Origin of the sequence: Chryseobacterium sp. HMWF035 (genome assembly GCF_003094695.1) — a bacterium.
Lineage (GTDB): Bacteria > Bacteroidota > Bacteroidia > Flavobacteriales > Weeksellaceae > Chryseobacterium > Chryseobacterium gambrini.
The window spans coordinates 1-55,625 of the sequence record NZ_QEHP01000028.1; the positions used below are offsets into that span (position 1 = coordinate 1).

General features: G+C 35.2%; 60 protein-coding genes and 1 tRNA gene. 35 read left to right on the forward strand and 26 right to left on the reverse strand.

What is annotated here, in order from left to right; genetic code table 11:
• The first annotated feature begins 220 nt into the window (after nt 1-220).
• Nucleotides 221-493, forward strand: coding sequence for a hypothetical protein (locus tag DD829_RS05075; RefSeq protein ID WP_123906810.1), 273 nt, complete (start codon nt 221-223; stop codon nt 491-493).
• A gap of 170 nt (nt 494-663) precedes the next feature.
• Nucleotides 664-1,875, forward strand: a complete 1,212-nt coding sequence (locus DD829_RS05080; protein WP_108410337.1) for a helix-turn-helix domain-containing protein — start codon at nt 664-666, stop codon at nt 1,873-1,875.
• Nucleotides 1,876-2,093: 218 nt separating this feature from the next.
• Here DD829_RS05080 and DD829_RS05085 read toward each other — a convergent pair.
• The 11 genes from DD829_RS05085 to DD829_RS05135 form a co-directional block, all read right to left on the reverse strand.
• Nucleotides 2,094-2,169, reverse strand: a tRNA-His gene (locus tag DD829_RS05085).
• A gap of 35 nt (nt 2,170-2,204) precedes the next feature.
• Nucleotides 2,205-2,924 (reverse strand): bacillithiol biosynthesis deacetylase BshB1, encoded by a 720-nt coding sequence (gene bshB1, locus DD829_RS05090; protein ID WP_108409479.1) that lies wholly within the window; start codon nt 2,922-2,924, stop codon nt 2,205-2,207.
• Between the two features lie 81 nt (nt 2,925-3,005).
• Complete coding sequence (locus DD829_RS05095; RefSeq protein ID WP_108409480.1) at nt 3,006-4,655, reverse strand: tetratricopeptide repeat protein; 1,650 nt, start codon at nt 4,653-4,655, stop codon at nt 3,006-3,008.
• A 96-nt stretch (nt 4,656-4,751) separates the two neighbouring features.
• Nucleotides 4,752-5,624 carry a PstS family phosphate ABC transporter substrate-binding protein gene (locus DD829_RS05100; protein WP_108409481.1) on the reverse strand — a complete coding sequence of 291 codons (873 nt, stop codon included), beginning with the start codon at nt 5,622-5,624 and terminating at the stop codon, nt 4,752-4,754.
• On the reverse strand, nt 5,614-5,811 hold the full coding sequence (locus tag DD829_RS05105; protein ID WP_175608782.1) for a C4-dicarboxylate ABC transporter: 198 nt from the start codon (nt 5,809-5,811) through the stop codon (nt 5,614-5,616). Before DD829_RS05105 ends, DD829_RS05100 begins: the two co-directional genes overlap by 11 nt.
• 74 nt (nt 5,812-5,885) lie before the next feature.
• A complete protein-coding gene (locus DD829_RS05110; protein ID WP_076390615.1) occupies nt 5,886-6,728 on the reverse strand; it encodes an energy transducer TonB in 843 nt (280 codons plus the stop codon).
• Between the two features lie 24 nt (nt 6,729-6,752).
• Entirely contained in the window at nt 6,753-7,325 is a 573-nt protein-coding gene (locus DD829_RS05115) for an ExbD/TolR family protein (protein ID WP_076390614.1), read from the reverse strand.
• A gap of 12 nt (nt 7,326-7,337) precedes the next feature.
• The gene (locus DD829_RS05120; RefSeq protein WP_076390613.1) at nt 7,338-7,946 is read right to left on the reverse strand and encodes an ExbD/TolR family protein; all 609 of its coding nucleotides are present in this window, start codon (nt 7,944-7,946) and stop codon (nt 7,338-7,340) included.
• A gap of 61 nt (nt 7,947-8,007) precedes the next feature.
• Nucleotides 8,008-8,871 (reverse strand): MotA/TolQ/ExbB proton channel family protein, encoded by an 864-nt coding sequence (locus tag DD829_RS05125; protein ID WP_076390612.1) that lies wholly within the window; start codon nt 8,869-8,871, stop codon nt 8,008-8,010.
• Between the two features lie 240 nt (nt 8,872-9,111).
• On the reverse strand, nt 9,112-11,925 hold the full coding sequence (gene leuS / locus DD829_RS05130) for a leucine--tRNA ligase (RefSeq protein ID WP_108409482.1): 2,814 nt from the start codon (nt 11,923-11,925) through the stop codon (nt 9,112-9,114).
• A 176-nt stretch (nt 11,926-12,101) separates the two neighbouring features.
• Nucleotides 12,102-12,575, reverse strand: a complete 474-nt coding sequence (locus DD829_RS05135; RefSeq protein ID WP_108409483.1) for a lipocalin family protein — start codon at nt 12,573-12,575, stop codon at nt 12,102-12,104.
• A 193-nt stretch (nt 12,576-12,768) separates the two neighbouring features.
• Between DD829_RS05135 and DD829_RS05140 the strand changes: the two genes are divergently transcribed.
• Genes DD829_RS05140 through DD829_RS05150 form a run of 3 tightly spaced genes read left to right on the forward strand, consistent with a single transcriptional unit; the run spans nt 12,769 to nt 15,155 of the window.
• Entirely contained in the window at nt 12,769-13,752 is a 984-nt protein-coding gene (locus DD829_RS05140; RefSeq protein ID WP_123906811.1) for an acyltransferase family protein, read from the forward strand.
• A gap of 8 nt (nt 13,753-13,760) precedes the next feature.
• Nucleotides 13,761-14,519, forward strand: coding sequence for a glycosyltransferase family 2 protein (locus DD829_RS05145; protein WP_108409485.1), 759 nt, complete (start codon nt 13,761-13,763; stop codon nt 14,517-14,519).
• A 9-nt stretch (nt 14,520-14,528) separates the two neighbouring features.
• Nucleotides 14,529-15,155, forward strand: coding sequence for a deoxyuridine 5'-triphosphate nucleotidohydrolase (locus tag DD829_RS05150; protein WP_108409486.1), 627 nt, complete (start codon nt 14,529-14,531; stop codon nt 15,153-15,155).
• On the opposite strand, the gene DD829_RS05155 is transcribed toward DD829_RS05150, so the two are convergent.
• The 6 genes from DD829_RS05155 to DD829_RS05180 all read right to left on the reverse strand — a co-directional run bounded on the left by DD829_RS05155 (nt 15,147) and on the right by DD829_RS05180 (nt 19,887).
• The gene (locus DD829_RS05155) at nt 15,147-16,376 is read right to left on the reverse strand and encodes a 3-deoxy-D-manno-octulosonic acid transferase (protein ID WP_108409487.1); all 1,230 of its coding nucleotides are present in this window, start codon (nt 16,374-16,376) and stop codon (nt 15,147-15,149) included. The genes DD829_RS05150 and DD829_RS05155 overlap by 9 nt on opposite strands.
• 11 nt (nt 16,377-16,387) lie before the next feature.
• Nucleotides 16,388-16,726: a cupin domain-containing protein gene (locus DD829_RS05160; protein ID WP_108409488.1), complete on the reverse strand. Its 339-nt coding sequence runs from the start codon at nt 16,724-16,726 to the stop codon at nt 16,388-16,390.
• Nucleotides 16,723-17,190 carry a DUF1648 domain-containing protein gene (locus DD829_RS05165; protein ID WP_108409489.1) on the reverse strand — a complete coding sequence of 156 codons (468 nt, stop codon included), beginning with the start codon at nt 17,188-17,190 and terminating at the stop codon, nt 16,723-16,725. Before DD829_RS05165 ends, DD829_RS05160 begins: the two co-directional genes overlap by 4 nt.
• 17 nt (nt 17,191-17,207) lie before the next feature.
• On the reverse strand, nt 17,208-17,924 hold the full coding sequence (locus DD829_RS05170; RefSeq protein ID WP_108409490.1) for a C40 family peptidase: 717 nt from the start codon (nt 17,922-17,924) through the stop codon (nt 17,208-17,210).
• An 84-nt stretch (nt 17,925-18,008) separates the two neighbouring features.
• The gene (locus DD829_RS05175) at nt 18,009-18,656 is read right to left on the reverse strand and encodes an O-methyltransferase (RefSeq protein ID WP_108409491.1); all 648 of its coding nucleotides are present in this window, start codon (nt 18,654-18,656) and stop codon (nt 18,009-18,011) included.
• Between the two features lie 397 nt (nt 18,657-19,053).
• Complete coding sequence (locus tag DD829_RS05180; RefSeq protein ID WP_076390601.1) at nt 19,054-19,887, reverse strand: OmpA family protein; 834 nt, start codon at nt 19,885-19,887, stop codon at nt 19,054-19,056.
• A gap of 87 nt (nt 19,888-19,974) precedes the next feature.
• On the opposite strand from DD829_RS05180, the gene tilS reads away from it, so the two are divergent.
• The 15 genes from tilS to DD829_RS05255 all read left to right on the forward strand — a co-directional run bounded on the left by tilS (nt 19,975) and on the right by DD829_RS05255 (nt 33,566).
• Nucleotides 19,975-21,297, forward strand: coding sequence for a tRNA lysidine(34) synthetase TilS (gene tilS, locus DD829_RS05185; protein ID WP_108409492.1), 1,323 nt, complete (start codon nt 19,975-19,977; stop codon nt 21,295-21,297).
• Nucleotides 21,294-21,848 carry an RNA polymerase sigma factor gene (locus DD829_RS05190; RefSeq protein ID WP_108409493.1) on the forward strand — a complete coding sequence of 185 codons (555 nt, stop codon included), beginning with the start codon at nt 21,294-21,296 and terminating at the stop codon, nt 21,846-21,848. Before tilS ends, DD829_RS05190 begins: the two co-directional genes overlap by 4 nt.
• 99 nt (nt 21,849-21,947) lie before the next feature.
• Entirely contained in the window at nt 21,948-22,910 is a 963-nt protein-coding gene (locus DD829_RS05195) for a redoxin domain-containing protein (protein WP_108409494.1), read from the forward strand.
• 137 nt (nt 22,911-23,047) lie between these two features.
• Nucleotides 23,048-23,497, forward strand: a complete 450-nt coding sequence (locus DD829_RS05200) for a YHS domain-containing (seleno)protein (protein ID WP_108409495.1) — start codon at nt 23,048-23,050, stop codon at nt 23,495-23,497.
• Nucleotides 23,498-23,525: 28 nt separating this feature from the next.
• The gene (locus DD829_RS05205) at nt 23,526-24,440 is read left to right on the forward strand and encodes a hypothetical protein (RefSeq protein WP_108409496.1); all 915 of its coding nucleotides are present in this window, start codon (nt 23,526-23,528) and stop codon (nt 24,438-24,440) included.
• 45 nt (nt 24,441-24,485) lie between these two features.
• On the forward strand, nt 24,486-24,914 hold the full coding sequence (locus DD829_RS05210) for a DM13 domain-containing protein (protein WP_076390597.1): 429 nt from the start codon (nt 24,486-24,488) through the stop codon (nt 24,912-24,914).
• A 10-nt stretch (nt 24,915-24,924) separates the two neighbouring features.
• Nucleotides 24,925-25,293 carry a DoxX family protein gene (locus DD829_RS05215; RefSeq protein ID WP_108409497.1) on the forward strand — a complete coding sequence of 123 codons (369 nt, stop codon included), beginning with the start codon at nt 24,925-24,927 and terminating at the stop codon, nt 25,291-25,293.
• The gene (locus tag DD829_RS05220; RefSeq protein WP_108409498.1) at nt 25,286-25,795 is read left to right on the forward strand and encodes a hypothetical protein; all 510 of its coding nucleotides are present in this window, start codon (nt 25,286-25,288) and stop codon (nt 25,793-25,795) included. The genes DD829_RS05215 and DD829_RS05220 overlap by 8 nt, the downstream gene beginning before the upstream one ends.
• The gene (locus tag DD829_RS05225) at nt 25,796-26,506 is read left to right on the forward strand and encodes an NRDE family protein (RefSeq protein WP_108409499.1); all 711 of its coding nucleotides are present in this window, start codon (nt 25,796-25,798) and stop codon (nt 26,504-26,506) included.
• Entirely contained in the window at nt 26,481-27,533 is a 1,053-nt protein-coding gene (locus DD829_RS05230; protein ID WP_108409500.1) for a D-alanine--D-alanine ligase, read from the forward strand. Before DD829_RS05225 ends, DD829_RS05230 begins: the two co-directional genes overlap by 26 nt.
• Before the next feature lie 51 nt (nt 27,534-27,584).
• Nucleotides 27,585-29,660: a protein-disulfide reductase DsbD family protein gene (locus tag DD829_RS05235; protein WP_108409501.1), complete on the forward strand. Its 2,076-nt coding sequence runs from the start codon at nt 27,585-27,587 to the stop codon at nt 29,658-29,660.
• Between the two features lie 1,212 nt (nt 29,661-30,872).
• Nucleotides 30,873-31,400, forward strand: a complete 528-nt coding sequence (locus tag DD829_RS05240) for a biopolymer transporter ExbD (protein WP_108410829.1) — start codon at nt 30,873-30,875, stop codon at nt 31,398-31,400.
• Between the two features lie 64 nt (nt 31,401-31,464).
• On the forward strand, nt 31,465-31,977 hold the full coding sequence (locus tag DD829_RS05245; protein ID WP_108410828.1) for a hypothetical protein: 513 nt from the start codon (nt 31,465-31,467) through the stop codon (nt 31,975-31,977).
• A gap of 10 nt (nt 31,978-31,987) precedes the next feature.
• On the forward strand, nt 31,988-32,770 hold the full coding sequence (locus DD829_RS05250) for an alpha/beta fold hydrolase (protein ID WP_087705740.1): 783 nt from the start codon (nt 31,988-31,990) through the stop codon (nt 32,768-32,770).
• A 1-nt stretch (nt 32,771) separates the two neighbouring features.
• On the forward strand, nt 32,772-33,566 hold the full coding sequence (locus DD829_RS05255; RefSeq protein WP_076390589.1) for a patatin-like phospholipase family protein: 795 nt from the start codon (nt 32,772-32,774) through the stop codon (nt 33,564-33,566).
• A gap of 317 nt (nt 33,567-33,883) precedes the next feature.
• Here DD829_RS05255 and DD829_RS05260 read toward each other — a convergent pair whose 3' ends face one another.
• A complete protein-coding gene (locus DD829_RS05260; RefSeq protein ID WP_108410827.1) occupies nt 33,884-34,891 on the reverse strand; it encodes a DHH family phosphoesterase in 1,008 nt (335 codons plus the stop codon).
• A gap of 236 nt (nt 34,892-35,127) precedes the next feature.
• Here DD829_RS05260 and rpmH point away from each other — a divergent pair, with 236 nt between their 5' ends.
• Both rpmH and DD829_RS05270 read left to right on the forward strand, forming a co-directional pair.
• Nucleotides 35,128-35,286, forward strand: coding sequence for a 50S ribosomal protein L34 (rpmH, locus tag DD829_RS05265; protein ID WP_007843334.1), 159 nt, complete (start codon nt 35,128-35,130; stop codon nt 35,284-35,286).
• Nucleotides 35,287-35,439: 153 nt separating this feature from the next.
• Nucleotides 35,440-36,150 carry a cell division ATP-binding protein FtsE gene (locus DD829_RS05270; RefSeq protein ID WP_076390587.1) on the forward strand — a complete coding sequence of 237 codons (711 nt, stop codon included), beginning with the start codon at nt 35,440-35,442 and terminating at the stop codon, nt 36,148-36,150.
• 132 nt (nt 36,151-36,282) lie between these two features.
• Here the strand turns inward: DD829_RS05270 and DD829_RS05275 are convergent, their stop codons facing one another.
• The 3 genes from DD829_RS05275 to DD829_RS05285 are packed head-to-tail and all read right to left on the reverse strand — an operon-like array spanning nt 36,283 to nt 39,020.
• A complete protein-coding gene (locus tag DD829_RS05275; RefSeq protein ID WP_228408132.1) occupies nt 36,283-36,978 on the reverse strand; it encodes a tRNA1(Val) (adenine(37)-N6)-methyltransferase in 696 nt (231 codons plus the stop codon).
• A complete protein-coding gene (locus DD829_RS05280; RefSeq protein ID WP_116547582.1) occupies nt 36,978-38,432 on the reverse strand; it encodes a sensor histidine kinase in 1,455 nt (484 codons plus the stop codon). The genes DD829_RS05275 and DD829_RS05280 overlap by 1 nt, the downstream gene beginning before the upstream one ends.
• Nucleotides 38,433-38,435: 3 nt before the next feature.
• Nucleotides 38,436-39,020, reverse strand: a complete 585-nt coding sequence (locus DD829_RS05285) for a riboflavin synthase (protein ID WP_116547583.1) — start codon at nt 39,018-39,020, stop codon at nt 38,436-38,438.
• A gap of 49 nt (nt 39,021-39,069) precedes the next feature.
• On the opposite strand from DD829_RS05285, the gene pdxA reads away from it, so the two are divergent.
• The 11 genes from pdxA to DD829_RS05340 all read left to right on the forward strand — a co-directional run bounded on the left by pdxA (nt 39,070) and on the right by DD829_RS05340 (nt 49,292).
• Complete coding sequence (gene pdxA, locus DD829_RS05290; RefSeq protein ID WP_116547584.1) at nt 39,070-40,161, forward strand: 4-hydroxythreonine-4-phosphate dehydrogenase PdxA; 1,092 nt, start codon at nt 39,070-39,072, stop codon at nt 40,159-40,161.
• An 84-nt stretch (nt 40,162-40,245) separates the two neighbouring features.
• Nucleotides 40,246-40,776: a YceD family protein gene (locus tag DD829_RS05295; RefSeq protein WP_108411190.1), complete on the forward strand. Its 531-nt coding sequence runs from the start codon at nt 40,246-40,248 to the stop codon at nt 40,774-40,776.
• 59 nt (nt 40,777-40,835) lie between these two features.
• Nucleotides 40,836-41,039: a 50S ribosomal protein L32 gene (gene rpmF / locus DD829_RS05300; RefSeq protein WP_076390581.1), complete on the forward strand. Its 204-nt coding sequence runs from the start codon at nt 40,836-40,838 to the stop codon at nt 41,037-41,039.
• Nucleotides 41,040-41,166: 127 nt separating this feature from the next.
• Entirely contained in the window at nt 41,167-41,652 is a 486-nt protein-coding gene (gene accB, locus DD829_RS05305; RefSeq protein ID WP_116547585.1) for an acetyl-CoA carboxylase biotin carboxyl carrier protein, read from the forward strand.
• Nucleotides 41,653-41,744: 92 nt separating this feature from the next.
• A complete protein-coding gene (gene accC, locus DD829_RS05310; RefSeq protein WP_076390579.1) occupies nt 41,745-43,100 on the forward strand; it encodes an acetyl-CoA carboxylase biotin carboxylase subunit in 1,356 nt (451 codons plus the stop codon).
• 226 nt (nt 43,101-43,326) lie between these two features.
• Nucleotides 43,327-44,568, forward strand: coding sequence for an ornithine--oxo-acid transaminase (rocD, locus tag DD829_RS05315; protein WP_087705755.1), 1,242 nt, complete (start codon nt 43,327-43,329; stop codon nt 44,566-44,568).
• A gap of 7 nt (nt 44,569-44,575) precedes the next feature.
• Nucleotides 44,576-45,373, forward strand: coding sequence for a DUF5672 family protein (locus tag DD829_RS05320; protein WP_108409962.1), 798 nt, complete (start codon nt 44,576-44,578; stop codon nt 45,371-45,373).
• Between the two features lie 4 nt (nt 45,374-45,377).
• Nucleotides 45,378-46,403, forward strand: a complete 1,026-nt coding sequence (locus DD829_RS05325; protein WP_123906812.1) for a hypothetical protein — start codon at nt 45,378-45,380, stop codon at nt 46,401-46,403.
• A 1-nt stretch (nt 46,404) separates the two neighbouring features.
• Nucleotides 46,405-47,421 carry a hypothetical protein gene (locus DD829_RS05330; protein ID WP_116547587.1) on the forward strand — a complete coding sequence of 339 codons (1,017 nt, stop codon included), beginning with the start codon at nt 46,405-46,407 and terminating at the stop codon, nt 47,419-47,421.
• On the forward strand, nt 47,411-48,517 hold the full coding sequence (gene glf, locus DD829_RS05335) for a UDP-galactopyranose mutase (RefSeq protein ID WP_108409986.1): 1,107 nt from the start codon (nt 47,411-47,413) through the stop codon (nt 48,515-48,517). Before DD829_RS05330 ends, glf begins: the two co-directional genes overlap by 11 nt.
• Entirely contained in the window at nt 48,507-49,292 is a 786-nt protein-coding gene (locus tag DD829_RS05340; RefSeq protein ID WP_108409987.1) for a DUF4422 domain-containing protein, read from the forward strand. The genes glf and DD829_RS05340 overlap by 11 nt, the downstream gene beginning before the upstream one ends.
• 72 nt (nt 49,293-49,364) lie before the next feature.
• On the opposite strand, the gene DD829_RS05345 is transcribed toward DD829_RS05340, so the two are convergent.
• Entirely contained in the window at nt 49,365-49,709 is a 345-nt protein-coding gene (locus DD829_RS05345; RefSeq protein WP_076390574.1) for a phosphomannose isomerase type II C-terminal cupin domain, read from the reverse strand.
• A 16-nt stretch (nt 49,710-49,725) separates the two neighbouring features.
• The gene (locus DD829_RS05350; protein WP_108409988.1) at nt 49,726-50,661 is read right to left on the reverse strand and encodes a glycosyl transferase family 90; all 936 of its coding nucleotides are present in this window, start codon (nt 50,659-50,661) and stop codon (nt 49,726-49,728) included.
• A 185-nt stretch (nt 50,662-50,846) separates the two neighbouring features.
• Here DD829_RS05350 and gltX point away from each other — a divergent pair, with 185 nt between their 5' ends.
• On the forward strand, nt 50,847-52,352 hold the full coding sequence (gene gltX / locus DD829_RS05355; RefSeq protein ID WP_108409989.1) for a glutamate--tRNA ligase: 1,506 nt from the start codon (nt 50,847-50,849) through the stop codon (nt 52,350-52,352).
• A gap of 47 nt (nt 52,353-52,399) precedes the next feature.
• Nucleotides 52,400-53,356 (forward strand): acetyl-CoA carboxylase carboxyltransferase subunit alpha, encoded by a 957-nt coding sequence (locus DD829_RS05360; RefSeq protein WP_076390571.1) that lies wholly within the window; start codon nt 52,400-52,402, stop codon nt 53,354-53,356.
• 83 nt (nt 53,357-53,439) lie between these two features.
• On the opposite strand, the gene DD829_RS05365 is transcribed toward DD829_RS05360, so the two are convergent.
• From DD829_RS05365 to DD829_RS23490, 3 genes are all read right to left on the reverse strand, one after another.
• A complete protein-coding gene (locus DD829_RS05365) occupies nt 53,440-54,003 on the reverse strand; it encodes a DUF6705 family protein (RefSeq protein WP_116547588.1) in 564 nt (187 codons plus the stop codon).
• 205 nt (nt 54,004-54,208) lie between these two features.
• The gene (locus DD829_RS05370; protein WP_116547589.1) at nt 54,209-54,778 is read right to left on the reverse strand and encodes a DUF6705 family protein; all 570 of its coding nucleotides are present in this window, start codon (nt 54,776-54,778) and stop codon (nt 54,209-54,211) included.
• Nucleotides 54,779-54,799: 21 nt separating this feature from the next.
• On the reverse strand, nt 54,800-55,625 hold an 826-nt coding region (locus DD829_RS23490; protein WP_165814840.1), incomplete at its 5' end, for a hypothetical protein.

Below are 55,625 nucleotides of genomic sequence, written 5' to 3' on the forward strand. Positions count from 1 at the left end.
ACATACAGTTTTATATAAATCATTAATTGAAAAAATATAGTATGCATTGTTAATCATAAAAGATAATTTTTTAAAAATTAATTCTGTGCCCTATAAAAACAATTTATAAGTTTTTAAAACCATGTTTTACAATTACTTAAATTATACCTGCTCAAATAAACGTATCATCATAGTATTGTTTTTTTTCTGTTTTCACATCCTGTTTTCACAAAAAGGAATAGTGCCAAAACAAAATAAAAATGATTCTCTGAAAAAGTATTCTGTAGATGTTCTTATACAAAAATGTTATTCGGATATTAATCCAAAAATCTACTGCGACGAAATGTTCAGCAGGAAATTATCTGATGCGGAAAAAACTAAATGCTATAATATTTTCGCATTAAAGTACTGTTTTGAAGTAATCAATGATCATGAAAAGACAATACAATATCTCAATCTCTCCAATGTATATGCAAAAAAACTGGCAATGTTACCTTTGAAAGAGCCAATCTGAATATCATCGCAATTATATACGCATTAGAAAACAAACATGAAGATGCGCTAAAATTTCTGGAAAAAAGAAATAAATTAAAGTCCCTTGAGAAAACAGATGAGTTACAGGAACTACTTTCTGGTGGGGATGACGAAATTATTTATGCCCTGTTAGGATATTTTGGCAGATCTGTGAAAGGGTACCTCGATGCCACTAAGAAAATAGACGATTATCTAGCTACCCACGATGAAATTTCTGCAGAAAAAAAGTATCAGTTAATTTTTTATAAATGCCTTAAATACAAAAACATTTTCCTGAATTATAGTTACGAAAAAAAACTAGATTCAGCAGGAATTTATTTGAATAAAATAAAAACATCATCACTCTTACCAAAGGACAAAGTCGATATAATCTCTAGTAATGAAGCAAATTATTTAATTTTATCGGGAAGATTAGATGAAGCAATACAGAAAGCGAAAAAAGACAAAAATGACTATAAAAATGATAAAGCCAGAGTATTTTATAATCTGTATTATCTCGCAAGAGCTTATCAGTTAAAGGGGAATTATAAAGAATCTTCAAAATATTGCGAACAAGGGTTAAATAATATCTTTGTAAACATTGACTTTATAAATATTGAGTTGGAATTATACCGAATAGCAATGGAAAATGCTGATAAATCAGGTGATAACAGCAACTATTTAAAATATTCAAAGCTCTATCAGGAAAAAAGCAAAAAAATCAATTACAATTCAAAGGCAGATTTCATTGCCAAACTCTATAATTTAGACCAAATACAACCCCTTAAATATGAATTGAATAACTCTAAACATTTCATGACTTATCTATGGCTGATTATACTATTCCTATTACTATTCACAGCATATCTCATCAACCGTTTCTTTACATTAAGAAAGTATAAAAAAAGATTTATAGAAATTAATGCCCGGTTAGAAAAGAAAGAAAAAGAAGTAGCTTTATCTCCCAAAAAGGCTGAAGAAGTAATTAAAACAGATAAGAACATCTTATCCCTGAAAAAAGAAAATGAAATTTTAGATAAGCTAAATAAGTTTGAAAAAAAGCAACAATTTTTATCATCCACCCTATCACTGAGCTCTTTGGCTTCCAGCATGAATGTTAATTATAATTATCTTACCCTTACAATTAAAAAATATAAAAAAAATAATTTTAATGGCTATATCAACCAATTAAGAATCGACTACATCATTTTGAAGCTGAAACAAAACCCCGAATATCTTAATTACAAAATAAGTTATCTTGCCGAAGAATGCGGTTTTTCTTCTCATACTGTTTTTACCAGAATATTCATAGAAAAAACAGGTATTCCTCCTTCTAAATTTATTGAATATGTAAAAAAAGAAAATACGAAAGTAAATATTTAGAACGCCACTCTGGATTACTCCTGACTTCCGCACTTTTTTTCAGTTTTTGAAAAAAAGTGCGGAAGTCAGGAAAAAATACCCGTGAAATTCCCAACTTTGAGGTCTGACTCCTGTTTTTTATACTGATCCACAAACTTTTACAGCAAAAAATAAAGAAAATCTGAACTTAGATTTGGTATAAAATAAAAAAGTACACTTTTGAAAAGTGTACTTTTATTGGGTGAATGATGGGTCTCGAACCCACGACCTTCGGAACCACAATCCGACGCTCTAACCAACTGAGCTACAATCACCGTTTTGTGAGTGCAAATATAGGAAAGATTTTTTAATTACCAAACAATTCCGTCAAAATTTTTCAAAGCAATTAATTTTTCAGACGTAAATCCCTCTGCATAAGCTACTCCCGATAGTCTTCCCAAATCCATTGCGCGATAAGTTAAGCTGTCTAAAAAGTTTTTTGAAGTAATCGGGGTTTCAGGTTCCTTAGAATCCGGATCATAAAACTGAGTTTTAAATGCTTTGCATGCCGCAATTTTTGCATCCAAAAATTCAGAAATATCAATAACGAATTCAGGCTCTACATTTTTCCATTGCATATAGTTAAAAATATGCTTTGGTCTCCACGCTTCCTGAATCTCCCCTTCCAAAACCGTTTCAATTTTTCTTAATCCAGACAAAAAGCACGCATCCGATACTAATTTCGCTCCTTTTGCATGATCTGGATGTCTATCATCAATTGTATTCGCAAAGACGATTTCCGGCCTGTATTTGCGGACCATTTTTACGATCCTCATCTGATAGTCCTCGGAATTTTCTAAAAACCCGTCTCTCATATCGAGATTTTCTCTTATAGAAACACCTAAAATTCTTGCAGCATCATTTGCTTCCGCCTTTCTGGTTTCTTCTGTTCCTCTCGTTCCGAGTTCCCCTCTCGTAAGATCAACGATAACGCAGGTCTTCCCTTCTGAAACCAATTTGGCTATCGTTCCTCCGCATCCCAGTTCTACATCATCAGGATGCGCTCCAAAAGCTAATATATCTGTTTTCATACAATCAAAGATAGGATTAAAATAAAAACTTCCCAAACATTACGAATGGGAAGTTTCATTATTTATAATTTAAAGTTTAAATTATTTGTTGATTTCTGCATTCAACTTTACTGCATCCTGATAGGTTGGATCCAACTGTACAGATTTTGCAATATAGTCTTTTGCTTTCGCTACATCAGAATCCTTAGACATATATGCCACAGCAAAGTAAGCATAAGCTAAAGTCTGCTTATTAGCTTCCTGCTCTGCAGGTTTTACCGTACTGATGAATTTCTCATACGCCATTTTAGCCGCATCATTATTTCCAGCCTGCTGATAAGAATATCCTAAGCTGTAGTAACCCGGAGCCCAATCTGGTAAAAGCGCATTCATTTTCTGCCATGTAGCTATAGCACCATTCCAGTTCTTTGCATCCTGATAAGCAGTCGCAAGTTTGAATAAAGAATCTGAGTCCTGAGCATTTGCAGCCACTTTCTGCTTTAATCCTTCAATCGTAGGATTTGTAGGTCCTGCATCAATATCAGCCTGAGAAGCTCCTCCTCCTGCGATTTTCACCAATTCCATATCCCACTTCAAGGTTTCATCTTTAGCCGCTTTTGCGATGGCAATTTTCTGCTGTGCTTCAGTAGTTAAAGCTGTTTTTTTAGCAGCATCTGTTTCAGTTTTAGCCAAACCTGCTGCAATTAGCCCCTGTAAACCTTGGTCTGCAGGCTGCACTCTTGATTTATCAGCCTGAGAAACAAAGCTATCCATATTTTGTTTTGCTTCAGTATATTTTCCGTCAGCATACAATTGGTAAGCTCTCAGCTTAAATTTAATAGGATCATTAATCTTATCAAAAATCTTATCTAAAACCTGCTTGGAATTTGCATAATCTTCATTGGTAAAATAAAGCTTAGCAATTTCTAATTGAGTATATGGATCTTCATCGGCATATTTTGTATAATTGATCAAATCCTGAGTCGCTTTCGCATTTTGCTGATATCTGATATCATAAGCTGCAAGAGCTTTATACGCCGGAGCATAAGATGGATCTGTGGCAATTGCCTTATCTATACTTGTTTTAGCCTGTTGCCACTGTTGTGCAGCCATCCATAAAGTCCCGATTCTTGTATAAACCGATGCTTTATTTTTAGCTAAAGGAAGCGCTTTGTCATAAGCAGACATTGCATCTCCGGGCATTCTTTTTAATCTGTAAGCATCCCCTAAAGTATAATAGTAATGAGCCGGAACACCTTTTTTCTCTGCTCTTTCAATTGCTTTATTCAAATACTGAATAGCCAAATCCGGAGAGTTATTTTTCTCAAATAAAGTTAAAGCTTCTGCCGCTCTGAAAAGAACTTCTGCATCTTTTTCTTTTGAATCGGTAACGATTTTCTGAATTTCCGCAATAGCACCCTTATCTCCTTTACCCAGTTTTACAGTTGCCAAACCTAATTTATTTAAATAGCTTTTGCCATCTGCTGCAAGACCTTTGTTAAAACTATCAGTTGCTGCCGCATAATCAGGCTCACCCTGCTTCAGATACGTATTTCCTAAATAGAAATAATTTTCTGCAGTAGGCGCCGAAGCGATCATGTTCGTAAAATTAGTTTTTGCCTGAGCATATTTATCACTGTCTATACTGTTGATACCATCCTGTACAGTTTGTGCAACGGCAAAGTTGGTAAAAAACACTACAGCCGCTCCAAAGGCAAGCTTCTTTACATTCATATTCATTATATCTTTCATTTTATATTTTCTAATCTAAATTTCGATTTAAGTAATACACAATTTTCAGACCAAAATAATACATTTATTTTGGTTAAAGGATTAATTTAATACTTTTTAACGCATTTGAACTTCTCTTCTGTAAAGATTGTATGGTTGCAATCCCTCTTTCTGAACGATCATCTGCCCAAGCTGGGTGCACGAATACCTTATAAAACCATTGGCAATATTGAAGTTTCCTTCGTTTGTTAAAAAATACAAAACTCTTGTAAAGGGATAATTCATATTGCGGAGGTTTTCAAAATCTGTATTGTAAAGTTTTCCTTTGTCTTCCACAGGAAGAATTTTTACCATATTTCTCAACTGTTCAGACTCTTTATCATAAGAACGGCTGAATGTATTAAGACCGATAACCCCTATTTTACCGGGGTATTTATTGAGTTCTTCAATAATATTCTTGCTTCCCGGAATAACTGAAAACTTTAAATCTTTCGGCTGTTTTTTAAGTCTCTGAGCCACAAAATTCAGATTGCTGGAATTGGCTCCGTCGAAAATAAATTCTTTATTATCCGACTGCAATCCTTTCTGAATTTCCTCCATAGTAATACTTTCTTTTGGAGAATCTTTCGGAACAATAAAAATAACAGCATCTGCAGCGAATTTTGCAGGTAAAAACTTCAGTTCTACCTGTTCTTCGTATGTCTTAATTTCTTCCGGCGTAAGATCTCTGGACATTACTACGATTCTTGTTTTATTGTTTAATAAATCAATGAATCCGAGATCTTCTTTTTTCGTAGCGACTTTGATCTTTGTTTCGGGATAATTAATCATATATCCTTCTGCTAAAGCTTCCGTAACACTTTTAAAAGATTCATCCGTAAGAATCGTCATTTCTCCTTTATGGTAAGATGGAGATTTTTCTTCTTTTTTACAACCAACTGCTATTATGCTAATGAAAAACAGCATTAGAAGCTTAACACTATTCTTCATTTCCTGAATTTTTAATTTTTGTAACCGCTCTGTAAATTCTGAAAATTCCATACAAAATAAGAAGTCCGCCCAGTGCATAGGCAACTCCGGGTTCCAGAACTGTGAAGAAAAACCTGTAGTACATTACTACGATTCCCAGAACGATATAAAATAATCCCGTAACGAGGGATAACCAATTGAACATCATATAACAAAAATACCAAAAAAAATAAAAAGAGAAGCAAATGCTTCTCTTTTTTAATTATTATTTAAAGATAAATCTTATCCTTCAAAATTCATTGTTAAAGGTAATCTGAATCTATAACGCACAGATTGTCCGTTAATTTTAGCAGGAGTCCATTTATTTTTAATAGACTTGATGGTTCTGATTGCTTCAGCATTGAAGTCAGAGTTTCCACCGCTAGCTTTAACGTCTGTAATACTTCCGTCTCTTTCTACAACGAAAGTGATTTCAGTTTTTACTGTACCTTCATCTCCGTTCATCGCTGAACCATCGAAGTTACTGGATACTTTATTTCTGAAAGCATTAATACCTCCAGGGAATTCAGCAGTCTGCTCAACTTCTGTATAAACCTGAGTATCACTTACCTGGGGCTTTACTTCTGCTGTAGATGCCTTTGTACCTGTTGATGGTGGCGGTGGCGGCGGAGTGTAAGCCGGAGCTTTTACCCCTTCCTGATTTACCAGACCGGTTGTTGTTTCTAACTGCTTAGAAATTGGCGGTGGTGGTGTTTCAATTTTCGGAGCCTTTACAGGCTCAGGAACCACGTTCTGAATAATTTCAATTTTCTCTTCCTCTTTTGGTGGAGGTGGTGGAGGTGGTTCTTCTTCTTTTGGCTGCTCAATAACTTTATCTTCTTGAAGAATTTCTACCAAATCTGCTTTAACTTCTTGTTTTTCAGGTTCAGTAAGTCTCTTAATGGTAAGATAGATAAATGGAGACAAAGCCGCAATAAGGAATAATGCTGTTCCAACGATGAAAGATTTTGTCAGAAGTTTTGGGTACTGATGTCTTAAATCGTATGCACCATATTCCTTGTTTCTATTTTCAAATACAATCTCATCTAAGGTAAGATTAGGATCGTATACATTTTCGTTTGCCATAGATTTACAATTTTATGGTTTAAATTACTTAGTAGCCGGAGCTGCTGCAGCACCAGAGTTACCCACTTTTCTATCGTAAATAGCTTTTTCCCAAGGTTTAAGATCAGTAACACCGTACTGCTCACTCTTAGTAATTGCCATTTCGTCCAGGATATCTACGAAGTTTTTATATACAGCATCGTCAGTTGGCTTAATAATAACTGTAAATTTAGTTTTATCAGCCGCATTTGCTTTTGCCTGCTCAATTACTTTTCGGATTCCCTCTCTATCGAAAGTAGTTTCATTAAGATTCTGATCTGTTAAAGACGTATTGTCCTGCTGATGCCAGAAGATCTTATTGTTTTTACCTAATAATAAAGATATAGAGTTCGAAAGTTTAATTTCTGTTGGAGGTGGTTTTTTTGTTTCATCCTTCGGTTTTGCCGGAAGACCCAAATCCATTACATTCGGTTTAGAGAATGTGGTTGTGAACATAAAGAAGGTAATCAATAGAAAACCCAAGTCCACCATCGGAGTCATATCGACTCTGGTACTCTGTTTCTTGGAACGTACCTTGCCGCCTTTGGCGCCCTTTTCCTGTACTTGTACTTCTGCCATTTCTAAATGATATTATTCATTAGGTTTACCTTCTTGTGATGTAATCAACCAAAATTTAAGAAAATCGATATCTCTTAAACCCTCGAATAAGCTTTTAACTTTCGGATATTCTGTTGTAACGTCTCCTTTGATTGCTAATTTGTAATCAGGATTTACGTTCAAACTTTCTTTTACCCAGTCTACTAACTGCTTATTCGTACTATCCATAGGAATCCCTGTAGGACTCTTGAAATTCTTCTGCTCGTCATCTGGCAAATCAAGATAGCTTTTAAGCTGGTTCATCGGAACCCCAATTGCTTGTACTTTCTGGAATGCAGCTTTTTCATTATTGTCAAAAGTAACTCCGTACTTTTTTCCCATATTGTCTAAAAGCTGTAGTCTCTCTGATGCATTTTCTACAGGCTGGAAATAAAATTTTCCGTCCGGAGTAGCGTTGATGGTCATCAAACTTGCATCAGGAAGTAACTTCTCTGATATTGAAGATGGCGGTTTAATCTGCTCCACATCAGGTTTTTTAAACTGAGTGGTCAAGATAAAGAATGTAAGCAGTAGGAACGCAACGTCACACATTGCCGTCATATCCGTCACTACTCCATGTCTTTTTGGTTTGACTCTCGCCATTATTATTAATGATTTTTAATTAAACTTCTTTTTACTTACTGCAAATTCCTTGCTACAATTCTTAGTTGAATTCAGCGAAAGACTGTTGGATGCTCATTGCGATCTCGTCGATCTTATAAGTTAATCCGTCGATTTTAGAAGTAAAGAAGTTATAAAGGATGATAGCGATTGCTGAAGTACCAATACCTAAAGCTGTGTTAATCAAGGCTTCAGAGATACCTGTAGAAAGTGCAGCAGCATCCGGAGTACCCCCTCCTGAACCTAATGCGAAGAACGCCTTGATCATCCCGATTACCGTACCTAAAAGTGCTACTAACGTTGCAACAGTACCTAAAGTAGAAAGGATCATCATGTTTTTCTCAAGCATTGGCATTTCAAGAGTAGTAGCTTCTTCGATTGCTTTGTTAAGCGCTACCATTTTTTGCTCTTTGTTAAGCGTTGTATCGTGAGATAAAGCTTTGTAAGTAGTAAGACCTTCTTTTACTACGTTACCAACAGAACCTTGCTGTCTGTCGCACTCTTCTAAAGCTTCATCAATTTTGTTTTGGTTTAGTAAGCTTCTTACCTGTACAACGAAGTTGTCTAAGTTTCCTTTTCCGGCAGCTTTGCTAAGAACGAAATATCTTTCAAAAGAGAAAACGATTACCGTGATCATGAAAGTAATCAAGATTGGTACAATAACCCCTCCTTTGTAGATAATCCCTAAGAACGATTCTGGGTGAATGTCTTTCCCCTCCTTGTCAGCAAAAGCAACAGATGCTCCTCCTAATTCATTAGCATCTTTAAAGTTTCCTGGGTTACCTAGAACGAATAAATAAATACAAACTCCTATTGCAAAGATAATAGGAATAATTACAGCTGGGTTTAAACCTCCCGACTTTCTAGCAATTACTTGCTCATCATTTTTTGAAACATTCATTTCCATATTTAACTAAATTATATTGTTTTAAAATTTTACAAGGTGTAAATTAAAGGCAAAAATAATTAAAATGCAAGAGTCTTAAATAAACATTTGCCATTTTTTTGATAAAGAAATTTTAATACACTTTCGATATTACAATTATTTTCTCTTTTTTTGGTAATATTTTTCAATTTTAACATTTACGTTAAAAAATCAAAAAATTTAAGCCTTCATTTTTTTTAATTTGCCAATGTTAATTTTTTTTTAAATTACTATATTCACAATTCTGTGAGGCACTACAATGATTTTCGTCGGGGTCTTCCCTTCCAGAATCTGCATCATTTTTTCGTCTTTAAGTACCACTTCCTCCACTTCTTTAGGTGAAAGCTGTGCGGAAAGTGAAATTTTAAACTTCATTCTTCCGTTAACGCTTACCGGATACAAAATCTCATCTTCCACTAAGTAATCCTCGTTCAATACAGGGAATTTTTCAAATTCTATAGAATCCTGATGCCCCAATAAACTCCAAAGCTCTTCACAGATGTGAGGTGCATACGGAGAAATGATAACGGCTAAAGGTTCTAAAATATTGCGTTTGTTGCATTTTATTTTTTGCAATTCGTTTACAGCGATCATAAAAGAAGATACAGACGTATTGAAAGAGAAGTTTTCAATATCGTAAACCACCTTCTTTATTAAGGTATGTAAAACTTTGTATTCTGTTTTGGTTGGCTCTTCATCGGAAACCGAGAAAGTATCTCCGTCAAAATATAAATTCCAGAACTTTTTAAGGAAACCGTAGACTCCACTCAGGCCTTGCGTGTTCCAAGGCTTGGATTGTTCCAACGGGCCTAAGAACATTTCATACAATCTTAAACCGTCTGCTCCGTATTCTTCACAGATGTCATCCGGATTTACCACATTGTATTTTGATTTGGACATTTTTTCTACTTCACGACCTGTGATGTATTTTCCGTCTTCTAAAATAAATTCCGCATCTGCGTAATCCGGTCTCCAAGCTTTAAACGCTTCAGTATCCAGTTCATCAGAAGTTCCTTTTAATAATGATACATCAACGTGGATTGCCTGAGTTGTATAATCTTTTGCTAAATTTTTAGAAACATATTGATTAGTTCCGTCAACTCTATAAACAAAAGCACTCATCCCCAAAATCATTCCTTGATTAATCAGCTTTTGGAAAGGCTCATCCTGATTAATATATCCTCTGTCTTTTAATAACATGTTCCAGAAACGGGAATATAATAAATGTCCTGTTGCGTGTTCGCTTCCTCCGATGTACAAATCCACCTGTCCCCAATAATCTGAAAGTTCTTTTTTAGCAAAAACCTCATCATTTTTCGGATCCATATATCTTAGGAAATACCATGAACTTCCCGCCCAACCCGGCATTGTGGATAATTCTAAAGGGAAAACCGTTTTTTCATCAATTAAATTGGTATCGACTACTTTTTGGTTGGCTTCATCCCACGCAAACGTTTTCGCATTTCCTAAAGGTGGATCTCCGTCTTCAGTCGGCAAATACTTTTCAACTTCAGGAAGTTCCAAAGGCAAAGCGGAAGTCGGCAATGTATAAGGCATTCCATCCTTATAATAGATAGGAACCGGTTCTCCCCAATATCTTTGTCTTGAGAAAATCGCATCACGCTGTCTGTAGTTCGTTGTTCCGTGTCCGATTCCTTTTTTCTCAATAGCAGAAATAATCAATGCTTTTGCATTGTTATAATTTAATCCATTTAAGAAATCAGAATTTACACAAACCGAATCTTTAGAATCGAAAGAAGCTTCCTGAACATCTTCGTCCGTTTCCACTACTTTTTTAATTTCTAAGTTAAATTTCTTTGCAAATCTGTGATCGCGCTCGTCATGTGCAGGAACCGCCATTACAGCACCCGTTCCGTAACCCATCAAAACATAATCTGAAATATAGATCGGCATTTTTTCCCCACTGAAAGGATTTAAAGCATAACTTCCCGTGAAAGCACCTGAAACATTTTTCACGTCAGCCATTCTGTCACGTTCCGTTTTCTTGGACGTTTCTTCAATATAAGAATCTACCTCAGCTTTTTGCTCTGCGGTTGTGATGGTTTCCACCAAAGGATTTTCGGGAGCCAGAACCATAAAAGTCGCTCCGAAAATAGTATCCGGTCTTGTTGTAAACACTTCAACGATCTCGTCATGTCCTTCCACATTGAATCTCACCTGCGCTCCCTGAGATTTTCCGATCCAGTATTCCTGAGAATCTTTCAAAGGTTGTGGCCAGTCCAGAGTTTTTAATCCCTGCAATAATCTTTCAGAGTACGCAGAAATCCTCATGCTCCACTGCATCATTTTCTTTTGGAAAACAGGAAAACCTCCTCTTTCGGATTTTCCGTCTTTTACCTCATCATTTGCCAGAACGGTTCCCAAAGCAGGACACCAGTTTACAGTGGTTTCCGCTCTGTAAGCCAAACGGTAATTTAATAAAATGTCTTCTTTATCAATTTCTGAAGCTTCTTTCCATTCTTCCGCCGTGAAATTTAATTCATCGTTCTGATTGGCATTTAACCCTTCCGTTCCTTTTTCTTCAAAACGTTTAACCAAAGATGAAATAGGCTCCGCTTTATCAGTATCTTTATTATACCACGAATGGAACAGCTCAATAAAAATCCACTGTGTCCATTTATAATAAGAAGCATCGGAAGTTCTTACTTCTCTGCTCCAGTCGAAAGAAAAGCCAATTTTTCTTAACTGCTCTTCGTATCTTGTAATGTTTTGCTCTGTCGTAATCGCAGGATGCTGCCCTGTCTGAATCGCGTACTGTTCAGCAGGAAGCCCGAAGCTGTCGTAACCAACCGGATGGAGAACATTAAAACCCTGATGTCTTTTGTACCTCGCGTAAATGTCGGATGCGATATATCCAAGCGGATGACCTACGTGAAGTCCTGCTCCCGATGGATACGGAAACATATCGAGAACATAAAATTTAGGTTTGTCTGTGTTGTCGGAAGTTTTATACGTTTGATTATCTTCCCAGTACTTCTGCCACTTTTTTTCTATCTGCTGATGATCGTAAAACACTTTTTTATAGATATTAGATGTTAAGATATTAGATGCCGGATTCTTTTAAATTCCTTTTCTAATTTTCACAAAAATAATGATTTTAAAAGAAATGGAAATTTAAATTTGACGAAATAATGCATAAAAAAATCTCATCCGCAGATGAGATTTGTATTTTATATTGATAATTCAGACTATTACTGAGGTATTCTCTTAAATGTATAGGTTTCAGAATGGAATTCGGTAGGATCTGATTTGTCTTCAAACATGATGTTTAAAGCAGTATCGCTGATGCTGATGATTCTTCCCTGATCCGGCTGTACAATTCCCTGATATTTTATCTGAATAGCTTTGCTGTCTTTATCATAAGTATAAGTGAATGTTCTGTCGAAAGTAGGTGTACAGGTTCCCGGGGTTGCACTGTCTCCCATATCTTTTCTTTTTCCTGTATTTCCGGAAACGAACGTCCATCTTGAAGTCTGCTGACAAGTGGTATCAAAAGAAATACCATCCGAAACAGGAACTTCTCCTATTGCAACTACGGTTACTACTTTTTTCACGGGCTGCCAAACTCCTACTAACGGAGCTTCCTGTACCACTTCGTCGTCGTTATTACATCCTGTTGCTACAAATAATGATAAACCTGCAAATAATAATGCTAATTTCTTCATATATCAATTTTTTCAAGCGCTAAAATTATGATTTATTTATATTATTATACAATTTTTTTAAAAAAATATTGTTAAAATTTATTATTTTCTGTGTATCGGCATTCCAAAAGCATTGTTTTTCCTTTATTCAGCAAACATTCATTACCGGAAATATGATCTTTTCTGCGAAAAAAACTATTTTTGTAACAAACAAATGCAAATGCAAGACCTTACGAAAAATAATTTTGATTTTATCCGTGTTCTCCTCGCTTTCATCGTTTTTTTAGGGCATCTTGGAGCTTTAAGCGTTTCTCCGGAACTGAAATTTCTGGAACACAGCCCTATCGAAATTGCCGTTTTCGGTTTTTTTGTGGTGAGCGGATTTCTCATCGCCAGAAGCTATGAGCGTTCTTCCAGTCTTAAAAGCTATGTAAGCAAAAGAATCAGGAGAATTGTTCCCGCTTATTTATTGGTTGTTTTTCTCTGTGCCATTTTACTCAGTCTTGTAAGCACTTATTCATTCAGGGAATATTTTAGTAATACGCAGGTCTACAAATATCTTTTCTGGAATTCCATTTTTTTAAATTTTAAAGCACCGTGGCTTCCCGGAGTTTTCGGAAATCAGGCAGTCAACGGAGCACTTTGGACACTAAAGATAGAAATGTGCTATTATTTTGCTGTTCCGCTGATGTTTTTACTGTTCGGAAAAAACAACAAGTATAGGAACATCAGTTTAATGATCCTGTATTTTCTGTCGCTTGTTTATCTTAATTATTTTGAACATCAGGGAAAAATTTCAATGGCGAAACAGCTTCCGGGAACGCTGTCTTATTTCATACCGGGAATGCTGATTTATTTTAATTTCGACAAATTCATTAAATATAAAAACACACTTTTTATCATTGCCATAGCCACAGTCTGGATCGATTTATTTACAAAAATTCAGCTTTTTTCTCCAATGATGATCGGGATTATCGTCCTGTACATCGCATATTCCTTTAAGTTTTTAAATAATTTCGGGAAATACGGTGATTTTACCTACGGAATTTATATCTTCCACTTCCCGATCATCAGAACTTTTACCACACTGGGATTATTTAAAGATTATAATCCTTACGTGATGGCTTTTGCATGCATGATGGTGGTTATTGCCGTTGGAATAAGCTCATGGCATTTTTATGAGAAAAAATTTTTATAAAACACAAGATGAAAGAATTAGTTTCGATAATCACCCCCTCCTACAATTCGGCGGAATTTATAGAGGAAACCATACAGTCTGTACTCAGCCAGACGTATGAAAACTGGGAATGGCTGATCTCGGACGACCGTTCCAAAGATGATACGGTTGAGCTGATCCGAAAGTACAATGATCCCAGAATAAAATTACACGTTCTTGAAAAAAACGGCGGCGCAGGAAATGCCCGAAATAAAAGCCTCGAAAGAGCGGAAGGTCGTTACATCGCCTTTCTGGATTCCGATGATTTCTGGTATCCGGAATATCTTGACGAGATGATCGGGTTTATGGATAAAAACAATGCAGAATTGGTGTACTGCAATTATTCCAGATGTGATGAATATACGATGGAGCCGGTTCTAAAAGATTTTGAAGCCGATACAATCGTCACCTTTTCCAACCTGCTTAAAACCTGCAGACTGGCTCCGGTTTCTACGATGTACGATACCAAAAGAGTGGGAAAATTCTTCTTCCCAGTGAAAAGCAAGCGCGAAGATCATGTAATGTGGCTGAATCTTCTGAAAAAAATTCCCAAAGGCTTTCCGCTGAATAAAACACTTGCTAAATACAGGATGCGCGAAAACAGCGTTTCCAGAAAGAAAAAAAACATCATCAGAGATCAATATCTGGTGTACAAAGACTTCATGGGATTTTCTACGGTTAAATCTTTATACTATACCGCAAACTGGGCATTCAACGGATTTTTAAAATATTCGAAAATTTTTAATTAATTTTATTGAATGGAATATTCAAAAGAGTTCAAAACTGCTCTGAGCAATTTTTCTTCTGTAGAAAAAGACCGCCTGATTTTCAGATTATTAAAAAAAGATAAACTTTTATCTAAAAAACTATACTTCGAACTTATTGATCCTGAAACCACAGACAATAAAAGAGATGCGATGGAGGAAATTGTTTCCGAAAAAGTTTTACTGGCATCAAAATACATCAGCAATCAGAAATATTTCCTCGGAATTATCCGTAAAATAAGCAGTGAAATTACTGAACACGTAAAAGTAACGACCGATAAATTCGGAGAAGTTTCTCTTAATTTATTGTTGATTAATAAGATTTTAGAATACAATGAAGATCTGAGCCGACAAAGATTCGATAATGTTTATAAACTGTATCTCTACATCATTAATAAAGTGGTGAAAGCTTTGCTTTTAACCAAAAAACTGGATGTCGATTACTGGATGGAAATTGATGAGCATCTGGATAATTTAAAAGATAAAATCCTTGAGAATACATATTTATCAAAGCTTTTCATTAACAACGGGATCGATTTTAACTGGCTGACCTGCGATAAGATTCCTGAAAATTTTGATCAGATCATCAAAGACATTAAAAATCAGGGATTTTTACGATAAGATTTTCTGTAAGATCAGTTCCGTAGAATTGGGTTTTTCAGAGACAAATTTTTCAGCATTTTCAGACATTGCCTGAAGGGAATCTTCATTATTAATTAAAAACAGAACAAAATCTGCAGCAAGACCTGCATTTTCAAAAGATCTTCCTCCATCCGCCGAAATAAGACCGTCTGCTTCAGGATTTTTTCTGTACTGATTTCCGAAAATTACCGGAACGCCAAAGGTTGCCGCCTCCAGAATATTGTGAAGTCCCGCATCATGAAACCCTCCTCCTACCACCGCAGCATCGGCGTAAGAATACAATTTTGAAAGCAAACCGATGCTGTCGATAATTAAAATATTTGAGTTAAAATCCTCAACAGAATTTTTAATTTCACTGTATAAAATTGCTTCCGGAAAAAGCTGTTTCAAATGAGAAACCCTCTTCAGATAATGCGGAGCAATAATCAGTTTTGCGTACGGACTTCCCTGCGAAACTTCCAGCGCAATTTTTTCTTCCGCCTGCCAAGAACTTCCGAAAACCACGGTTTTATCTTCACCAATAAAATCTTTAATCCAATCTACTCGATTGTCTCGATGTCTCAACTGTTTTACACGGTCAAATCTCGTATCTCCCGTCACCGAAGATTTCGTTAATCCTATGCTTTTTGCCAAAGCAAAAGATATCTGAGTCTGATGAAAAAACCAGTCGATATTTTTCTGAAGCTGCTGTACAAACCATTTTCCATACGATGTAAAAAACGACTGACGATCATAAAACAAAGCTGAAATCACATACGTTTTTGCGCCTTTATTTTTAAGCTCATCAAGAAGATGATACCAGTAATCATACTTCACCGTAAAAAATAGTTGAACATCAAACTGGTCTGTAAATTCTTTTACAGCAGATTTTTTATCAAAAGGAAGATAACAGATCACATCGGCAATATGTTTCTTTTTCACCACGTTTTCATAACCGGATGGAGAAAAGAAGGTGACTAAAATTTTATGATCCGTAAATCTTTCTTTCAACTGTTCCAAAACAGGCAGTCCCTGTTCATATTCTCCAAGACTTGAAGCGTGCATCCAGATCACTTTATCGGATTTTTTTAAACCGGATTTCACCTTTTCTAAAGATTCTTTTCTGCCTTCAACGCCTTTTTTAGTTTTGTCATTGAATAGCGAAAAAACCTTCATCCCGAAGATGAGCAGATGGATAAATATGTTGTAAAAGAAAGCCATATGTATGAGTTTTAAACTTCCGTTCTGTCTTTATCAGTCGAAGGACTGGAAATGACTAAAAATTCCAGATCTTCGTCAGATTCATTAGCAATATAATGTTTAGATTTTGGAGGAATGATAATGCTTTCGCCGTTTTTTACAGACAACCTTTCGCCATCAATAAAAAAGACAGCTTTCCCTTTTAAAGTATAAAAAAACTGTTCTGCGAGATGATGAAAATGCAGTTTTTCTGAAGTTCCGGAAGGCATAACTTCCTGCTTGACGGATAATTGGGCATCATTTTTCAGAATCCAGCTATCGCAGTTGTCTCCCCAAATATAATGTTCGGAATTATTTTTAGACTGTATCATTTAAATTGAGAACTAATCATTAGAACCGTTATTACACTTCCCAGAACAGAAAGAATTGCCGTTGCTATTTTAATTTTCGGCTTTGCGTTCTCATCAAAAGAATATCTGAACATATAGTCCTGACTGTTCAGAAAAATCATCATAATTAAAACATACAGCCACCGGATGAAAATTTTCATGATGAGAAACTGTGCAAATTCATTTTCAGGAGTAATTTTCACCGGAAAATTTGAAGATCCCGGATCGCGAACGGTATAGGCGAACAAAATGTAAAAAACCAAAGCAAAAACAGGTAACAGAAAAGCAAATTTCTTACTCCCGAAATTATCTGCCTTACCGTCTAAATCAAAATGAATGGGAATGATCTGAGGCAGCGATTTATAATGTTTCACCGTAAACCACCACAGAAAAACCAGTAATCCGAAATTAAAAATATCAAAAACAGCAAAGAGAATATTTTCCATTTCAGACAGATTTTAAGTTAAAGCAAACTTTTAATTACTCTCAGTTTATGGGTATGTTTATTCATTTCTTTGTTGAAAATCCCTGTAGAATCCAGCGTGTCGATTCTCACTTTTCCGGAAGCATGAATAATTCTCTGGTTATCCAGCATGATTCCGACGTGGATGATTTTTCCTTCCGGATTTTCAAAAAACGCCAGATCTCCCGGCTGACTTTCTTCAACAAAGCTTAATGATTCTCCCACCTCAACCTGCTGTGAAGCGTCTCTCGGTAATTTTATTTCGTGAATTTTGTAAACCAACTGTGTAAAACCTGAGCAGTCTACCGCAAAAAAACTTTTACCGCCCCATAAATACGGCACATTCAGGAATTCTTTTGCCGTTAAAGCAATACTTTCTCGCACGTCGTGACTTCTTCTCGACGCTACCGCAGGAAATTCAACTTCCGAACCCATAGAAAGCAGTGTTTTTCCGTCATTCATCAAGACAGAAGAAAAGTCTTCGGTTACAACGGTTACTTTCCGTTTAGCCAGATATTCGTCTGTTACAGGTTTAAGCTGTTTCGTATCCATCCATCCTTCATAGCCGTCATAATGCATTTTTATTCTGGTCCAGTTCTTATTCACTTCCAGAATATCTGCACTTTCCCCAAACAATATTTCCGTAACAATTTCTGCTCTGTCCGAACCTTCTGCACGAACAGGAGCTACTGTAACAACACAAATTCCTTTATCCATTTATTTTTCTAATTAAAAGGTTAAGACTTCGGTTCAGGTTGAGAAAATACGCTGTAAAATCTTAACCTTAAACTCAACCTCAAATTACTTTCTGCGTAAAAAATTCAGCCCATCACGCAAAGGTAAAATAAGATTTTCAAAATCATCATCTTTTGCAATCAAATCATTCAGTTCCTTAATGACCTGCGTAGATTTCTGTTTCGGATTTTCTTCCAAAACTTTTCCGTACCAAAGAACATTATCAAACATTACTACCGAGCCGGATTTTGTTCTTGGCTTTATTAATCTGAAATATTCTGCATAATTTTCTTTGTCGGCATCAATGAAAACCAGATCAAAAACCTCATCGGTTTCTCTTAGAAATTCCTTCGCATCCTGAAGCCAGAAATGAATCTGAGAAGCGTATTCGCTTTCCGCGAAATATTTTTTAGGAAGGTATGCCAAATCTTCATTCACATCCAAAGTGGTAATTTTTCCGTCTTTTGCCATTCCTGTTGCCAGACAAAGCGTTGCATAACCTGTAAAAGTTCCGATTTCCAGAATATTTTCAGGCTGCATCATCTGCGAAATAATGGTTAACAATCTTCCCTGCTGATACCCGGAAATCATGTGTGGTTGTGTGGTTTTCTGATATGTTTCCCTTCTCAGTTTTCTCAGAATTTCAGGTTCCGATGAAGCGTGTGTTTCAAGGTACCTGTCCATTTCCGGAAGTTTTTCTTCAAAAAAGCTCATGCTGCAAATTTTATTTCGGTCAAATTTACTTAAATATAACAAAAAAGCGGGAACAATCCTAAAGATTCCGGAAAGATGGGAAAATCCCCCAGTTTAATTACCGTAAAAATACGGATGGTCTCGTCTGCGAATAAGCCTAACTTTGCATTGAAGGGTAAAAACACACGACATAATGCTTGCGGGAAAAAAACAAATTAACCAGAGAAATCAGAAGACTACAGTGCGTAAAAGCACTGTGGATTCTTTTTCTAAAAAAACTAAACCGGAACTATCCAATTCATTTTTTCAAAAAATTATTTCTTTGCTGAAAAAAGAAGAACTAATTTGATTAATCACAAACAACAAATCCCGAATTGCTTCGGGATTTGTTTTGTATTGACTGAATGTTGATTGTAAATTATTTCTTTGGCGCGATATCCATTAATTTCATAAACTCATCAAGTTTAGGCATAATGATGATCTCCGTTCTTCTGTTTTCCGCTCTTCCTGAAACGCTCATGTTAGTCGCTTTAGGATTGTATTCGGAACGTCCACCTGCTGTAATTCTTGCAGGATCTACTCCAAACTGAGTCTGAAGAACTTTAGCAACCGCAGTTCCTCTTAAAGCAGAAAGATCCCAGTTGTCTTTTGGTAAATTCGGAGAGCTTAAAGGAGCGTTATCTGTATTTCCTTCGATAAGGACAGAATATTTATCGTAATCGTTAATTACTTTAGCTACTTTTCCTAACACTTCCTGAGCGGCAGGTAATACGTTGTAATCTCCTGTTTTGTACAACATTTTGTCTGAAAGAGAGATCATTACCACTCCTTTCAGCACTTTTACCTGAACATCGCTGTCTGCTACGTTATCCAACGATCTTTTCAGTTTGTTTGATAATGCTAAATTCAAGCTGTCGTTTTTCGCATTGCTTGATATAAGCTGTTTGATATAAGAGTTTGAAGAATTGATTTCTCCAACCAGCTTGTCGATATTGGCAGAGCTTTTCCCTGAATTCGAAAGACACGCATCCAATGAAGATTTCAAAGCATCATGCTGACTTTTCAATAAATTATTTTCACTTGTTAAAGCTGAATTCTGAGACTTCAGTTCCTGAATTTCTCTCTGTCTTTCACCTACGTTTTCAATACATTGCTTGTAATTTGAGCTCAATGCATCATACTGCTTTTTGCTGATACAAGATGTCATTCCCAACACCATTGCAGATACTGCTAAAATTTTAAAAATTTTCATAAATAATCATTTTTAGACGAATCAAAGGTAACGAAATTCATTTTAATTATATGAATTATCTTTGCGTAAAAGAAATTCCGAACATCCATGCTGAACGTAGACAACTTCCAAAATCAGCTTAAAAACATTGTTGATTCCCCCGAAAACCGAAGCTATCTTCTTGCGGTGAGCGGAGGTGCAGATTCTATGGTTTTAGCACACTGTTTTAATGACTTAGGCATTCTTTTTCAGATTGCCCACATCAATTATAAACTTCGTGGAGAAGATTCGGATCTGGATCAGAAAACGGTGGCGGATTTTTGTGAGAGAAACCATATTAAATTTCATTTATACAAAGTTTCAGAAAAAGACCAGAAGCCGGAACATTCTATCCAGCTTTGGGCAAGAGAACTGCGGTATGAATTTTTCAGAAATATTCAAAGAGAAGAAAATCTGGAATTTTTAGTCACCGCGCATCATCTGAACGATCAACTGGAAACTTTCATCATCAATCTTTCAAAAGCAGCCGGAATTAACGGATTGAGCGGAATTCCGGCAAACGACAATCACATTTTAAGACCTCTTTTAAATTTTACAAAAGAAGAAATCTACGAATTCGCAGAAGAAAATAACATTGAGTACCGTGAAGATCTGTCTAATAAGAAAAATGATTATTTAAGAAATAAAATTAGAAACGAAATTGTTCCGAAACTTCTGGAAACCAACGATCATTTTCTGGAAAATTTCAAAAAAAGCTCTTCTTATTTAAACCAGACCAAAGATTTTGTTCAGCAGCAGATTCAGGAGATCGAAAACAGGATTTCGGTTTTCAACAGAGAATATACAGTTTTATCCAAAAGTAAGCTGAATGAAGAAAGTGATTTTGTGAAATTTGAGATCCTTAAAAAGTATGGTTTTAATCAGGAAGAAGAAATTCCGAAAATTTTTAAAGCTGAAAACGGAAGTTCTTTTTTCTCAAAAGATTATCTGCTGATCGTCAATTATGATGAACTGATTTTAAGCAAAAAGACGGAAGATGGAAAATGGAAGTTTGAAAAACACAGTGATGATGAAATTCTTCTGATGGAAAATTTTGACTTTTCTGAAAACCAGATTACCGTTAATCTCGAAAATATCATTGAAATTGAGCAAATCAATAACCGTTTGAACTGGGCATTTGATGCAGAAAAACTTTGTTTCCCACTGCGTTTAAGAAGGCAGAAAGACGGTGACGAATTTTTTCCGGCAGGATTTTCGGGGAAAAAGAAAGTTTCTAAGTTTTTTAGGGACGAAAAAATATCTATTTTAGCAAGGCAGGAAATCTGGCTCCTTACCGACTGTGAAGATTCGGTTTTGGGAATTATTCCTTTCAGGCAGGACCGAAGATGTATGGCAACGAAAAACACAGAGAAAGTTCTGAAGATTACATGAACAAAAGGACAACAAACACTTTAGCAATAGAAGATTTCCAGAAGGACAACAATGTTGCCTTTGGTATTCTGTACCGGAAATATTTCGGCTACACCAGAAAATTTGTTCTTTCCAACAAAGGAAATTCTGAAGATGCAGAAGATGTTTTTCAGGACGCTTTAATTATTCTGTACGAAAAATTATATGATGACGATTTCAAAGCCTACACTTGTCTTGCGAACTACGTTACCGGAATTTCCAAAAACCTTTGGCTGAAAAAATTGCGCAACAGAAACTTTTTTGTGGAAATGCACGAAAGCTATTATTTTGAAAACAAAGAAGAGATCAACCAGGCAATAGAAAACGAAAGGAATTATTATGATAAACTTAATGATTACATCAATAAAATTTCTTCGCACTGCCAAAACCTCATCCACGATATTTTTATGAAGAATAAAAATATGGAAGAAATACAGCAAAAATACAAGTATTCCACCAAGCACAATGCGCAAAATCAAAAGCATAAATGTGTGGAACAAATCCGGAAAATAAAAAAAGACGATAATTTTTAAAACTGATTATCAATACTTTAAATAAAATAATTAAAAAATCACCTTTTCGCCGGGTGATTTTTTCTGTTTTTGGGAACTACATAGTAAATACTTTATCTTATGTTAACCAAAATAATTTATACGTTCTTTTTCTTAGTTGCCATTTCGTTCAATGCACAAAGCAAAACTGGAATTCAATTTCAGACTAAAAATTTAGAAGAAGCCAAAAAATTAGCACAACAGGAAAACAAACTCATCTTCATCGATCTGTACACGACTTGGTGCGGTCCCTGTAAACTGATGAAAAAGAATACGTTCCCGAATCCTGAACTGGGAGAATTTTTCAATAAAAATTTCATCAGCCTTTATATTGATGCCGAAAAAGAAGGAACAGAACTTGCCAAAAAATTCAAAATCGTTAATTATCCTTCCTTTCTTTTCTTAGACCAGAACGGCGAATTGGTGCAGTACGAATATGGATATTACAACGCTGCACAATTTTTAAATATCGGAAAGTCGGTTACAGAGAAAAGAAATTCAGACAAAAAAACGCCGACAATCAGCGAAGTGAAGGGCAAAATGGTGGGTGAAACGATTCCCAACTTTACAGCAAAAGATCAGTTTGAAAAAACATTTTCTCTGTCTCAGGAAAAAAAGAAAACCGTGGTGGTTTTCATTCGTGGACAATGGTGTCCGTATTGTAATAAATATGTTGAAAGCCTACAAAATCTTGCGCCCGAATTACAGTCGAAAAACACAAGACTGGTCATCATTTCTCCTGAAAAACCTGAGTTTATCGCAAAAACCATCAGCAAAACAAAAACCGCGTATTCTGTTTTGTATGATGAAAACTACAGAATAGCAGAACTTTTTGATGTTCTGTACATACCCGAGAAAAAAACGCTCGATTTCTACGAAAACCGATTGGAAGACGATTTCAAGAAAAGCCGTTCCGATGAATCCGGAAGACTGCCCATTTCTGCGACCTATATTTTAGATGAAAATCAAAAAATCATCTGGAGACATTTCAATCCCGATTACAAAGAAAGAGCTTCACTTGAGGATATTTTAAAACAACTTTAATTTTTTTATGGCAGCAATTTCCGCCTTCCGCTCCCAATCTTTTTGCCAAAGCATTTCCAGCAGCAAAAAGGATTTCCGCTCAAGTCGGGCTGCAAATCGTCAACAAAAACAAAACAATAAAAATAAAAACATTTGATATGAAAAATACAATCACGCTCATTCTCGTATTTCTGCTTCCTTTTTTGGCATTTTCCCAAAAAGCAGAACATAGAAATTTAGAAAACAAACTGGCAATTCAGGGCTATGATCCCGTTTCTTACATCGAACAGAAAAAAGCGGTAAAAGGGAAAAAAGAGTTTGCAGTCAATGTAAACGGAGCCATTTATAATACTTCTTCGGAAAAAAATAAAGAACTCCTGAAAAAAGATCCCGCAAAATACGAACCTGTTTACGGCGGTTGGTGTGCTTTTGCAATGGGAGATGATGGGGAGAAAGTAGAAATCAATCCCACCACTTTTAAAATCATTGACGGGAAAACCCATTTGTTCTACAATAAATTTTTCAACAATACCCTGACTTCATGGAACAAGAACGAGGCAAAACTGAAAAAAAGTGCAGACCAAAACTGGAAAAAACTGACCAATTAATCCTCACAAAAAAAATAAATATCTACATATGAAAACCTTTAAAATTTTCCTGGGAACTGCATTTTTACTGCTTTTGCAAAGCAATCATCTAGTTGCACAGGGATGCAGTGACGCCGGATTCTGTACGGTTAACAGTTTTCAGCCGAATAGCAATGACAGCATTAAAACTTACCATAATCAGATTAAAACCGGAATTTTCTTTGGCAAAGCAGATAACTCAATTTCTGTTTTTGGAAATTACTTAGAATATAACAGACAAATCAATGACAGATTTAGCTTTGATGCGAAATTGACAACATTAGCACAAAACGGAAACGATGTTTCTACTTTTGGACTTTCTGATTTGTTTTTGAACGCCAATTATAAAGCCAACGAAAAACTAAAATTTACATTAGGCGCAAAGATTCCTTTGTCAGATGCGGGAAACTCTAAAAACAATCTTCCGTTGCCAATGGATTATCAGTCCAGTTTAGGAACGCTGGATTTAATTGTGGGAGTGGGTTACGAAATTAAAAAACTTCAGTTGGTTGCCGCTCTTCAACAGCCTTTAACACAGAATGACAATCAGTTTTTAGCATCTCAATATCCCGCTAGTTCGGAGTTGAGAGGATTTTTATCCACCAATAAATTCCAGAGAAGCGGCGATGTTTTGCTGAGGGTTTCTTATCCTTTAATGATTCATCCAAAAATAAGACTTACGCCAAGTATTTTGCCGATTTATCACCTGAAAAACGATCGATTTACCAACCAAAACAATGTAGAATTAGAAATTAATAATTCAAAAGGACTTACGCTGAACGGAAATGTCTATCTGGATTACGAAATCAACCGGAGAAATGGACTTCAGCTTAATGTAGGTGTTCCTTTTGTCGTGAGAACATCCAGACCCGATGGACTGACGAGAAGCTTCATTGCCAATGTTGAATACAGAGTGAAATTTTAAATTCTTTAATCAGAAAATTTACAACAAATAAAAACATCAGAAATTATGAAAACAATGATCACCTTTATTTTCGCGTCCTTTCTCTTGGTTTCCTGCGTCAGAGAAAGCACTGCAACAGAAGATTTAATGGAAATGGCTCCTGAAAATTCGGTCTTAAAATATTCCGGAGATTTTATGCAGGGACCTTACGGAAATAACGTTAACGGAAAAGCGGAAATCTATGAAAAAAACGGAGTCTTCACATTGGTTTTAAATGAAAACTTCACCATCAGCAACGGTCCGGATCTTTACGTATATGTAAGCAAAGAACAGCAGCCTTCGCAATTTGTTTCTTTAGGTAAGCTGAAATCTGTGAACGGCGGACAAACCTATACTTTTACGGGTTCAGTAAACTTCGATGAGTACAAATACGCAGTCGTTCATTGTCAACAATACAATCATCTGTTTTCTTACGCTTTACTGGAGAAAAAATAACATTACAAATATGAAAAACTATATCAATTGGGCATTACGATTAATTCCCGCCCTAATTTTACTGCAGACTTTATTCTTCAAATTTACGGCTCATCCGGATTCTGTCGCCATTTTTTCTCAACTTCACGCAGAACCTTTCGGAAGGATTTTTTCCGGAGTATTGGAACTTATCACGGCAGTTTTAATTCTGAACCCTAAAACCACTTTTTGGGGAGCAGTTCTGGGACTTGTAACGATGATTGGAGCGATAGCGTCACATATTTTCATTATTGGAATTGATACCAATAACGATGGCGGAAAATTGTTTTACCTTGCGCTTACCGTTTTTGTTTTCTGTGTGATTCTTTTAATTAAATTTAAAAAAGGAAAGTATGAATAAAGACCAATCGGTTTATGCGATCTTACACGAGATCCTTACCGAACAACAGAATTTACTGAGAAAAGTTTCGGCAAAAATGTACACTCAGAGTATTCCTTCTCTGGACGGTTCTACCATTGGCGGTCACACAAGACATATTATTGAGTTTCTGGAAATTTTACGGAACTCTTACCATACGAATCAGATTAATTATGACGAGAGACAGAGAAATCCGGAACTGGAACAGAATCCCGAAAAAGCGATAGAAATTATTTCCGAAATACTTTTCAGCATTAATTTGCCCAACAAAAATTTGACAATGTATCAAACGGTGGGAACTATTTCTTTGGAAATTCCGACCAATTTCTTTCGGGAACTTTTGTACAATATCGAACATTGCATTCATCATCAGGCGTTGATAAAAGTAGCTTTTAACGAAATTAAAATGAGTCATCTTCTCAACAAAAATTTCGGCATTGCCCCTTCAACAATTCAATACAGAGAAACCCAAAACCTAAACTAAATGTGTACTGTAACGTATTTTCCGCTTAAAAATAGAATTGTTCTGACTTCCAACCGGGACGAGAAACCCAATCGCTCTGCACAGGAAATTCATCGTGAAAAAGGTATTTTTTATCCGAAAGATGCTACCAAAAACGGAACGTGGTTTACGGTTTCAGAAAATGGAAATGCCCTCATTTTATTAAACGGTGCTTTTGAAAATCATCTGGTAAAAAAGGAATACCGAAAAAGCCGTGGACTGATTGTTTTGGATCTGATAGCGGAAGAAGATATTTTAAAATCTTTAGAATTAATTGATTTGGAAAACATTGAACCTTTCACACTGGTGATTTTTCAGGAAAAACAATTGGCAGAATTTCGCTGGGACGGAACTGAAAAACATTTTAAAAGATTAGACGCTCACCTTCCGTACATCTGGTCTTCCGCAACTTTGTACGATGCAAAAGTACAGGAAAAAAGAAGGGAAATTTTCAAAGAATTTCTGCAAACCAAGCCGATTTCCGAAAAAGATATTTTAGATTTCCACCATCAGAAAACCGATGATCTGGAAAACGGAATTAACATCAAAAGACAAAATACGATACAAACCATCAGTACGACACAGCTCGTTATTTCCGATGAAACGACACTGAAACATTACGACCGACTGAACCCAGATTCTAAACCCGAAAAAATTTCCCTCAAAAATGAAACTCAAACATCGCCTTCATAAAATTGCACATTGGGAATACTGGTCTACTTTTTCCATTTACCTGCCGCTTTTACCGGTTTGGCTGTACTGTGCATATAAAGCAAGAACGCTTTTGTTCTTCCACGGTGCGAATCCTTCTATAAAATACGGAGGAATGGCAATGGAAAGCAAAAAAGAAATCTACGATTTGATTCCGAAAAACTGGATTCCGAAAACCGTTTTTGCTTCCTCAAAAACTTCATTTCAGGAAATCTTGACTGAATTAAAATCGAAAACCATCAACTTCCCCGTTATTGTAAAACCCAATATCGGATTGAAAGGTTTGGGCGTTGTTCAGGTTGAAAATTTAAACGAACTGGAAGATTATCAAAAAAATAATGCCTGTGATTTTTTAATTCAGGAAAAAATAAATTATCAGCATGAAGTCGGGATTTTTTACCACCGTTTTCCGGACGAGAAAAAAGGAAAAATCACAGGAATGGTGAAAAAAGAATTTCTTTCCGTACAAGGAAACGGCAGAAAAACGTTGAGAGAACTGGTGATGGAAAATCCCAGAAGTGCGTTCCAGATCAAAGCCATAGAACAGAAAATGGGAAGCGAAATGCAGAAAACAGTTCCTGAAAACGAAGAAATTATTCTGATCCCGTTCGGAAGCCATACGAGAGGCGCGAAATTTATTGATATTTCAAGTGAAGTTACCGAAAAATTAGAACAAAAAATAGATGAAATCTGTACCAAAGTGAATGGTTTTTATTTCGGAAGACTGGATGTGATGTTTGAAAATTTGGAACTTCTAAAAGAGGGAAAGAATTTAAAAATCATCGAAATAAACGGTGCTAAAAGCGAACCAACGCATATGTACGATCCGAAACACTCCCTGTTTTTTGCATGGAAAGAAATTGCAAAACACTGGAACATCATGGCAGAAATCAGCAGAAAAAACCACGAAACCGGATTTCCTTATCTGGATATCAAAGAGGGATTTTCTGCGCTGAAAAACAATCTTGCCATAGAAAAAAGGCTGAGGAAGATTTCTTCGGTTGATTAATCTGCAAAAAACAGTTACTTTTGTAGTAAAGTATTTACATAAAATTACAATATGAAATTCTCTTCGATTTATAAAATTCCGTTGCTGCTTTTCTTTTTTATTACCCTTGCAGTTTCGGGACAAATCAAAAATCCTGTAAAATTTAAATTTACCATCAACGAACTAGGCGACAATCAATATGAAGCCGTCCTGAATGCCACCATGGAAAGCGGTTGGCATATTTACTCCAAAGACATTCCGGAAGATACGGGAATTCCTACCGATTATAAAGTTTCAGGGAAAAACATAGAACTGATCGGGAAATTTACCGAAGTGGGTAAAAAGCATGAAGAATTTTCTGAGGCTTTCGGCGGAAAAATTATTTTCTACTCCAACACGGCAGGTTTCAAGCAGAAATTTAAGCTGAAAGACGGAACAAAACCGGGAGATGTTGTTGCTGAAATTACGTATCAGACTTGTGACGACAGAGTCTGTCTTGCTCCCAATACGCTGGAATTCAACAAACAGGTTACGCCAAAAGGTGCGGCTGAAGAAGTAAAAACCGATGAAAAAACAACGGCAAAAGATTCTTTACAGCCTGTTGTGGATACGTTGGGTAATGTTGTTCAACCTGCTGTTCCTACTGCAGAAACCCAAAAACTTGATCCTAAAAATTTAAAAATAGAATCCATTAATTTCCAGAAACCATTAACGGATTGCGGAACAGGATCATCAAAAATCAGCGAAAACTACTGGACGTATCTTTTATTAGGATTTATCGGAGGTTTAATTGCCTTGTTAACGCCGTGCGTTTTCCCGATGATTCCTTTAACGGTTTCGTTCTTTACCAAAGGAAATAAAAATCCGGCAAAAGGAAAGAGAGATGCTTTGATCTACGGATTTTTCATTCTTTTAATCTTTGTTTTATTAAGCGTTCCTTTCCATTTAATTGATGGAATTTCAGGAAATGTGTTCAACAAAATTTCAACCAATGTATGGCTGAATATTGTGTTCTTCATCATCTTTATTTTCTTTGCGGGAAGTTTCTTCGGCTATTATGATATTACTTTGCCAAGTTCTATTGCCAATAAATCTTCAAAAGCGGAAGAAGCGGGAGGAATTATCGGAATTTTCTTCATGGCTTTAACGCTGGTTATCGTTTCTTTCTCGTGTACTGGTCCTATTTTGGGAAGTTTATTGGGAAGCGCGATTACAGGTTCTGCAAATGTTCCGATGCTGCTTACTTTTGCTTTGGCAGGATTCGGATTGGCTTGGGCAATCGTTTTCGGTTTGCTGGCTTTATTTCCGCAGGCGCTGCAAAGTCTTCCGAAATCAGGAGGCTGGATGAACACGGTGAAAGTTGTTTTAGGTTTCGTAGAACTGGCTCTTGCTTTGAAATTCTTATCCAAAGCAGATCTGGTTTCTAAAACATTCTTCATTAAAAGAGAGCTTTTCATCGGAATCTGGATCGTTGTAGCGATTGGTTTAGCCATTTATTTATTCGGATTGATCAAATTTCCGCATGACGACAAGAAACCGAAAATTTCTGTTACCAGAAAAATTTTAGGGGTTTTAGGAATTGGTTTTGTGGTGTATCTGGTTCAGGGATTAATTCCTTCTGACAGACCAAAACTGCAATTATTAAGCGGAATTTTACCTCCGTTAAATGTAAGTTATTTCCATGATGAAAAAGACGGGATTCTGGGAATGCATCCTGAACACGATTTCTTTACCGCTATTGAATTAGCGAAAAAAGAAGGCAAACCGATCTTAATTGATTTCACGGGTTACGGATGTGAAAACTGTAGAAAAATGGAAGAATTTGTGTGGAGCGAACCGGATATTTTACCGATCCTTCAAAACGATGTGGTTCTGGCTTCTCTTTATGTGGATGATAAAGAAGAACTTCCTGAAGATCAGAAAACAAAAATCGATCTTGGTGACGGACAGGTGAAAAAAGTAAAAACCATCGGTGACCGATGGAGTCTTTTCCAGCAGGTTAATTTTAATAATAATTCTCAGCCGCATTACGTTTTATTAACGCCGGACGGAAAAGTAATCAACACGCCGGTTTCGGGATATATGGAGAAAGAAAAATTCAAAAAATTCCTCGAATGTGGTGTAAATTATTATAAACAAAATAAATAATATATTCAATTCTCATAATCAGCCTTATCAGTTTTTCTGGTAAGGTTTTTTTAATACTTTTTTTTAAAATAATCTAATTTGGTGAATTTCATTTAAACGCAACGATCACAAGATTTAATATAATTATGCTTTTTTATTTTGGGTTCGCAAGGGCACTTCGTTCAGCAAACGATAGCATAAAGCCATCGCTGAGTGAAACACCCTTGCGAACGGAAAAGTATTTTCACGTTATTCAAAAACTTTCCGAACATTGCGTTTAAATGAAACTCATCCTGATTAAAAAATCAGATAATCACAAATAAAATATTCATAACAAAAAAACGATTGATATAGATAATTATTAAACGCAACGATCACAAGATTTAACATAACTATGTTTTTATTTTTGGTTCGCAAGGGCACTTCGTTCAGCAAATGATAGCATAAAGCCATCGATGAGTGAAACGTCTTAGCGAACTGAAAAGTATTTTCAAGTTATTCAAAAACTTTCCGAGCATTGCGTTTAAATGAAAGTTGCCTGATTAAAAAATCAGGGAGATTTAATATAACTATGCTTTTTATTTTTGGTTCGCAAGGGCACTTCGTTCAGCAAATGATAGCATAAAGCCATCGATGAGTGAAACGCCCTTGCGAACGGAAAAGTATTTTCACGTCATTCAAAAACTTTCCGAACCTTGCGTTTAAATGAAACTCATCCTGATTAAAAAATCAGGTAATCATAAATAAATCAAATATTTATCATAAAACCATACAAGATTTCAAAAAAATAAGATTGATATAGATAATTATTAAACGCAACGATCACAAGATTTAATACAACTATATTTTTATTTTGGGTTCGCAAGGACACTTCATTCAGCAAATGACAGCATAAAGTCATCGCTGAGTAAAACGTCCTTGCGAACGGAAAAGTATTTTCACGTTATTCAAAAACTTTACGAGCATTGCGTTTAAATGAAAATTATCCTGATTAAAAAATCAGGTAGTCATAAATCAAATATTTATTATAAAAACTCCTTATCAGCGTTCTCTATTGATAGGGCTTTTTTAATGTATTGATTTTAAACACATTTAAACTTTAAACAACAATTAAAATGTTAAATTAACATCATTTTAAAATTTTAGGTATAAACTTTGTATTGATTCAGAAACAAAAATAAAGATACAACACCCTTTATTGAAAATTGTTTAACATTTTAAAAACTATTAATTATGGCTGAAGTTATTGCACAAGAGAAGCAGGGAGGAAGCAAACAAAGAAAAAAACTGATCCGCGTAGACATGACTCCAATGGTAGATTTAGGATTTTTACTCATCACCTTTTTTATGTTTACCACGAATTTCACTAAACCCAATGTGATGGATTTAGGATTGCCTGCGAAGGATCCACATCCACCAACAATTAGTGATGTTGTAATTGACCAGAAAAATCAAATCACCTTTATTTTAGGAAAAGATAATCGAGTTTTCTATCATCAAAGTTATAAGGAAGAATTAAATAAAAACAATCTAAAAGAAACAAATTTTAGCGGAATTAATATCACTAAAATTATTTCTGAAGCCTACAATAACGCTCCAAACAAGGGAAACTTCACCATTATCGTTGAACCTACAGACGACGCAAATTATAAAAACTTTGTAGATGTTCTTGATAACATTGCTATTTCGAAGAAAGAAAGATACGGAGTTACAGACATTAAACCTTGGGAAAAGAAAGTTTACGAAGAATTAATCAAATAAAATAAGAAGGGCATTTTTAAAATGCTCTTTTTTTTATTTACTTTTGAGTATAATTTATTCTTTAATGAAAAACTTTTTAACCGCAGTTATTTTAACCGCTTTTATTGTTTCATGCTCCAAAAAAGAAGCAACTCCTGCTTCCGATAAGACTGACAGTACAAAAATCATCGATTCTATTAACGCGGCGAGAACAAAAATCAACGACAGCATAAAATCTAAAAATCATTTTAAAGATTTCAGCGGATCTCACAAATTCACTCACAGTTCAATAAAAGGTTCCGGAACCATCACATTTAAAAAAATTGATGGCGAAAAAGACCATTATAATGTTTCAGGAGATATCAAGTCAGGAAAAGACTATGTAACTATTCATGGTTTTATGGCTGTAGTTTCCGAAAAGCATATGAATTTTACAGGAGGTTTATCCGAAAGCATCAGTGAAAATGAAAATGGTAAATTATATATAAGGCAAGGCTCTACAAAAACTTTCCTATCTAAAGACGCCGGAAAAACATACCGACTTCAGGATATGGTAAATGGTTCGGGATTTGTTGAATATATTGATATCCACTTTTAATTACTGAAATATGTTAAACTTCGAGAGAAAAGGAAACGGAAAAGAAACTTTGGTTCTGCTTCACGGCTTTATGGAAAATCTTTCTATCTGGAGCGATATGGAACCTCATCTTTCCGACAATTTTTCATTGTTAAAAATAGATCTTCCCGGTCATGGACAATCTGAAATTATTGCGGAAGTTCAGACGATGGAACTGATGGCGGAAGAGGTAAAAAAAGTTTTGGATCATGAAAATATAACCAAAATTCACTTACTCGGACATTCGATGGGAGGGTACGTTTCTCTGGCTTTTGCAGAAAAATATCCTGAATACCTGAAAAGTTTAACTTTATTTTTCTCCACGTATTTTCCGGATGATGCTGAAAAAAAAGAACAGCGCATCAAAAGTTACCGCATCATCAAAGATGCTTTCGCGCATTATGCAAGAGCAGGAGTTCCGAATCTGTTCAATCCCAATGAAAAAGACATTCTGGAAGGAAAAATAGAAACCGCACTGGAAGTTGCCCTTTCTACCAATAATCTCGGAGCTTTGGCATCTGTAAAAGGAATGGTGGAACGAACGGACAAAAAGCATATCATGGAAAATCTTGAGGCAAAAATTTTGGTTCTTGCCGGAAAGCATGACAACGCGGTGAAAACCGAAACCATGATTAAGCATCTTCCCGACCGCACCAACATCAAATCCTACATTCTTGATTGCGGACACAACGGACATTGGGAAAAGCCTAAAATCTGCGCAGAGATCATCAATACAGAGCTTCTTCACAATATGCCGAAACATTTGGTCTTTTAATATGCTGGATTTTTTCTCTTTCAAAAAAAAGAAACCCGTCATCGGTCTGACTCTTTCAGGCGGAGGAATGCGCGGAATTGCTCATATTGCGGTTCTGAAAGCTTTGGAAGAGTATCATCTGAAACCGGATATTATTTCAGGTACCAGTGCAGGATCAATTGTAGGAGCTTTTTATTCTTTCGGGAAATCTCCGGATGAAATGATGGAAATTGTTAAACAGACTACTTTTTTTTCGAGGTCTTATCTTAAACTTTCCAAGAACGGAATTTTCAGCTCGAAATTTATTCTGAAACTCTTCACCGATCATTTTCCTGAGGATGATTTTAACATTTTAAAAATTCCTTTGTATGTTGCCGCCACTGAAATGACGCACGGAATTGTAGATTTTTTCTCGGAAGGTGAACTTTTCATTCCGTTATTGGCTTCTTCGAGCGTTCCTTTTGTTTTGCCTCCGGTAAAAATTGGCGAAAAAATTTATGTAGACGGCGGTGTTTTAGACAATCTACCGATTGAACCAATTGTAGACAAATGCGATTTCCTGATTGCTTCCCACGTCAATTCCATCAGCTACGACAGTCTGGAAAAAATGAGTTTAATGAAGGAATTTGACCGGATTTTACATTTGGCCATCGCAAAATCTGTATATTCCAAAGCCAAGACCTGTGATATTTTTCTGGATCCGCCGAAGATGACGAAATTCAGTCTTTTCAACAAAAAATTCTTAGATATTATGTTTCAGGAAGTTTATGAATACACTTGTAAAGAGCTTGAGGAAAAGGGATATTCGAGGAGTTAGAGTTAATGGTTTGAGGGTTTTAGAGTTTTAGTGTCTTAGAGTTACAGCGTTGAGAGTTTTAGTGTTGAGAGTTTTTAGAATGTGAGTGAGTCTTATTGTGAACAGTCTGAAGGTCTGCGAACGTATTTCAGGAAGGACGAAGCAATCTCTTCAAAAGAAATTTAAATTCTGCGTTGATTATTTTTCAGGAATTTAGAGATGATAAAATAAATAAATTCACATTCAGAATCTTCACTCCACTTTATTCCGTTCTGAATGAAAATTATACGCAACTTTCTCAGCCTGAATCTTAAACTTAGCCTAAACCTCCACCAAAATTACAAACTCTCCTCCCCTTCTATTTTCACTTTGAATGTTTCAATGGTTCCCTGCAAAGATTCGTAAGATTTTCCTCCGGCTGCATTGATGTGACCTCCCCCATTGAAATATTTTCTTGAGAACTGATTCACATCCATATCATCTTTACTTCTGAAAGAAATTTTAATAAAATCTTCATACAGATCTTCCATGAAGAATGCTGCCATTTTTACACCTAAAATACTCAGTCCGTAATTAACGAAACCTTCTGTATCGCCTTTCTGGAAACCATATTCTTTCAGCTCTTCCCTTGTTAAATAAAGGACAGCCACTTTTCCGTCTTTTACCACTTCTATTCTTCCTAAAATCAGGGCTAATAAATGAAGACGGGAAACCGTATTCGTATCCCACGTATTGGAAGTAATCATCGCAGGATCTGCTCCGTGTTCGATGAGATTGGCAATAATTCTGTGCGTGGTTGCACTTGTAGAACGGAATCTGAAACCTCCTGTATCCGTCATAATTCCGGTATAAAGACATTCTGCAATATCGTTATTCACAAGATTTTCATCATTCATCGCTTCTATGAAATGATAAATCATCTGACAAGTCGCAGGAATTACGGTATCGGAATAAACAAAGTCAAATTTTTCAGGCTGCTGATGATGGTCGATAAGAATTTTTTTCGCTCTGGAATTCGTAAGCCAGTCTCCCAAAATTCCGATTCTGGAAGGCGCATTGAAATCAAGGCAGAAAATAACATCTGCTTCATAAATAAGATCAGAAGCTACTTTTCTTTTGTAATCTGCAATAAGAACTTTTTTTGCTTCTGGCATCCATTTCAGAAACTTCGGAAAATCGTTGGGAACGATTACCTCTGCATGAATTCCTTTTGCTTTCAGATAATGTTTTAAACCAAGGCTGGAACCAATAGCATCGCCGTCCGGATTATAATGGGTAAGAATTACAATTTTATGTTCCGGAGTAAGTAACTTGTTGATTTCTAAAAGTTCTGCTGGTGTAAACATCATGATGTTTATTTTTTCTTTAAATTTGAGTTTCCAAAGATAGAGCTTTTAAACAAATCATTGTGCATTATTTTTGAATATCGGGAAAGTACGCATCCCATCGGCATTTGCAAAGAATGCATGAAAAAACAGTGTAAATTTTTTAAAAAAAGATTTGTAAAGTTTGCAACTTTTAAAAAATTCCATATCTTTGCAACCTGAAAATTAATAGATAATTACGATTTAAACATATAGTAATGAGTAAAAGAACATTCCAGCCATCAGAAAGAAAAAGAAGAAACAAACACGGTTTCAGAGAAAGAATGTCTACGCCAAATGGAAGAAGAGTTTTGGCTGCGAGAAGAGCTAAAGGCAGAAAGAGTTTAACTGTAAGTGCTTCACGCGCTAAGAGATAATCTTTTTATTATCATATACAAATCATGCTTGAAAAGTAGTTTTTCAGGCATTTTTTGTTGTTAAATTTTCCCAAAATTTAGGTTATTTATTCTTCTTTTTCCTATTTTTAAAATCTGAAAAAATTTTAAGAAAAAGTACTTTAAAACTGAATTATGCCACATACAAATATCGCCGGAGACAATATCATCAGCTTACAGCACGCGAAGATTGCCCAAAAAAACTTCACGGTTCTTTCTGATGTGAATCTGAACATCAAAAAAGGAAGATTCTGCTATCTTATCGGGAAAACAGGTTCCGGAAAAAGTTCCCTGCTGAAAACTTTGTACGGGCATATTCCTTTGGCTTCCGGACACGGCGCAGTGGTAGGTTTCGATCTTGCCAAACTGAGAGCTTCCGATGTTCCGAACCTGAGAAGAAAATTAGGAATTGTTTTTCAGGATTTCCAATTGCTTTCTGACAGAACGGTTGAAAAAAACCTGAAATTCGTACTGGAAGCAACAGGATGGAGCGATAAGACAAAAATGGAAGACCGCATTAACGAAGTTCTTGGCAGTGTAAACATGAAAAGCAAGAAGCACAAAATGCCGCATGAACTTTCAGGAGGAGAACAACAGCGTGTTGCTATCGCGAGAGCGCTTCTCAATCATCCGGATCTTATTCTTGCGGATGAGCCTACAGGAAACCTTGATCCTGAAACTTCCAATGAAATCATGACTTTACTAAAGCAGGTTGCGCTTGAAAACGGAGCTGCCGTAGTAATGGCAACACACGATTATCATATGATCCAGAATTTCCCGGGTGAAGCCATAAGATGTGAAGACGGAAAAGTTTCTGTGCTTGATACAGCAGAATTATTTGAATAAAATTTAATCATTAAAAACAATTTAAGAAGTTAAATTGTTTTTAATGATTAAATTTAAATTATTGATTTCAAAATAAAGATCACTTAACACCCTTAACTCGTTAACAACCAGTCCAATGGTTAAAAATAGGTTTTATTTTCTAAAAACATGAAACTCTTTAGTGAGTTCAAGATATTGGTCCGAGTATTGTCTCGGACTTTTTTCTATGGTAAATTCGAGTTCTTCATAAGATCTTTCGCTTATGGAAAATTCAAGAATCAATCTTTTTGTTTTTGAGTTTTCAATGCCTTTAATATTGATTTTTTTAACTAAAAACAACTGATTTTCATTCGCAATCTGAATAAAATCATTTCCGGCTTCGACAGGAATAATGACTGAAAACATTCCTTTTTCCGTTAGTAAAGAAGATGATTTTGAAATGAGCTGTCGGAAATTTAATTCCACGGTCTGCCTTGCGATTTTATCTTTTTCAGAGCCGGAAGCTTCAAAATATGGAGGATTGGAAACAATCAGATCAAATTTTTCTTCGGATTCGAAATATTTAAAGTCCTGCTGAATATTTTTTAATTGTGAAGCGAAAGGTGAATTTTCAAAATTAAGTTTGGTGAGATGCGCCGCTTCTTCATTGATATCGATTCCCAAAAATTGCGCCTTCTGATTTTTTTGCGCCAACATCATCGAAATTAATCCGGTTCCTGTTCCGACTTCCAATACTTTAGAAGCGTTATCAACACAAGCTAAAGCACCCAGCAAAACACCGTCCGTTCCTACGCGAAAGACGTTTTTAGACTGCTGAATTTCAAATTGTCTGAATGTAAAAGGCTTCACTATAAATTTGTCGGTAATGTGATGGTAAATGTTGATCCTTTTCCAACTTCTGATTTAACGGTGATTTCTCCTTTGTAATCTTCCACCATTTTTCTTACCATGGAAAGACCAAGTCCCATTCCGCTGTTTTTTGAAGTGAAATTTGGTTCAAAAATCCTTTCATAAATATTTTCCGGGATTCCGATTCCATTGTCCTGTACGGAAATCATTACACGTCTCTGATGCTGCTCAAGATCTACATTGATGATTAATTTTCTTTCATCGCTTTCCGCCTGTCTCGCATTCGTTACAAGATTGGTAATGATTCTGGACAGATAAATTCTGTCCATATTAATCATGATATTGCTTTTATTGGAATGCATGAATATGCTGTCATCATTAAAAACACGGAGAATATCTTCCACCTCAGTGTTCAGATTGATGATCTCATTGTTTTTTTCAGGCAATTTGGCAAATTCCGAGAATGCAGAAGCTACGGTAGCAATCAAATCGATCTGATCGACCATGGTTTTGCTCATCTGCTTCACTCTTTCCCTGATATTCGGATCTTCGGGATCAAATTTTCTTTCAAAATTTTGAATGGTCAGTTTCATCGGCGTTAAAGGATTTTTCACCTCATGCGCAACCTGTTTTGCCATTTCTCGCCACGCTTCTTCCGAAGCTTTAAAACGAAGCCTTTCCTTCTGATCCTGAATCTGGAGAATCATTCTGTTATACGCTCTTGCCAAAGCATTCAGTTCGTCATTTTTATAGTAACGGATCGGGCGCATTTCATTTTCAAACAATGTAATGCGCGTAATCATATCCGAGAATTTCGTAATATTTTTTGCCAGATTATTAGACATCACCCAGCTAAACCACACACTGAATAAAATCAATAAAACATCTACAAGAACAATATACTTTACATAAACATTTAAGACATCAAAATATGCAGCTTCATCATGATAAAGCGGAATGTATACGATCCCTATAGGTTCTAAATCATTATTTCTCAATAATAAATATGAGGACGTAAGAACTGCATCTTTGGTAGCATCATACCCTTTAATATCAACCCTTGCTTTGGTTGCCAAAATACGGTTAAGAATATTTAAAGGAACAGGTTTTTTATACTCCGAATTTCCTTCCACACTGGAAAGAAGATAATTTCCCTTTAAATCATAAACAACAACAGGATGTTTGTTAATATCGGCTATCTCATATATTTTATTATCCAGAAGCTCAGGAAGATCGCTCGTTTTTACACGTGTCCTGCTCAGTTCATAATCCAGATAGCTCATTACAGTACCCGTCTTATTCTGCATATCAATCTCACTCTGTTTTTCGTAATTTTCTTTCAAAACAAAGTATGGAACCAGCGAAGAAGCGACAACACTTAAAAGGCAAACCAATAAGAAACCGAAGAACACACGGTTCCTTAAGCTATATCCTTTATACATATTAATTGACATCCGCTATTTTTTAATTAACCTAGCAATATACTTACCAATTATATCAAATTCCAGATTAACTTTATCTCCAATTTTTAAATATTTCATATTTGTGAATTCCCATGTATACGGAATGATCGCTACAGAAAATTGCGTATCCTCACTTTTCGCCACCGTTAAACTGATCCCATTCACTGTAATTGAACCTTGTGGAACGGTTACAAAATTTCCGTTATCTTCATACTTCATGGTAATAAAATAACTTCCGTCTTTATTTTCGATATTTACCACTTCACCTGTTTTATCAACATGCCCCTGAACAATATGTCCGTCGAGCCTCCCATCCATTTTCATGCAACGCTCAAGATTCACCACGGTTCCCTCCTGCCATTTTCCAAGATTTGTTTTTTCTAAAGTTTCATTGATGGCGGTTACCACATAACGGTCTCCTTCGATTTTCACAACCGTAAGACAACATCCGTTATGCGCAAGGCTTTGATCAATTTTTAATTCATTGGTAAACGGGCATGTTAAGGTAAAATCTATATTGCTTCCGTTTTCTTCGATCTTCTCAATTACTCCAACTGCTTCAATAATTCCTGTGAACATATTATTTTTTGCTAAATTTGTAAAATTATAATGTTCAAAGATAATCAAAATGAGCCCAAAAAACCATAAAGTACGAGTAGGAATTTCAATTGGAGATTTCAACGGCATCGGTCCCGAAATCATCATGAAATCTCTTGCAGACAAAACCATTACGGATTTTTTCACACCTGTAATTTTTGGTTCGGGAAAATTATTTACCTATCAGAAAAATATTTTTAAGTTAAATTTAAATTTTAACTACATCACCGAAGCTTCGCAGGCTCAGGCAGCAAAACTGAACATGGTGAATCTGGTGAAAGAAAATTCGATGGTAGAACTGGGAACACCTACTGAAGAATCCACCAAAATGGCGATCGATTCTCTGGAAGCGGCTACCGAAGCTTTACTGAAAGGGGAAATCGATGTTTTGGTTACGGCACCAATCAACAAAGATGAAATGGTGAAAATGGGCTTTAAACACGCTGGTCACACAGGATATTTTGAAGAGAAATTCAATAAAAAAGGATTGATGTTTCTGGTAACGGAAGATCTTAAAGTAGCGGTTTCAACACACCATATTCCTATTGCACAGGTTGCAGAAAATATTTCCAAGGAAAAGATAAAAAAACAGATCCGAGTTTTAAATCAGACTTTAATTGAAGATTTTAATATTACCCGACCGAAAATTGCTGTTTTAGGCTTAAATCCTCACGCTGGAGACGGCGGAGTAATCGGAAAAGAAGAAATTGAAGTTATTGCTCCGGCAATTAAGGAACTTTCAGACAATGGAATTCTTGCTTTCGGACCTTTTCCGGCAGACAGTTTTTTCCAGCCCGGAAAATATAAGAGCTTCGATGCAGTTTTAGCCATGTATCACGATCAGGGACTGGCTCCTTTCAAAACTCTGGCGTATGAAGAAGGCGTAAATTACACGGCAGGACTTCCATTCATCAGAACATCTCCAGATCACGGAACGGCTTATGATATTGCAGGAAAAAATGTTGCCGATCCACAGAGTTTTACAGAAGCTATTTTCACTGCTATCAAAATTTTCAGGAACAGAACGGAATACAACGATCTGATGAGCAATCGTCTGCAGCCAAGAAAAATGGCAGTAGATAACGGAATAGACGAAGATCTGCCGGATGAAACTGAAGGATAAATCTTTAATAAAGATTTTAAATTAATTTGTTAGAAATTTTATTTGTTATTATAAAAAAATTGCATATTTTTGCACACTCATTTTATGGACAAGTTAAGAAACTATGACGTAAGCTTTTCCGGGTTAAAAACCGGCAAGCACGAGTTCAGGTTTGAGATAGATAAAGAGTTCTTTCAATTATTTGACACTGAACAGGAATTTACAAATCCTAAAATTGCGGTGGATGTCTTATTAGATAAACATTCTACTTTTTTAGAATTTGAGATCAAAGTAAAGGGAACGGTAGAACTGGTTTGTGATATTTCGAATGAAAATTTCGATCATCCTATTGAAAACCAGATCAAAGTTTTGGTAAAATTCGGGGAAGAGTATGATGACAGCGAAGAAGATGTAATCACGATCCCGACCTCAGATCATGCGTTTAATATCGCTCAGCTGATTTACGAAAACGTAGCACTTTCCATTCCGATGAAAAAGATTTCCCCGAATGTAAGTGATGATGATCTTGCTATCCTGGAAAAGTTCAGCCCGAAAGAAATTCAGGAAGAAGAGGAGGAAGAACATGAAAGCGACCCGAGATGGGACGCACTAAAAAATTTGAAGAATAAAAATTAAATAGTTTAATGATGAGATGATGAATCTCATCGCTCATCAATTAAAAAAGTTATTACAAAATGGCACATCCAAAGAGAAGACAGTCGTCTACAAGAAGAGATAAGAGAAGAACTCACTACAAAGCTGTAGTTCCTCAATTAGCTAAAGATGCAACAACAGGAGAGCTTCACCTATACCACAGAGCTCACTGGCATGAAGGAAAACTTTACTACAGAGGTAAAGTAGTATTGGAAAAAGAAGTAGCATCTACTGAAGAAAACTAAGAGTCGATTTTCCTCGAAAAACACTCATTTTAATACAAAAACCGCCCAATTTTGATAAAATTTGGCGGTTTTTTGTTGTTTTTTATGTTTTTTTGGTATCTTTGGAACAAAATCAAATATCAATTTTATGGACATTAAAGACATACAAAATCTTATTAAGTTTGTATCTAAGGCAGAAGTTTCTGAAGTAAAGTACAAAACTAAAGATTTCGAAATCACTATTAAAACTCCATTGGCTGGAAGTGAAGTTGCTTACGCTCAACCTGCGGTTTACCACACTGCTCCTCAACAGGTAGCTGCTGCTCCTGCACTGGCTGCAACTCCGGCTGCTGCACCTGCTGCAAGTACAGAAACTGCTTCTGACGACAGCAAATACGTGACCATTAAGTCTCCAATGATCGGAACTTTCTACAGAAAGCCATCTCCTGACAAAGACGTGTTCGTAAATGTTGGTGATGAGGTTTCTAACGGAAAAGTAGTTTGCGTTATTGAGGCAATGAAGTTATTCAACCAGATCGAATCTGAGGTGAGCGGAAAAATCGTTAAAATTTTAGTAGACGATGCAACACCTGTAGAGTACGATCAACCTTTATTCTTAGTAGATCCATCTTAAGGAATTTTAGATTAAAGATTATAAATTTTAGATGAAGCTTTTCATTTAAAATAATTTAAAATTCAAAATTTATAATTTAAAATTTAGGAGAGATGTTCAAAAAAATATTAATAGCCAATCGTGGCGAAATTGCAATGCGTATTTTACGTACTTGTAAAGAAATGGGAATTAAGACCGTTGCGGTATATTCTACTGCAGATAAAGACAGTCTTCACGTAAGATTTGCTGATGAAGCTGTTTGTATCGGTCCGGCAATGAGCAAAGATTCCTATCTAAAAATTCCTAATATTATTGCTGCTGCGGAAATTACCAATGCAGACGCTATTCACCCAGGTTACGGTTTCTTATCTGAAAACGCTAACTTCTCCAGAATCTGTCAAAAGAACGGTATTAAATTCATCGGTGCGACTCCTGAGCAAATTGAAAAAATGGGAGACAAAGCTAACGCTAAGGCAACCATGAAAGCGGCAGGTGTACCTTGCGTACCGGGTTCAGACGGTTTGATCGAGTCTTATGAAATCGCTGCAACAACTGCTGAGGAAATTGGTTATCCGGTGATGATCAAAGCAACTGCAGGAGGTGGCGGAAAAGGAATGAGAGCCGTTTGGAAAGCCGAAGACCTTAAAGACCACTGGGAATCTGCAATTCAGGAAGCTGTAGCGGCATTCGGAAACGGAGGAATGTACATGGAAAAACTGATCGAAGAGCCAAGACATATCGAAATTCAGGTTGCGGGAGACCAGTTTGGTAAAGCCTGTCACCTTTCTGAAAGAGACTGTTCGGTTCAGAGAAGAAACCAGAAACTTACTGAAGAAACTCCTTCTCCTTTCATGACGGACGAACTTCGTGAGAAAATGGGAGAAGCGGCTGTAAAAGCTGCAGAATTTATTGGATATGAAGGGGTGGGAACTATCGAATTCCTTGTAGACAAGCACAGAAATTTCTATTTCATGGAAATGAATACAAGAATTCAGGTAGAGCACCCTATTACTGAGCAGGTTATCGATTATGACCTGATCAGAGAACAGATTCTTCTGGCTGCAGGAACTCCGATTTCAGGAATTAATTATTATCCGAAATTGCATTCAATTGAGTGCAGAATTAATGCGGAAGATCCTTACATGGATTTCAGACCTTCTCCGGGGAAAATCACAGGATTAAATATTCCTGGAGGACATGGAGTAAGAGTGGATACGCACGTTTATTCAGGATATACAATTCCTTCTAACTACGATTCTATGATTGCAAAATTAATCACAACGGCTCAGACGCGTGAAGAAGCGATTGCAAAAATGAGAAGAGCACTGGAGGAATTTTATATTGAGGGTGTAAAAACAACAATTCCTTTCCACAGACAACTGATGGATAATGAGGATTACCTTTCAGGAAACTATACTACAAAATTCATGGAGGATTTTGTGATGGACAGAAAATATGATAATCACTAAATTGATTATTTAAAAATATTTGAACCGCCTCATTTTTGGGGCGGTTTTTTATTAAAAATCAAAACGAAAAGATATTTAAACTGTAATTGATAAGTGATTGGAATAATAATTTCTAAAACATTCTGTTCTATCATTAAATTGTACTTTTCCCACGAAAAATTTCAGTAGAAGATTTCTGTTTATTCATATCAATTATAATGTTTAAATTTGTACAAAACCTAAATTTATGTCAACAGTAGAAACAGTAAAAGACTCACAATATTTCATTGATCTTGAAGACCGACACGGAGCCCACAACTATCACCCTCTTCCGGTTGTTTTAGATAAAGGAGAAGGTGTTTTTGTCTGGGATGTGGAAGGAAAGAAATACTACGATTTCCTTTCTGCGTATTCTGCTGTGAACCAAGGTCATTCTCATCCGAAAATTGTAGGAGCATTAGTTGAGCAGGCTCAGAAACTGGCTTTAACATCAAGAGCTTTTTACAATTCGAAACTGGGAGAATACGAAAAAAAGATCACTACCCTATTTGGTTTTGATAAAGTTTTACCGATGAATTCCGGTGCTGAAGCAGTGGAAACGGCGGTAAAATTAGCAAGAAAATGGAGCTACGAAGTAAAAGGAATTTCTGAAAATGCTGCAAAAATCGTAGTTTGTGAAAATAATTTCCACGGAAGAACCACAACAATTGTTTCGTTCTCCAATGATCCTGATGCGAACCAGAATTACGGTCCGTTTACTCCAGGTTTTATTAAAATTCCTTACAACGACCTTGAAGCTTTAGAAGAAGTTTTAAACAGAGAAGCAGAAAATATTGCGGCATTTCTGGTTGAGCCTATTCAGGGTGAAGCCGGAGTATATGTTCCGAATGACGGATTTTTAAAAAATGCTTCTGAATTGTGTAAAAAGCATAATGTTCTTTTTATTGCCGATGAAGTTCAGACAGGAATTGCAAGAACAGGGAGATTAATCGCCTGTCATCACGAAGATGTACAACCTGATATTTTAATTTTAGGAAAAGCCCTTTCTGGCGGAATGTACCCCGTTTCAGCAGTTTTGGCGGATAATGAGATCATGAATGTGATTAAACCGGGACAACATGGTTCTACGTTCGGAGGAAATCCAATTGCGTGTGCAGTAGCTGTTGCAGCTTTAGATGTTGTAGAAGAAGAAAAACTTTCTGAAAGAGCGGAAGAACTGGGAAAATTATTCCGTTCTGAAGTTGAAAAAATCATCGAAAAGACAGACCTCATCACAAAAGTTAGAGGAAAAGGCTTGCTGAATGCTATTTTAATTAACGACACTCCTGAAAGTTCCACGGCATGGAATCTTTGTCTGAAGTTAAAAGAAAACGGACTGCTTGCAAAACCTACCCACGGAAATATTATCCGTTTGGCTCCGCCTTTGGTGATTACAGAAGAGCAATTGCTGGATTGCGTGAAAATTATTGAGAAAACTATTTTAGAATAGACCTGTTTTGGTAGAAATTATTATTCCGATATACAAAAAAACACCTGATGCAGATGATCTGATTTCGATAAATCAGGCATTCCATGTTTTAAAAAATCACAAAATTACGTTTATTCATCCCAAAAGTTTGGATGTGAGCAACTATGAAAAGTTCACATCCAGATTTTTGGCTTTTGATGATGTTTACTTTAAAAATATCCACGGCTACAACTGTCTTATGCTGAGTGTAGATTTCTACAACAGCTTTTCGGAAAAATATTTACTGATTTATCAGACCGACTGTTTCGTGTTTAAAGACGAGCTTCTGGATTGGTGTAATAAAGATTTTGATTATATTGGCGCTCCCTGGATCAGAAGTTCTGAGAAGATACCAATTGTAAAATTAGTCGTAGAGAGAATTTTGGTCAAAACCAAATCAGTAATTAATTATAAAAAGAAGGGAAAATTTCAGAAAGATAAATCGTTATTATATAATGAAGTCGGAAACGGAGGACTTTCTTTACGAAAACGTGCAAAGTTTTTGGAAGTACTTGAAAAAATACCTAACGTAGTTAAGATTTATTTAGATCCTAAACATTCAGGTAAATTTTATGCTGAAGATGTATTTTTCAGTATAGAACCTCAAAGAAACGGCATTAATTTTTTAAAACCTCATTATAAACAGGCATGTAGGTTCTCTATAGAAAACAAACAGGAAAAAGCCTTGAAAATAAATCACGGAAAACTTCCTTTTGGATGTCACAGGTGGACGAAAGAAAAAAATTTTTGGAGAGAAATTTTTAAAGAATTTAATGTTGAAATATAATGATATGATGAAAAAAGAATTTTCAGGTAAATCTATAATAATTGCAGTTCCTGATCATTTTGGTCTTCCTGAAAGATTTAAAGATAATTTAGAAGCGCTTGGATTTAATGTATTAGTAATTCCTGATACTGTAAAAGTAAAAATAGGCATTCTTAATACAATCATCCATGCTTATAAAAAGATATTTTTAGGTGATAAAACTTTTAAAAACAGAAAAAAAGCTGAACGGAAATTAGAGAGACAAATATTAACTCTTAATAATTACAATTTAAAATCATATGATTATGCTTTGGTAATCAGACCTGATCTTTTTAGTTCTGAGCTTATATCTGAAGTAAAGAAAAGAGCGAATTTAATTTCTGCTTATCAATGGGACGGTTTAGACAGATTCCCTTTGGTGTATGAAAGAATAGACTCTTTTGACCGCTTTTTTGTATTTGATGTTAATGATCTTGAAAAGAATACCAGACTTCTTCCTCTCACTAATTTTTATTTCGATGATATTAAATTAAGGGATAAAAAATTTGATGTTTATTTTGTAGGGACTTATATGAGAAATCGAATTGATTTACTTATAAAACTTGCCAGAAAGTTTCAGGATATGAAGCTTAAAACCTCCATAAATTTAAATATCAATTCTAAGGAAAAGGCAAAAAAATTTGTTAACGAGCCGATAACAATAATCGAAAAACCCATGCTCTTTAAAGATAACATTATTAATGTCTCTCAATCTGATATCATCTTAGATTTTGCAAATGATATTCATTATGGTATTTCCATGAGAACTTTCGAAGCGATCGGGTACGGAAAAAAATTAATCACAAATAATCCTTTAGTAAAAAAATATGATTTTTATAATTCAAATAATATTTTTGTGATTGAAGATGATAATATTGATGGTCTTGAATCTTTTATATCCACTCCCTATGTTGATCTACCTAAAGAAATTATAGAGAAATACAGTTTTACAAATTGGCTGAAATATGTCTTGGATATCCATCCGTATTTACCAATAAACCTACAATCTTAACATGATAAAAATATCTAATAATAGTATTTTTTATATAGTCTGTCCGGCAAACTATGCAAGTGGAGGACCGGAAGATCTTCATCAGATGGCATTGGCATTAATGCAAAGCGGGAAGAAAGTTTTCATGCATTATCTGAATTACGATGCAGAAAAAAATTCTTCTCCTATACACAAGGAATATGAACACTACCAAATTCCCTATACATTTTCTATAGAAAATTCCAGACAAAACATCATGATATTCCCAGAAACCTTTTCTATATTTATCTGGGAAAAAAAATATTCAAAAATTCAAAAAATAATCTGGTGGCTAAGCGTTTCTAATTTTTTCACTTCACTTAAAGCCTGGGAAGAAAATTTCAAAGAAAATCCGCCAAAACTAAAACACAGATTATTAGGAAGAATAAAGCTGCCGACAATTAAAAATATTAAAAAAGCAAAGATTCATCATTTAGCCCATTCATATTTTTCAGTCGATTTTTTACAAAAAAATAAAATAGAAACAATAGGCAAAATTTCAGGGTATATGGAAGATATGTTCCTTACAGGCAAAAGCTATGTTTCCCAGAAAAAAGATATTGTTACATATAATGCTGTTAAAAATAAAGATTTTCTTGATAAGATAAGAAACCTAACCCCAGAAATCAATTGGCTTCCAATGATTAATATGACACTGGACGAAGTTGCAGACTGCATGATATCCGCTAAGGTATATGTAGATTTTGGCCATCATCCAGGACGAGAAAAAATGCCCAGAGAGGCATGCTTATTAGATTGCTGTCTTATTATAGGTAAGGAGGGCTCCGCCTTTTTTAAACAGGATGTCCCCATCAAAGATGAATATCATTTTGATAAGACTGAGGAAAACATCCCTTTGATTATTGAAAAAATAAAAGACTGTATTGCTAATTACGATTCTAAAATAAAAGATTTTGCGGATTATAAACATGACCTTTTACAAGAAAAGATTATATTCCAAAAAAAAATAAATGAAATATTCGCAATAAATGAAATATGATTATTTAATAGTAGGAGCAGGTCTTTTCGGAAGTATATTTGCTTATGAAGCCCGGAAAAGAAATAAAAAATGTCTGATTATTGATAAACGTAATCATAAAGGAGGCAATATCTATTGTGAAAATATAAACGGTATTAATATCCATAAATACGGAGCGCATATTTTTCATACAAATGATAAGGAAATATGGGATTATGTAAATCAGTTTGCTGAATTTAACAACTATATAAATTCTCCAATAGCCTTTGCCAAAGGTAAGTATTATAACCTTCCGTTTAATATGAATACCTTTTATCAACTTTGGGGAACTAAAACTCCTTCTGAAGCTCTGAAAATAATTAATAGCCAAAGAAAATTATACGGAAAAGAAGATCCTAAGAATTTAGAAGAGCAGGCAATTTCTTTGGTAGGAAAAGATATTTATGATATTCTTATTAAAGAATATACCGAAAAACAATGGGGAAGAAAGGCTTCGGAACTTCCAAGCTTTATCATAAAAAGGCTTCCTGTAAGATTTACCTTCAATAATAACTACTTCAATGATAAATATCAGGGAATTCCTATTGGCGGGTATAATGTAATAATTGATAATTTATTAAAAGACATTGAAGTAAGAACAGAAGTGAATTTTTTTGATAATCGCGATTATTACGAAGGTATTGCAAATAAAATTGTATTTACAGGACAAATCGATGAGTTTTTTGAGTATCAATTTGGAGCTTTAGAATACAGATCTTTAAGATTTGAGCATGAAAGTATTGATACCGAAAATTTTCAGGGAAATGCAGTAATTAACTATAATGACGCAGAATACCCTTTCACGAGAATTATTGAACACAAGCATTTTGAATTTGGAAATCAAGAAAAAACTGTAATAACAAGAGAATTTCCAGATCATTGGACCATAGGAAAGGAAGCTTATTATCCTATCAACAATGAGGAAAATCAACAAAAATTTGAAAAATATAAAGCTTTAGCTAAAAATACAGAAAATGTAATTTTTGGAGGACGTCTTGCGGAATTCCGTTACTATGATATGCACCAGATTGTAGGCTCAGCTTTAACCAAAGTTAAAAAGGAATTCAATGAATACTAAAATAATCGTTGCCACTCATAAAGAAAAAGCGTTACTTAATAACGAAATATTCTTACCCATTCAGGTAAATGCTAAAGTAAATGATTATACCATTGACCCAACGTATTTATCAGATAGCACATTAGATAATATTTCTGAGAAAAATTATACATTCAATGAATTAACAGCATTATATTGGGCTTGGAAAAATCTTAAAAGTCCGGTTATTTTCGGATTAATGCATTACCGAAGATACTTGGATATTAATTACAAAAAAAAGTTGTTTAAAAAAGAATCACAAAACATTCTTGAGTCTGTACAAAAGAATGATTCCAGATTAAATAAACTTCTTGATACAAAAAAAACAGAAAAAAATACAATAAAACATTTAAAAAAATATGATTTTCTGGTTCCACGTCCTGCAATATGCAGTATTAACGGAATTATAACTTCTCTTGAAAATGATTATAAACATAATCATAACCCGGAAGATTGGGATATTTGTATGGATATTATTCGGAAAAAATTTCCAGATTATGACGAAAGTATTACAAAATACCTTGAAAATGGCAGTAATTTCTATATAGGAAATATGTTTATTACAAGATATGAGCTTATGAACGATTACTGCAATTGGCTTTTTACGATTCTATTTGAGACAGAACGAAAAATAACCTTTAGTGATGATCCTTATCAAAGAAGAGTCATCGGTTTTTTATCCGAGAGACTTTTCACCCTATATATATTACATAACAATTTCAGGTTAAAACATTTACCTATTCTTTTTGTAGAATAGAGAACAACAGTTAATTATAAAGACTTTGAATTAAAAATAAAAAGGCTACAGCAATCTGTAACCTTTTTATTTTTAATTCCTGTCATATTCATCCTCGAGCCTCACAATATCGTCCTCTCCGAAATACGTTCCGGTCTGTACTTCAATAAAAACGACCGGCTTATCCGAAAGATTCATTATTCTGTGTTTCGCACCAAGAGGTATAAAAATACTTTCACCGTAAGATAAACTGATCTCCTTATCATCCAGAACTATGGTTGCATTACCTTCAATGATCGTCCACTGTTCCTGTCTTTTATGATGATACTGGTAAGATAATTTCTGTCCCGGATTTACTTCTATTCTTTTCAGCTTATAATGTGGCTCATCCGCTAAAACATAATATTTTCCCCAAGGTCTTTCTCCGATTTCTAGCATATCTGTCTAATAATTTTTAGCGAATGTAGTCAAAATATTTTTTCAATACCAAAAGTGATATTAAATTTTCAACATTTTTATCATTAAACTGAGCTCTGTATTCTTTGGCTTTTCGTATTATTTCCAAAGCTTCATTTTCATGATCGATGTAATACTGAAGCTTTTCCTCAAGATTTTCATAATTCTCATCAATCCCGATAAAATGTACATCTGGTTTTAAAGTTCCTTCCATATACCATGTTTCCATCTTTAAAGGCGGCGAAACGGCAATAGAATTAGAAGACATGATCCATTTTAAATTCGTGGCAACATCATTTCCTTCAAGGCTTAAAATAAATTTACTTTTTAAATGCTCCCCGATCGAAATCTTAGGTTTTATCCATTCCTGATTTCCGTTTTTATTAACCTGGCCTAGATCACAAAGCGGATTATTAAAATATTTTTCATAAAATCTTTTTCGGTGTTCCTGATGAACTGCCGCTCTTCCAATCATGATATTTTTCTTTTCAGAAAAATTCAGGTCGTCTTTTACAGAGACGAAATGCCTCGCCTTATCAAGATTCAGTAAAATATTGTTCTCATTATTTCCGTGAATAGGACGGCTTTTCGTGATTTTGGGAAAATCCAGAATGGTATTAACATCACCAAATGCAAAATCTATTTTTAAATCTTTCGGAAAATATCTTGCATACTCATAAGTATCAAAATAGTAGGCTTTCGGAGTTTTAGGCTTCAAAAGATCTGCGATTGTAGTTCCGGAATGATTTACTTGGGTTTCCGATGAAATCTTGTTGTAGTAGTCTACTCTTCTTTCAACTGTTGTAAGCTGTTCTTTGGAGACGGTTTTATAGAGATCATCAATCTTTTTTTCGAAAGATTTTACAGGAAATAATCCTCTTGCAAATCCCTGAATATAAAAAGACAACTTATTCTGTTTTTTAACTTGTGCCATGGTGAATTTAAAACTCCACAAAAATACAGCATTATATCTGTTATTTTTCGAAAAGGAAATTATTTTAATTGATTTTTACACTTAGAAAATTAAATCGTTCAAATAGATGATTAAAATTAGTTTATCGCAAATAAATGTACCTTTTTATATTAGTTTAAGTAAATTTGCAAAAATTTTTATTTAAAATGGACAAAGTAAGAGTACGTTTTGCTCCAAGTCCTACGGGACCTTTACATTTAGGAGGCGTAAGAACCGCATTATACGATTATCTTTTTGCTAAAAACCAGGGAGGTGAATTTGTATTGAGAATTGAAGATACAGATACCGCAAGATACGTTGAAGGAGCAGAAGAATACATTGAAGAAGCCCTTGAATGGTGCGGAATTATTGCCGATGAAAGCCCGAAAAAAGGAGGAAAATTCGCTCCGTACAGACAATCTGAAAGAAGACATATTTACGATAAATATACAGAGCAGATCTTAAAAACAGATTATGCTTATATCGCTTTTGATACTGCTGAAGAACTGGACGCGATCCGTGCAGAATATGAGGCAAGAGGAGACGTTTTTTCTTATGACAATAAATCAAGAAACCGTTTGAGAAACAGTATTGCACTTTCTGAAGAGGAAGTTCAGAAATTGCTGGATGAAAAAACGCCGTATGTCGTGAGATTCAAAATGCCGATCGACAGAACATTAAATCTTGTAGACATCATCAGAGGAAATTCGTCCGTGAATACCAATACTTTAGACGATAAAGTTCTGGTAAAAAACGATGGAATGCCGACTTATCATTTCGCCAACATCATCGATGACCACGAAATGGAAATTTCTCACGTTATCCGTGGTGAAGAATGGCTGCCTTCTTTAGGACTGCATACCTTATTATATGAAGCAATGGGTTGGGAAGCGCCTCAGTTTGCCCATCTTTCTTTGATTTTAAAACCTGAAGGAAAAGGAAAACTAAGCAAAAGAGATGGCGATAAATTCGGGTTCCCTGTATTTCCTTTGAATTTTACAGATCCTGCAACAGGAAATATTTCCAAAGGATACAGAGAAAGCGGATATCTGCCTGAAGCATTCATCAATATGGTTGCACTTTTGGGCTGGTCTCCTGCAGACGATAAAGAAATTTTATCTCTGGATGAAATGGCAAAAGAATTTGATCTGAACAAAGTTCATAAAGCCGGAGCAAGATTCAGCAAAGAAAAAACAGAATGGTTCAATCATCAGTACATCCAGAAAACTTCGGATGAAGATTTACTGAATATTCTTAAAAATTCAGATTTAAATTTAACATTGTCAGACGACAAACTGTTAAAAGTGATTAAGCTGATGAAGGAAAGAGCTACTTTCCCGAAAGACATCTACGAAAACGGAAAATTCTTCTTCGAAGCCCCTATTTCTTATGATGAAAAAGCATCTAAAAAAGCCTGGAATGATGAAACTTCGGCAATTTTAGGGGAATTGGCTTCAAATCTTGAAGGAGCTGATTTTAATGCTGAAAATCTTAAGCAGACGGTTCATGATTTCGCCGAAAATAAAGGTCTGGGAATGGGTAAAGTGATGATGCCTTTACGTTTGTCGTTGGTTGGAGAACTGAAAGGACCAGATGTTCCGGACATCATGGAACTTCTTGGAAAAGAGGAAACTATCTCCAGAATAAACAATGCTATCAATAATTTTAAATAGATTTTGATAATTTTTCATAAATTTGAAAGATTTAATTTACTTCAAGAATGGAATATTTAAGTTTCGAACTTCCTATAAAAGAATTAATGGACCAATACCAAACCTGTTCTTTAGTAGGAGAAGAAAGTGGTGTTGATGTAAAATTAGCATGTAGCCAGATCGAGGATAAAATCATAGAAAAGAAAAAAGAAATCTATGGAAATCTTACCCCTTGGCAAAGAGTACAACTTTCCCGCCATCCGGATCGTCCTTACACACTGGACTACATCCACGGAATGGTGGATAAAGGCAGTTTCTTAGAACTTCACGGAGACAGAAATTTCGCAGATGATCCTGCCATGATCGGTGGTTTAGCAACCTTGGACGGTCAGAAAGTAATGATCATCGGAACTCAGAAAGGAAGAACTACAAAAGAAAGACAGCACAGAAGATTCGGAATGCCGAATCCTGAAGGATACAGAAAAGCTTTGAGACTGATGAAGCTTGCAGAAAAATTCAGAATTCCTGTAATCACTTTGGTAGATACACCGGGAGCTTATCCTGGTCTTGAAGCGGAAGAAAGAGGACAGGGAGAAGCAATTGCAAGAAACATTTTCGAAATGACGATGCTTAAAACTCCTATTTTCACCTACATTATTGGTGAAGGAGCGAGTGGCGGAGCATTAGGAATTGGTGTAGGAAACAAAGTATATATGTTGGAAAACACTTGGTATACGGTAATTGCACCGGAAAGCTGTTCATCCATCCTTTGGAGAAACTGGGATCATAAAGAAGATGCGGCAAACGCTCTGAACCTGACTCCGAAAGATGCTTTAAGAGAAAAATTCATCGACGGAATTGTGGAAGAACCTCTTGGAGGAGCACATTATGATCCTGAAACAACCTATCTGAACCTTAAAAATTCAATATTGCAGAACATCAAAGCCTTTTCAAAATTCACTGGAAAAGAACTTGAAACCCAAAGACAGGAGAAATTCATTGCGATGGGGCAATTTAAAGGATAAAATATAAAACCCGGTTAAGAAAAATTTCCTTAACCGGTTTTTTTTATTGTTTGTTTTTTGTACAAAATAAAGGTTAACTTTCACTACTGCTTGGTAAAGATTAAATCTTTTGTTTCTGGTAGATAAATCGTTGTATCTAAATTAGGAGGGCATTTAGCTGCTGTTGTAACTATATCATTGGGTCTATATTCCCACGAAACTTGTGTTGGACTAATTTTTTTTAGTTTAATTCCTCCAAAACCTATGTTACAATTTGTACCCGTATAAGCAAAATTTACTGTATTTTCAATTGAATCAATATCAATACTGTACAAAGCTGCAATATTAAGATTATTATTTTGGGTATCCTGTAAAATAACTCCAGATGGATTTTTCACAATATATTTTATTACTAAAACATCCATATAATAATTCTTTTGACTACTTTCTTCTAATTTATGTTCTTGCTTAGTTATATAAAGAGTAATCTCTTTACCATTAAAACTTGCTTTATAAATTCCTATGTAAGAATTAAGCTCATTATTAATATCTTTTAAATATGCACCATTTGGTATATCAAAAAAAGAAGTATTAAGAGGTAAAGTTTGAGCTTGACAAGAAACTAAGCTAGTAATTAAAGCTAATGTTAAAAATTTAATTAAGTTCATATTTTATATTTAAAATTTTTTAATTAAGGACAAGGTGTCCCTACAGGAATTCCATTTATGTCTAAATTTACATTATAAACGTTACCATTAGGTTCTATTCGCTGCAAATTCACTTTTCCACTTAAATTCATAGTTTTTAGTGTTTCTAGAAATAATTTTTCCAACCCTTTCCATAAGCAAAAAACCGCCTTTCAGCGGTTTATATCTATTGCTTTATGAAAATTAAATCCTTTGTTTCTGGAAGATAAATGTTTGTGTCCAAAGCAGGAGGACATTTATCCGTTGTAGTTACAATATCATCTGGACGATACTCCCAAGAAATTTGTGTAGCATTTATTTTTTTTAAATAAATATCTCCCCAGCCGACACTACAATTTGTACCGCTATAATAAAATGTGATTGCATTTTTAGAAGGACTCGTTCCTATGCTATAGAATTCAATATCAGTAAAATTATTCTGAGTATCTTGCAAAATAACTCCTGATGAATTTTTCACAATATACTTTACAATTAATGCATCCATATAATAAGTTTTTTGCCCTGTTTGTTCTAACTTGTTTTCTTGTTTAGTAATAAATAAAGTAATTTCATTCCCATTAAAATTAGCTTTATAAGTTCCTACATAAGGTGATAATTCATTATTAGTATCTTTAAGGTAAGCCCCATTAGGAATAGTTGAAAAAGCTGTATTAAGAGGCAAATTTTGTGCTTTACAAGAAATTAAACTTATAAACAATGTTAATGCAAATAAAATTTTTGTTTGTATTGTATTCATATTTATTTTTTTAATTGATTATTAAGGACAAGGTGTTCCAATAGGTATACCATTACTATTTTCAGTTACATTATAAACTGTTCCGTTTGGTTCTACTCGTTGCAGGTTTACCTTTCCACTTAAATTCATAATTTTTAATGTTTCAAGAAATAATTTTTCTAATCCTTTTTCATTTAAGTCACCTGCTGAATTTTTGAGATATGTATTCCCGTTTAAATTCGTATCTGTTAATTCTCTAATAATTTTACGGTAATTTTTTTCAAATTGATTCATTTGTGCCGTTGTATAAGTATAACCTCCCAATTCCGCACCTGTTCCTGTATAAGTTATTACATAGTTTATAAATTGCTGATTGCTTGGTGGACAATTACACCATTCCGCTGCAATCATCCCTAAATAAGCATTTCCAACACCATCTTGTATACTTTGTGCAGCTGCAAATCCAAATAGAGCATCTATATCTGGTGGGGAAAACATATGTGTTCCTAATGCTGTGTGATTATGGTATCCTCCATAAGAATCAGTCACGTCATTAAATATCACATGGTGAGCCGCACTAACATTAGCAGGAACTATTGTTCCGTCTTTCTTCTCTTTAAAACCTATTTCTCCTGCGTTTATGTTACTCAGAGTGCTTAATGCCTGTGCTTTTACATTATTTATTCCCGCTTGTACATTTGGTTTATTAAGGACAGATTTAGTTTTCTCACAGGGTGTCTGGTTAATCGCAGTACTGTCTTCAGGATTTCCAAATCCACCCCCGAAAGGCGGATAATCATAACCACCGTTCCCGCTTCCATCATCCGGATTCTCAAAAGTATCAATGGTAAGATCGATACAGATGGTG

Coding starts and splice junctions, on each gene's coding strand:
- DD829_RS05270 (WP_076390587.1), top strand. CDS start 35,440: ATGCCACATACAAATATCGCCGGAGACAATATCATCAGCTTACAGCAC.
- DD829_RS05280 (WP_116547582.1), bottom strand. CDS start 38,432: ATGTCAATTAATATGTATAAAGGATATAGCTTAAGGAACCGTGTGTTC.
- DD829_RS05330 (WP_116547587.1), top strand. CDS start 46,405: ATGATAAAAATATCTAATAATAGTATTTTTTATATAGTCTGTCCGGCA.
- DD829_RS05115 (WP_076390614.1), bottom strand. CDS start 7,325: ATGGCAGAAGTACAAGTACAGGAAAAGGGCGCCAAAGGCGGCAAGGTA.
- DD829_RS05105 (WP_175608782.1), bottom strand. CDS start 5,811: ATGATGTTCAATTGGTTATCCCTCGTTACGGGATTATTTTATATCGTT.
- DD829_RS05160 (WP_108409488.1), bottom strand. CDS start 16,726: ATGATACAGTCTAAAAATAATTCCGAACATTATATTTGGGGAGACAAC.
- glf (WP_108409986.1), top strand. CDS start 47,411: ATGAAATATGATTATTTAATAGTAGGAGCAGGTCTTTTCGGAAGTATA.
- DD829_RS05295 (WP_108411190.1), top strand. CDS start 40,246: ATGGACAAGTTAAGAAACTATGACGTAAGCTTTTCCGGGTTAAAAACC.
- DD829_RS05100 (WP_108409481.1), bottom strand. CDS start 5,624: ATGAAGAATAGTGTTAAGCTTCTAATGCTGTTTTTCATTAGCATAATA.
- DD829_RS05370 (WP_116547589.1), bottom strand. CDS start 54,778: ATGAATACAATACAAACAAAAATTTTATTTGCATTAACATTGTTTATA.
- DD829_RS05195 (WP_108409494.1), top strand. CDS start 21,948: ATGTTAACCAAAATAATTTATACGTTCTTTTTCTTAGTTGCCATTTCG.
- rpmH (WP_007843334.1), top strand. CDS start 35,128: ATGAGTAAAAGAACATTCCAGCCATCAGAAAGAAAAAGAAGAAACAAA.
- DD829_RS05110 (WP_076390615.1), bottom strand. CDS start 6,728: ATGGCAAACGAAAATGTATACGATCCTAATCTTACCTTAGATGAGATT.
- DD829_RS05245 (WP_108410828.1), top strand. CDS start 31,465: ATGAAAAACTTTTTAACCGCAGTTATTTTAACCGCTTTTATTGTTTCA.
- tilS (WP_108409492.1), top strand. CDS start 19,975: ATGCTGAACGTAGACAACTTCCAAAATCAGCTTAAAAACATTGTTGAT.
- DD829_RS05365 (WP_116547588.1), bottom strand. CDS start 54,003: ATGAACTTAATTAAATTTTTAACATTAGCTTTAATTACTAGCTTAGTT.
- DD829_RS05240 (WP_108410829.1), top strand. CDS start 30,873: ATGGCTGAAGTTATTGCACAAGAGAAGCAGGGAGGAAGCAAACAAAGA.
- DD829_RS05180 (WP_076390601.1), bottom strand. CDS start 19,887: ATGAAAATTTTTAAAATTTTAGCAGTATCTGCAATGGTGTTGGGAATG.
- rocD (WP_087705755.1), top strand. CDS start 43,327: ATGTCAACAGTAGAAACAGTAAAAGACTCACAATATTTCATTGATCTT.
- DD829_RS05095 (WP_108409480.1), bottom strand. CDS start 4,655: ATGAAAGATATAATGAATATGAATGTAAAGAAGCTTGCCTTTGGAGCG.
- DD829_RS05210 (WP_076390597.1), top strand. CDS start 24,486: ATGAAAACAATGATCACCTTTATTTTCGCGTCCTTTCTCTTGGTTTCC.
- DD829_RS05150 (WP_108409486.1), top strand. CDS start 14,529: ATGGAATATTCAAAAGAGTTCAAAACTGCTCTGAGCAATTTTTCTTCT.
- DD829_RS05225 (WP_108409499.1), top strand. CDS start 25,796: ATGTGTACTGTAACGTATTTTCCGCTTAAAAATAGAATTGTTCTGACT.
- DD829_RS05285 (WP_116547583.1), bottom strand. CDS start 39,020: ATGTTCACAGGAATTATTGAAGCAGTTGGAGTAATTGAGAAGATCGAA.
- DD829_RS05215 (WP_108409497.1), top strand. CDS start 24,925: ATGAAAAACTATATCAATTGGGCATTACGATTAATTCCCGCCCTAATT.
- DD829_RS05250 (WP_087705740.1), top strand. CDS start 31,988: ATGTTAAACTTCGAGAGAAAAGGAAACGGAAAAGAAACTTTGGTTCTG.
- DD829_RS05145 (WP_108409485.1), top strand. CDS start 13,761: ATGAAAGAATTAGTTTCGATAATCACCCCCTCCTACAATTCGGCGGAA.
- DD829_RS05360 (WP_076390571.1), top strand. CDS start 52,400: ATGGAATATTTAAGTTTCGAACTTCCTATAAAAGAATTAATGGACCAA.
- DD829_RS05175 (WP_108409491.1), bottom strand. CDS start 18,656: ATGAGCTTTTTTGAAGAAAAACTTCCGGAAATGGACAGGTACCTTGAA.
- accC (WP_076390579.1), top strand. CDS start 41,745: ATGTTCAAAAAAATATTAATAGCCAATCGTGGCGAAATTGCAATGCGT.
- DD829_RS05140 (WP_123906811.1), top strand. CDS start 12,769: ATGCAAATGCAAGACCTTACGAAAAATAATTTTGATTTTATCCGTGTT.
- DD829_RS05120 (WP_076390613.1), bottom strand. CDS start 7,946: ATGGCGAGAGTCAAACCAAAAAGACATGGAGTAGTGACGGATATGACG.
- DD829_RS05325 (WP_123906812.1), top strand. CDS start 45,378: ATGATGAAAAAAGAATTTTCAGGTAAATCTATAATAATTGCAGTTCCT.
- accB (WP_116547585.1), top strand. CDS start 41,167: ATGGACATTAAAGACATACAAAATCTTATTAAGTTTGTATCTAAGGCA.
- DD829_RS05200 (WP_108409495.1), top strand. CDS start 23,048: ATGAAAAATACAATCACGCTCATTCTCGTATTTCTGCTTCCTTTTTTG.
- DD829_RS05350 (WP_108409988.1), bottom strand. CDS start 50,661: ATGGCACAAGTTAAAAAACAGAATAAGTTGTCTTTTTATATTCAGGGA.
- DD829_RS05235 (WP_108409501.1), top strand. CDS start 27,585: ATGAAATTCTCTTCGATTTATAAAATTCCGTTGCTGCTTTTCTTTTTT.
- DD829_RS05345 (WP_076390574.1), bottom strand. CDS start 49,709: ATGCTAGAAATCGGAGAAAGACCTTGGGGAAAATATTATGTTTTAGCG.
- pdxA (WP_116547584.1), top strand. CDS start 39,070: ATGAGCCCAAAAAACCATAAAGTACGAGTAGGAATTTCAATTGGAGAT.
- DD829_RS05340 (WP_108409987.1), top strand. CDS start 48,507: ATGAATACTAAAATAATCGTTGCCACTCATAAAGAAAAAGCGTTACTT.
- DD829_RS05205 (WP_108409496.1), top strand. CDS start 23,526: ATGAAAACCTTTAAAATTTTCCTGGGAACTGCATTTTTACTGCTTTTG.
- DD829_RS05125 (WP_076390612.1), bottom strand. CDS start 8,871: ATGGAAATGAATGTTTCAAAAAATGATGAGCAAGTAATTGCTAGAAAG.
- DD829_RS05220 (WP_108409498.1), top strand. CDS start 25,286: ATGAATAAAGACCAATCGGTTTATGCGATCTTACACGAGATCCTTACC.
- DD829_RS05255 (WP_076390589.1), top strand. CDS start 32,772: ATGCTGGATTTTTTCTCTTTCAAAAAAAAGAAACCCGTCATCGGTCTG.
- DD829_RS05230 (WP_108409500.1), top strand. CDS start 26,481: ATGAAACTCAAACATCGCCTTCATAAAATTGCACATTGGGAATACTGG.
- bshB1 (WP_108409479.1), bottom strand. CDS start 2,924: ATGAAAACAGATATATTAGCTTTTGGAGCGCATCCTGATGATGTAGAA.
- DD829_RS05190 (WP_108409493.1), top strand. CDS start 21,294: ATGAACAAAAGGACAACAAACACTTTAGCAATAGAAGATTTCCAGAAG.
- rpmF (WP_076390581.1), top strand. CDS start 40,836: ATGGCACATCCAAAGAGAAGACAGTCGTCTACAAGAAGAGATAAGAGA.
- DD829_RS05165 (WP_108409489.1), bottom strand. CDS start 17,190: ATGGAAAATATTCTCTTTGCTGTTTTTGATATTTTTAATTTCGGATTA.
- DD829_RS05135 (WP_108409483.1), bottom strand. CDS start 12,575: ATGAAGAAATTAGCATTATTATTTGCAGGTTTATCATTATTTGTAGCA.
- gltX (WP_108409989.1), top strand. CDS start 50,847: ATGGACAAAGTAAGAGTACGTTTTGCTCCAAGTCCTACGGGACCTTTA.
- DD829_RS05260 (WP_108410827.1), bottom strand. CDS start 34,891: ATGTTTACACCAGCAGAACTTTTAGAAATCAACAAGTTACTTACTCCG.
- DD829_RS05155 (WP_108409487.1), bottom strand. CDS start 16,376: ATGGCTTTCTTTTACAACATATTTATCCATCTGCTCATCTTCGGGATG.
- DD829_RS05170 (WP_108409490.1), bottom strand. CDS start 17,924: ATGGATAAAGGAATTTGTGTTGTTACAGTAGCTCCTGTTCGTGCAGAA.